Genomic DNA, 57,671 nt, shown 5'->3' with positions numbered 1-57,671 from the left:
GCTCGCGGGCGATCTCCGGCCCGCCGCTTTCCACGATGCGGCCATCCGCGAGCACATGCACGCGGTCCGGCTTCACATAGTCGAGCAGGCGCTGATAGTGGGTGATGACGAGGAACCCGCGATCCGGTCCGCGCATCTCGTTGACGACCTCGCCGACCATTTTCAGCGCGTCGATATCGAGGCCGGAATCCGTCTCGTCGAGAATGCCGAAGCGCGGCTCCAGCATCGCCATCTGCAGCATTTCCATGCGCTTCTTCTCGCCGCCGGAAAAGCCGACATTGAACGGGCGCTTCAGCTTCTCGTCGGACAAGCCGACGATCTTCGCCTTCTCGCGGATCGCGCGCAGGAAGTCTGCCGCGGTCACTTCATTCTCACCCCGCGCCTTGCGCTGGGCGTTGAGGGCAGTGCGGATGAAGCTCATCGTCGCGACACCCGGGATTTCCAGCGGATGCTGGAACGACAGGAACAGACCCTTGGCCGCCCGCTCATTCGGGTCCATCTCCAGAAGGCTGTCGCCATCGAGGGTGATGTCGCCTTGGGTGACCTCATAATCCTCGCGACCGGTAATGGCATAGGACAGGGTCGACTTGCCGGAACCATTCGGCCCCATGATGGCATGAACCTCGCCCGCGGGAACCTCCAGCGACAGCCCTTTCAGGATTTCCGTCTCCTGGACGGTGATGTGTAAATCGTCAATTTTCAGCATATTGAATCTCTATTTCTATCTAACCAACGCTACCTTCGAGGCTGACCTCGAGCAGCTTTTGCGCTTCTACGGCAAATTCCATCGGTAGTTGCTGGAGAACATCCTTGCAGAAACCGTTTACCAGAAGCGACACCGCCTCTTCCTCGTTCAGGCCGCGCTGCATGCAATAGAACAGCTGGTCTTCCGACAGGCGAGAAGTCGTTGCCTCATGCTCCAGCACCGCGCTGGAATTCTTCGCCTCGATATAGGGCACGGTGTGGGCACCGCACTGGTCACCGATCAACAGCGAATCGCACTGGGTGAAATTACGCACGCCTTCTGCCTTTCGGTGGACCGAAACGAGCCCGCGATAGGTCTGATCGGAGAAGCCGGCGGCGATGCCCTTGGAGATGATCCGGCTCGTCGTGTTCCTGCCGAGATGGATCATTTTTGTACCGGTGTCCGCCTGCTGATGATTATTGGTGATGGCGATGGAATAGAACTCGCCGACGCTGTTGTCACCGCGCAGGATGCAGGACGGGTATTTCCAGGTGACGGCAGAGCCGGTCTCGACCTGCGTCCACGAAATCTTCGAGCGCGCCTCGCGGCAGTCGCCGCGCTTGGTCACGAAATTATAGATACCGCCCTTGCCGTCCTTGTCGCCGGGATACCAGTTCTGGACGGTGGAATATTTGATCTCGGCATCTTCCAGCGCCACCAGCTCGACGACGGCAGCATGCAACTGGTTTTCGTCGCGCATCGGCGCGGTACAGCCCTCGAGGTAAGAAACGTAAGAGCCCTTGTCGGCGACGATCAGCGTGCGCTCGAACTGGCCGGTATTGGCCTCATTGATGCGAAAGTATGTCGACAGCTCCATCGGGCAGCGCACGCCGGGCGGCACATAGACGAAGGTGCCGTCGGAAAAGACCGCCGTGTTCAGCGTCGCGAAGAAATTGTCCGACGTCGGCACGACCGAGCCGATATATTTCTTGACCAGCTCTGGGTGCTCGCGGATCGCCTCGGAGATCGACATGAAGATGACGCCCGCCTTCTCCAGCTCCTTCTTGAAGGTGGTGGCAACGGAGACGCTATCGAAGACTGCATCGACGGCGACTTTCTGCCGCGCAACGCCCTCGCCGCCAACGCCGGCATCGGTGCGCGCCTCGCCGGGCGTCTGGCCAGCGCCCTCGACGCCGAGCAGCACTTCGGCTTCTCTCAACGGAATGCCGAGCTTCTCGAAATCGGCGAGTATTTCCGGCGGCACGTCGTCGATCGATTCATATTTCGACCCGGACTTCGGTGCGGAATAGTAGTAATGGTCCTGATAGTTGATGGCCGGATATTTGACATGGGCCCAGGTCGGCTCATCCATTTCCTTCCAGCGCGCAAATGCTTCCAGCCGCCAGTCGAGCATCCATTGCGGCTCGTCCTTCTTGGCGGAGATATAACGCACAGTGTCCTCGGTCAGGCCCTTGGGCGCCTTCTCGGATTCGATATTGGTGATGAAGCCGTGCTTGTAGGTCTCAAGCTCGCGGGTCATTTCGACCGTCGCCTGATCGATCCCTTCCTTCACGACTGTTTCTCTGGTCTGTGACATCTCAATCGTCCTTTACGCTGCGGTCGTTGCCGACTGGCTGGCGCGTTTTGTGGCGCGGGCATAGGCCGCGCTCCATTCCTTCAGAAATATCTCTGCCGCGTCGTCCGGCGTATCAAAACCGAGTGAGACCCGGATCGAGCATTCGGCCTCCTCTGAGCTTGCCCCCATCGCGGTCGTGACATGGCTCGCCGTCACCTTGCCCGAGGAACAGGCAGACCCCGCCGAGATCGCGATCCCGGCCAGGTCGAGCGCCATGATCTGGGTCTCGGCGCGGAAGCCCGGTGCGGCGAAGCAGGTCGTATTCGGCACGCGCGGGGCGTCCTCACCGAAGATCTTCAGCCCCGGAATATCCATCTGCTTCAGCCCGGCCTCGATCCGGTCGCGGATCGCCTCGAGCCTCTTGGCGCTATCAAGATCAATTTCGCGGGCCGCCGCCGAGAAGCCGGCAATGGTGATGATCCCTTCGGTCCCGGCCCGGCGGCTCATCTCCTGGCCGCCCCCTTGTACCAGCGGCGCGAGCGGCACGGCGGGCTTGCTCAGCAGCGCACCGGCCCCTTTCGGGCCGTTGATCTTGTGTGCCGACACGGCCATAAGATCGGCCTGCAAGTTGCTGAAACTGATCGGCATTTTACCAAACGCCTGCACGGCGTCGACGAACAGGTAGCCGCCCTTGGCAAAGATCGCCGACGTGATGCCGGAAACGTCCTGAATAACGCCGGTTTCATTGTTCGCCAGCATCAGGCAAACCATGAAAATGCCTTCCTTTTCCGGGGCATAATCAGCAAGCCGGGATTTCAGCCAATCCGTATCGGCGCGGCCATTCTCGAGCGTCGGTATGATTTCGAGATCGAGGCCTTGCTGTTCCAGCGCGCGTGCGCAGCGCAGGGTCGCATTGTGCTCGATGCCGGAGACGATCAGCCGGGTCACCGGCTGCTTCTCGCGGCGGGCGATGCCGTAGAGCGCCATGTTGATCGCCTCGGTGCCGCCGGAGGTGAAGATGATCCCCTCCTTCGGCGCATCGCAGGCAGCGGCGACATCGGCGCGCGCGGCCTCGATCAGCGCCTTGGCCTTGCGCCCTTCGGCGTGAACGGAAGACGGATTGCCGGCCTCCATCGCCGCGATCATTGCGTCTTTCACGGCCGGCTTGATCGGCGTCGTCGCATTATGGTCGAGAAACAATCTGCTCATTTCGCCACCTCCAGCGCCTCGACGGGCTCGCCGACCATGGCGCGGCCCAGCACCTTCTTGCCGGTGATATCGGCCAGCGTGACGGAGGACAGGAACACGTCGATATGGCGGCCAAGCTCGTCCCATAGATCATGGGTCAGGCAGCGGGCTGTCGTCCCGGCGCAGCCGATATGCTCGCCCGGCTGGCAGGCCGTGGTGCGAATCGGCTCATCGACCGCACGAACGATATCCGACACGCGGATCTGAGTCGGCGCGGCAGTCAGTACATAGCCGCCATTGGCCCCGCGACGGCTTTCGACCAGCCCGGCCTTGCGCAGCTTGGCGAAGAGTTGCTCGAGGAAGGTCGCCGAGATCACCTGCCGCGCCGCAATATCGGACAGCGCCACAGGTCCGTCATCGCCAAAGGCGGCGATATCGGCGAGCGCCGTCACGGCATAACGCGCTTTTGCAGTCAATTTCATCGGCACGACACTCCTTTAATGTGGGCAATGTCCGTCTTTTGTGGAAATCGGGAAAAAACGTGGTATAGCACCAGCTTCACCCTGCGCTTCCGTGATCGGGATGTAGGAAACCTGACCAGAACAGTCAACATTAACCAGCGGTTTATGAGCGAGTTTTCGGGCTTTGTCATCCCCAATCCTGACCAGGTCAGTCAGGCTGTCGCCCCTCAAATGCCGCACAGGTAAGATTCAATCATGCCAGAAGTTATCTTTGCCGGTCCGGAAGGCCGCCTGGAAGGCCGTTATCAGAAGGGAAAAGGGGAAAACGCGCCAATCGCGCTGATCCTGCATCCCCATCCCCAGTTCGGCGGCACCATGAACAACAAGCTGTGCTACGAAATGTATCACATGTTCGCCCGCCGCGGCTTTGCAGTCCTGCGCTTCAATTTCCGTGGCGTCGGCCGCTCCCAGGGCGAATACGACCAGGGCCAGGGCGAACTGTCCGATGCCGCGACAGCGCTCGACTACCTGCAATCGCTGAACCCGAACGCCCCTTTTGTCTGGGTCGCCGGCTTTTCCTTCGGCTCATGGATCGGCATGCAATTGCTGATGCGCCGGCCTGAGATTGTCGGCTTCATCTCGGCGTCGGCCTGCGCCAACCTGTACGACTTTACCTTCCTCGCGCCCTGCCCGTCCTCCGGCATCGTCATCCATGGCGAGCATGACCGCATCTGCGCGTGGCAGGAAACGGAAGACATGGTCGCCAAGACGCGCACCCAGAAGGGCCGCAAGGTCGAATTTTCCATGGTGCCCGGGGCGGACCACTTCTTCGAAAGCAATCTCGAGGACTATATGAAAGTCGCCGAAGGCTATCTCGACCGGCGGCTGAAGCAGCCGCCCGAAGGGGAATATTTCGACTAGTCAGCACCTGGCCAGCCATACGGCCAGAGGCTTGGGGTAAAACTGCGTCCGGGTCTTCCGGTGCGGACGCAAACCGGTCCATGATATCAGCCGGTATCAGTGACGGAGACGACATGAAGAAGCATTTCCTGGCGGGCGCTGCCCTGATCTTGCTGGCTGCCTGCAGCCAACCCACGGCAAAAGAGCAACCGGCGCAGGGGGCTGGCGCAGCCGGTCAGCAGATGTCCGGCGAGAACCAGGATACGAATCTCGTCCTGTTCCTCGACGCCGCCTGGGAAGAACAGCTCGCCCTGTCGCCGGAAAGCCAGACCTATTACGGTCGCAAGACGATGATGGACCAGTGGGACGAGCGCACGCCGGCCGCCGCGAACCGCCGCCGTGCGCTGCTGGAGCGGCAGATGCTGGCGCTGACATCGCAATTCCAGCGCGACGCCTTGAGCGAGGAAGGCAAGCTCAACTACGATCTCTTCCTCTACGACCTGCAACAGGAACTGGCGCTTGACGATTTCCGCAAGCACCGCTTCCCGCTGTCGCAGTTCCGCGGCATCCACTCCTCGATCCCGGTCTTCCTTGCCAACTACCACAAGGTCGAGACGGTGGAGGATGCCCAGAACTATATCCTGCGCGTCTCCAATATCGATACCGTACTCGACGAGGCGGCGAGCCAGATCGAGGCTGGCGGCAAGAATGGCTACACCCTGCCGGAGTTCTCCTATCCGCTGATCGCCGAGGCGGCACGCAACGTCATCACCGGCGCACCGTTCGACAATGGCGATGACTCGCCGATCCTCGCCGCCTTCAAGTCGAAACTCGCCAGCACAAACATCGGCGATGACGTCAAGACCCAATTGCTGGAAGACCTGCTCGGCACCCTGCCGGAGGTCGAGGCCGCCTATAGCGACTTCATTGCCAGGGTTGAGGCTGTAGGTGAGACGGTCGAGGGCAATTTCGGTGTCGGCGGGCCCAATGGCAGCAAGAACGGCGATGCCTATTACGCTGTTCTGCTGGAAAATTACACCACGACCGACATGACGGCAGACCAGATCCACGAGCTTGGCCTGTCGGAAGTTGCCCGCATCCATGAGGAAATGCACGCGATCATGACTGAAGTCGGCTTCGACGGCAGCCTGCAGGACTTCTTCAGCTATATGCGAACGAGCGAGGAATTCTACCTGCCGAACACGGATGAAGGCCGCGAGGCCTATCTGGAGCTGGCCCGAGGCTATACGGACAATATCCGCCCGCGCCTGCCAGACCTGTTCGTCACCCTGCCGAAGGCGCCGGTCGAGGTGCGCCGGGTCGAGCCGTTCCGCGAACGCGCCGCCGGCAAGGCGTTCTATAACCAGCCCGCGCCGGATGGCTCGCGGCCCGGTATTTTCTATGCCAACCTCGCTGATATGGGCCAGATGCCGACCTATCAGCTCGAGGCGCTCGTCTATCACGAGGCGATCCCCGGCCACCACATGCAGCGGGCAATCCAGATCGAGATGGAAGGCCTGCCGAAGTTCCGCCAGTTCGGCGGCTTTACGGCCTATACGGAGGGATGGGGTCTCTATTCCGAATATCTCGGCAAGGATCTCGGTTTCTATGAGGACCCCTATTCGGATTTCGGCCGCCTTGCCATGGAGCTGTGGCGCGCCGCCCGTCTCGTCGTCGATACCGGCCTTCACTCGAAAGGCTGGGAGATGCAGCAAGCGATCGACTATCTGATCGCGAATACGCCGAACCCGGAGGGCGACTGCGTCAAGGCGATCGAACGTTACATCGTCTTGCCCGGCCAGGCGACGGCCTATAAAATCGGCATGAACAAGCTGCTGGACTTGCGTGCCAGGGCCCAGGACGCGCTTGGCGATGATTTCGACATTGCCGAATTCCACGACCGCATCCTCACCGCCGGTCCCGTTCCGCTCGAAATCCTCGAGCGTCGCGTCGATGAATGGATCATGAGCGAAAAACTCTGAAGGTTACCTGAACAGGGGATAGTCAACCCGCGCCGAGCAGATCATGATTTCCCGAACACGGAGATCGAGATCATGCGTCTGATGCTGGCAGCCCTTGTCGCTGCAGGACTTACCCTGAACTATCACGCAATTGCTGCCACGCAGGACATGCAATCGGCATTCAACCGGGTGAGTGAGTGTAACGGCACCACCGCCGGTGGCGTCGCGCTTGGAAAGATCATGGCAGAGGATCTGCGGGCAATGGGCAAGGAAGACGGTGTCGATGCCATGGAAGTGAACATCGCATCCCTGGAGAATACCAAGGAAATTTTCGACGAGGGACCCGATGCCTTCAAGGCGGTGATCCCGAACCTGGATTTGCCGCAAGGCCAGGAATACTTCGACACCGCCTATTCGAAATTCATGTCCCTGTCAGACGCGGACTATCAAACCAAGGTCACTTTCTGGGTGCCGAACGCTGCCGTAGACCATGATTATTGCCTCCCCTCCTTCGACATATTGTTCGAAGAATATAACCGGATCGTCGGCGGCCTTTAGTCAGGACGCAGCCAGCGCATCGCGATAGCGGCGGCTGACCGGCACTTCCTCGCCGGACTGAAGGATGGCGATCTGGTCGCCCTCGCCTGTCGGTCGCACCTCCCGAAGCCGCGCCCTGTTGACCAGCCATGACCGGTGGGTGCGGACGATATCCGTGCCGGCCGCCTGTAATTGTTCATCGAGGGCGGTCAGGCTGATCCGGGCGAGATGCACCGTGCCGCCGGCACTGATCTCGACATAATTGCCCGCCGCCCGGGCCCAGTCGACACGCTGCGCATCGAGGAAGATGGTGCTGCCGCCGCTTTTCAGGGTGATGCGGCTCGACCGGCGCGCCTCGGTCCGGGCAGTCTGCACTTCCCGGCGTAAATCGGCCATGTGCCGGAAAGCATAGATGACTGCGAGGTAGAGCGTGAAGGTCAGCAGGTCCTTGCGATACTCGTACAGCATCTCCAGCCAGAAGCCGCCCGCCCGGTTGAAGCTATAGAGCCCCTCGAAAATCAAAGGATACAAGACCTTCCGGATCGCGACCATGCCGGCAATATGGATCGCCGACCAGATCAGCGAAGCCAGCGCGTAGATCGGTATAATCCTTTTCCAATCTTGCAGCGATAGTGGCCAGCGCCGCGTCAGCCACAACAGGACCGGAAACAGGGCGAACAGGACGACGATGCTGGAGCCGTCGAACAGCACGAATTGTTGCCAGCGCCCCGGCTCGCCGGCATAGGTGCCGTCGGTCATCTCCGAGACGATATCGACTATGAAGAAGCCAAGCGTAATGATCACGACGGCGACCCACGCCCAGATATCCGTGCGCCGGTCGCGCGCCTGCTCGGCCTGTAGCTGCGGGTGATGCCTTTGCTCTGTCATGTGCTGATAATCGCGCGGGTCGGCCGTGGCGGGCAAGAAAAAGCGCGCCAATTTCGTCCCTCGGCACCCTCCATTCGTCCCATCAGCCTCAAATCCGACCCCTGATTAATGACAAACCCGACGATCGTCCCTGCGGGCCGCTCTCCGAACCGTCCGGAATGACATGGCCGGCGACACGGCATGTGATGGACCAAAGGAGAAGTCTCATGTCCCTCGCAAATCCCTCCGCCAATACCCGGACCAACGCTCGCCGCTACGATCTCGACTGGCTGCGTGTCATCGCCTTCGGCGTCCTCATCTTCTACCATATCGGCATGTTCTACGTGACGTGGGACTGGCATGTGAAAAGCCCCCATGCGAGCACCGCGCCTGAATTCGCGATGATGCTGGTCAATCCGTGGCGGCTGGCGCTGCTCTTCCTGATTTCCGGTATCGCGCTGCGCCATGTCACCGACAAGGGCGCCCTCGCCAGTTTTTCGGGCAGGCGCACCTTGCGCCTGATCCTGCCAATCCTCTTCGGCATGGCTGTCGTCGTTGCCCCGCAAAGCTATTACCAGCTGCGCCAGGCCGGCGTGATCGAGGCAGGCTTCGGTGCCTTCTATGCCGACTATCTCAGCTTCGATGCCGGCGTGATGGAGCGCTGGCAGCTGATCGTGCCAACCTGGAACCATCTCTGGTATGTCGTCTACCTCCTGGTTTACACGTGGATCGTCATCTTGCTGATCAAGCCACTCAGGGCGCTCTCCCGACAGGCCGACCGCCTGCCGGCGAAAGCCTGGCCGCTAATTCTGGTCGTGCCCGCCCTGCCCTTCGTCCTCTATCGCTTCACCCTCGTGCCGTATTTCGAGACGACCCATGACCTTGTCTGGGACTGGGCCAATCACGCCAACTCGCTGACCGTCCTGCTGCTCGGTTTCTTGCTGGCAAAGAACGAAGGCTTCTGGCGGGCCGTGCGTCTGGCGCTGCCGGTCACGCTCGTACTCGTCGTGCTCTGCACCTTTGCCTTTTCCCATTTCTGGCAGGAGACAGTCCTGTTGGGTCTTCTGGAAAACAATCCCTCGATGCTGGCAGCCATCCAGTCACTCCGGGTGCTGTATGCCTGGTGGGTGATCCTCGCCATCCTCGGGCTCGGCCAGCGCTTCCTCGATCGGGACAGCCCGGCGCGGCGCTACATGTCCGACATGATCTTTGCCTGGTACATCCTGCACCAGACGATCACCGTCGCAGCCGGATATTATCTCGCGAAGATAGCCCTGCCCGCCGGGCTGGAATTCGCCTTGCTGTCAGCCGCGACCATTCTCGGTTGCCTCGCCGGAGCTGAAGCCATTCGCCGCTCCGTCATCCTGCGTCCCTTCTTCGGGATGCGGCTGGCCGGCCATGCACCTATTGCCACGGCGCGCGGTGGTGATGCCCGCCAGTCAGCGCGTGAGGCACCCGCGTCGTCTTCGGCCAGCTGAGCGGCAGCTTCTTCAGCGAGCGCACGGCGAGATAGGCAAAACACTCCGCTTCCAGATGATCGCCGCGCCAGCCGACATCCTCCGCCGGCCGGACCGGGGCGTCCAGCCGGTCGGCGAGCATGGCCATCAGCACGGGATTATGGCGCCCGCCCCCGACCACGATCCACTCTTCCGGCGGTGCCGGCAGCAGCGACATCGAACGCTTGATGCATTCCGCCGTAAACGCCGTCAGCGTCGCCGCACCATCCTCGACGCTCATCTCCCTGACAGCATCATACTTGAAATCATAGCGATCGAGAGACTTTGGCGGCTTGCGGCGCAGATACGGGTTCAGCGCCATCAGCCGCACCGTGTCCTCTTCGACCGACCCGGCGGCAGCGAGCGCTCCGTCCGTGTCCATCGCCTCGCCGGTCTTCAGGTCAACCCACTGGTCGACCAGCCCGTTACCCGGCCCGCAATCGAACGCGATCATATCCGCCGGATTGGCGCCTGCGGGAATGAAGGTCAGATTTGAGACGCCGCCGAGATTCAGCACACAGAGCGGATGATCGCGCTGCAGACCCTTCGCCAGCGCAGCATGATAGGCGGGCGCCAGCGGCGCGCCCTCGCCGCCAGCGGCCATGTCCGCCATGCGGAATTGATCGACGACATCGATGCGCAATTCCTTGGCCATGACGTCGCCGGAGCCGATCTGCCAGGTCCTGCCCTTGCTCGCGCTGTCGAGCGGCGGGCGGTGCAGGATGGTCTGGCCATGAAAGCCGATGACATCGATCTCGTCGCGGGTCAGGTGGTTGTGCTCCATCAACCGCTGGACGGCATGGATGTGGGAGGTGGTCACCTCGTCTACCGCTTTGGCGATCTCCTCGCCCCCTTCACGCCCTTCCAGCGCCGCCTTGATCGCCCGGCGCACCCAGATCTTGGCGTCGCGCTCATAGGGGTAGCTGAGCACCGGGCCCCAGTCATGGATCTTGTAACCATCGGTTTTGATGACAGCCACATCGATCCCGTCGAGCGACGTGCCGCTCATCAGGCCGATCGCTGTCATGATGCGTTCTGTCAGGCTCATTGTCAGTCCGGGGCTATCCTTGCGTCAACGCATGATACTGCGCGTTGCCGCCGGAAAACAATGCGCTCCCGCCTGTTACAACCGGTTATGTCTCAAATAGCTCCCCGTTCTGGACCTGCCAGCCGGTATCGCCTATAGCCATCCGGATCATTCCGGAAGGCAAGACGATGAGCGAGTTCAAATCAGATTTCCTGCGCATCCTGTCGGAGCGCGGCTTCATCCATCAGGGCACCAACATGGACGCGCTGGATGCCCTCGCGGCAAGGGAGTCGATCACCGGCTATATCGGCTTCGACGCGACGGCGACGAGCCTGCACGCAGGCTCGCTCGTGCAGATCATGCTGCTCTACTGGCTGCAGCAGACCGGTCACCGGCCAATTGCGCTGATGGGCGGCGGCACGACGAAAGTCGGCGATCCGACCGGCAAGGATGAACAGCGCAAGCTGCTGACCGACGCCGATATCGAGCGCAATATCACGGGCATCAAGCAGGTCTTCAACAAGTTCCTGACCTTTGGCGACGGCAAGGGCGCCCCTGAAAAAAATTGGGCCGTCATGGTCAATAATGACGACTGGCTGTCGCAGCTAGGCTATGTCGAGTTCCTGCGCGATTACGGGGTTCATTTCACCATCAACCGCATGCTGGCTTTCGACTCGGTCAAGCTGCGGCTGGAGCGGGAAAGCCCGATGACGTTCCTCGAATTCAACTACATGCTAATGCAGGCCTATGATTTCCTGGAGCTGCAGAGGCGCCATGGCTGCGTGTTGCAGATGGGCGGCTCGGACCAATGGGGCAATATCGTCAACGGCGTCGAGCTGTGCCGCCGCGTCGCGGCTGCCGCGGGCGATGACTCCGAACAGGTCTTCGGCGTGACCACGCCGCTGCTGACCACCGCCTCCGGCAGGAAGATGGGCAAGACCGAAGGCGGCGCCATCTGGCTGAACGCCGACATGCTGAGCCCGTATGACTACTGGCAATACTGGCGCAACACAGAGGACGCCGATGTCGGGCGTATGCTGGCGCTCTTCACCGCCATGCCGATGGACGAGGTCCGCCGGCTTGCCACGCTGGAAGGGGCAGAGGTCAACGATGCCAAGAAGGTACTGGCGACGGAAGTGACCGCCATGCTGCACGGGCGCGAAGCAGCGGAAGACGCCGCGGAGACCGCGCGGCGCACATTCGAGGAAGGCTCGTCTGCCGGCAATCTGCCCTCGGTCGATGTCACCCCGTCCGCTCTGGCGGAGGGTCTGCACCTGCTCGATCCGTTCCTCGAGACCGGGCTCATCGCCTCGAAAGGTGAAGGCCGACGTCACATCAAGGCCGGTGCCTTGCGCATCAATGACGAGGCCCTGTCAGAGGAGCGTCCTCTGGGCACGGATGACGTCAGGGACGGCGCGATCAAGCTGTCCATCGGCAAGAAGAAACACGCCCTGGTCAGGATCGCGGGCTAAACCTTCCCTCACAGCCCGGCGGGATCAGTATCCGGCCTGTTCCAGCTGCTCGCGGAAGACAGCCAGATTGTCGCGCAGCAGCTTCATCTGTTCGGCGCTCGCCGTGTACTGTCTTTTCGGTCCGGTCGCCTGCGCCTGCTTCTCCGCTGCCTCGACCGCCTCATCCAGCAATTCCGCCGTCGACGGCTGGCCGCCCCGGATCGGTTCGAAGATGCGCCTGAAAATTCCCGGGGTGAACAGCGACAGGGCATTCACCGTGACCGTCGGCCCGGCGACCGGTCCGTCGATCATGTAAGAGAATGCCACGACGCCCTCGCCCTTGCGCGAAACCAGCAGCTCGCCGAAGCCGGGAATATTGCCGAGCATGGAATTGACGCCATAGGCAGGGGCAACGGCACCGTTGAGATCGAAGGAATCCTTGGAAAAATCGACATTGCCGCCGACGGATACGCCGAGAGACGGCCCGGTCGCGCGGGCATCGATGATGCTCATCTCACCCTCATCATACTGAACATCGGCGATGACTTCGGTGAATTCGATACCCTCGCCGGAGAGTATATCCGACAGACCGGTCAGAGATCCGGCCGAGAGAAGGCGCGCTATCAGCGGTGCATTGGCAACGCGGAAATCCTGCGCCGTCAACGTACCGGCGACGGGCCCATCGGTCAGCAGCGTTGCGCGATAGGCCGCCGTGCCACCCTGGATAGACGAGATATCGAACAGGCCGCCGGCAACGGCACCGAGATTGTCCGTCTCGACCACCAGTTCGCGGCCAATATTCTGCTCGCTGTTCTCCAGCGTGACAACGAATGCGCCCTCACCGGCAAAATCACCTGACATGGCAATATCGCTCAGACTGCCGCCAGAGCGCGACAGAAGCGCGTCGTAGCCATTGACGATGACATCCTTTTTCAGTTCGAGCCGGTCGAGCTTGACCGACAGGCGCACATCATCGGGCAGTATGGCGTTACCGCCTTCTGCACCGCCCCCTGTAAACAGGTTGTCGCCGAAAAGGTCGATATTGGCATAGGCGCCATGGATATTGGCCGCGATTATTTCATCCTGCCGGGCAAGGCCGATCCTGAGGTCGGCGCGGTCGCGAATGAAGAGCCTTTTGATCGATACCTCCACCAGTTCCCCGTCGGGCTCCAGCTCGACGCTGCCGAATATGTCGAGGTCGTCCGTGTCGAGACTGATCCTGGTGATGTCCCAATTGCTACCCTCGACGCCTTCCGCGGGGGGCACCAGCGCGATATCGAGCGCCCCGCGTGCCCCGGCTGCCTTGTTATAGTTCAGCATGTCGAGGCTGATCTGGGCGTCAGTGAGGTTGGCGCTGAGCGCGATATCGTCATAGACGTCACCCGTCTGATGCGCCGTCAGCCGGAACGGCACCTGCCCGCGCAGGTACTGGCGCAGGGAAATGCCGAAATCGTCCGCACTTTGCGAGTCGAGCGTCCCCGTCGCGACAAGGTTGATGTCCGGCACCTCCTCGAAAGTCCGGGTCCAGACATAGTCGACCGGCAGTCCGATCAATGCCGCATTGCCGGCGACCCGCATGCCCTGCTTGTCCAGTTCGAGCGTGCCGTCGGCCCGCTCGACATCGTAGGTCCCGACTATGTCCTCGATCGAGACATCCGTGAAGGTACCGGCACCGGAGAACTCGTAATCCTCCTCCGGCACATAGGTCAGCTGGGGCCGCATCATCTCGAAATCGAAGGTCGCGTTCCCGGCAAACCGGTCCGCCGAAAAGCCTGCCTGTTCAAGGAAGCGCAACGGCTCCTCGTCAATGATCGACAGGATATCCTGAAGATCGCCCTCCAGCGTCGCCCGGAAATAGGCGGGTGCCCCCTTGGGCATGAAGGCCGGAATATCGACCTCGCCCTTGGGCACGTTGACAGCACCGATGCGGGCGGTATCGGTCGACAGATAGAATGAATTGCCCTTCAGGATGCCGCTGCCCCGGGCGCCGGTGATCGGCGTCATGCCCGGGACGTAATAGGCGGTCGCGCGATCAAAGGCGAAGGACAGGGTCATCATCTCTTCGCCGAGCGCCGTTTCCGGCTTGATCGCGCCGCGCGGCATGTCCATGACGAAATCGATCTTGCTGATACGGGCGGACGGCAATTGCTCGTCGATCCACAGCCTTGCATCGGGCGCCAGGATCACCGGCCAGCCGCGCAGCACTTCCTGCGGCGACAGGGTGCCGGTGATGGACGCATCGGCGATCACGCCTGTCGACTGCCCGTCCTCCTGTGGCAGCAGGATCTGCATCGAGCCGTCAATGGTTTCACCGAAATAGCTGGCTGTGAGCTGATCGACGATCAGATGCAGTCCGGGGACATCGAAGCGCCCGGCAAAGTCACTTTCACCGATCGACAGCGGCTCTGCCGTGATGCCAGGCAGATCAACGACGAGGTTCTGGGCCGCGAGGTTGAACTCGACCGTTTCCGGCTCCAGCCCCGCCCCGTCCTCGACGGCACCAAGGCTGACGAAGCCGCGCAGGTTTCCTTCATTGCCGCGGATCGAGTAATCGAACTCGTCAATGGAAAAGGTCCGCCGTTCGGGCAGATAATCTGCCTGCAGCATGATCTGGGAGATCGGAATGGCCATGTCGCCGAGGCGCAGATCGCCATCAGTCATGGTCAGATCGATGCGGCTTGACTGGATCTCGCCGGCGAAATCCGCGATTGCCTCGATACTGCCGGAAAGGGTCGCGTTGATACGTTCGCCCATGCTGCGACCGGCAACCATGCTGACAAGGTTGGAGACGGGCGCGGACCGCGCCGTTACCTTGAAGGTCAATTGCTCACGCCGTTCGTTGAGGCTGCCGTTCAACCGCAGCCACGCTTCCTCGCCCTCGACACGGAATGAGGCATCGAGAGACATGTCGAAACCGGTCGTGGTTTTCCAGACTTCGGCCTTGGCGCCGCTGGTGCGCCAGACTTGGCCGGTCATGTTATCGGTGAAGGTCACCGTCGTGTCGTTCAGGATGGCCCCCTCGAACAAGGAGTCGGGCGCCGACCCGCCGCTGCCGGCGAACAGGCTGTCGAGAAAATTCCCGCTTTCGGCGATATCCTCTTCCGACTGCTGGCGGATGATACCGAAATCGATGCGGCCCTCCTCGGTGCGCGTCACCGACAGGACGGCGCCGGCAATATCCACATAGCGCGGCGTCGCACGGCCCCGGATGAGATCGCCGGTGCGCAGGCGAAAAGCGACCTGCGGCAGTTCTAGCATCTCCTGACCTTCAGGGCCCGAAACGATCAGGTTCTCGGCCACGATCCGCAAGGGTCCGGCCTTTCCCTCTCCTGCATCGATATCCCGCTGAAGGCGCAGCGAGCCGATCACGACATCGCTGCCATCGCTCAGGCGTTTTTCAAAAGCATAGGAAAGCGGTGCAGACATCAGGTCGAGCGACAGGCCGCCATGGGAGATTTTCCAGTGAGCGAAAAAGGCAAGCCCCGCCAGCAAGGCGATGCACAGTGCCAGGCCCTCAAAAAAGAGGAGACAAGCTTTACCCAGTTTCGCTTTCATCTGTTTCCGCCCAATGTGCCGCGCCCTGTGCCGCCGCACGTAACCGTGTGATACTAAAACAGTCTTGGCGTCATGCCGCAACTGCGGAAAAACCGGCCCTTTGTCGGCCCGATGCCTGTCACAGCGCCTCTATTGGCTGGTCGCCACAAGCGACCCGCTTATATCCTCACCAGTGATCGACCATGTTGTGGAGGATGATGCATGACCAAACCGGAAACCGGCGACAAGGCACCTGATTTTTCCCTAGCAAGGGATGACGGCAAAACTGTGTCATTATCCGACTATGCCGGTCGTACGCTCGTTCTTTACTTCTATCCCAAGGACGACACGCCCGGCTGCACGAAACAGGCGCTCGGCTTTACCGGGCGCGTGAAGGACTTCGAGGAGGCCGGCGCGGTCATTCTCGGCGTCTCCAGGGACACCGTCGCCAAGCACGAGAAGTTCAAGCAGAAACATGAGTTGGGGATCGATCTGGCGTCCGATCCGGACGGCGGGACGATTGAGGCCTATGGCTCTTGGGTCGAGAAGAGCATGTATGGCAAAAAATATATGGGCATCGACCGGTCGACATTCCTGATCGACGGCAAGGGCATGGTACGCGAGATCTGGCGCAAGGTGAAGGTGCCGGGCCATGTCGATGCCGTTCTGGAAGCCGCCAGGGCTCTTTCCTGATCGCGATCAGAGGAAAACCGAGATTGGAGGGAATCCAGCAGTGACCAGTATCTTCGATGCCGCGATAAGCGTCGTCAGGGCAGATGATGCCAGCGAGAAAGCGAGGGCCGGCCGCGAAGTCCACGACAATTGGGTGGCGGGCAGGCTCGACATGAACCCGGGCAGCAATGCGCTGCCAGACCGTCCCGGACGACCGGAAAAACCTGAACTCGTGCCTCCAGCGCAGGTACCGCGCCGACGCGCCGGCACGCCCGAGGGTCGCGTCGCCCTCCTCCATGCGCTGACGCATATCGAACTGAATGCCATCGACCTTGCCTTTGACATGATTGCCCGGTTTGGCCCGGATGTGGCGGACGATCTGAGGCACGAATTTATCACTGACTGGCTGACCGTCGGGGATGATGAATGCCGTCACTTCCTGATGATCGCAGACCGGCTTCAGGGGCTCGGCTCGTCCTATGGCGCCCTGCCCGCCCATGACGGCTTGTGGGAAGCGGCCCTGAAAACCGCCGACGATGTCATGGCCCGCCTCGCCATCGCGCCCCTGGTGCTGGAAGCGCGTGGCCTCGACGTCACGCCGCAGATGATCGACAGCCTGCGCCATGCGGGGGATGCGACCAGCGCCCAGCTGCTCTCGGTCATTTATGAGGATGAGATTTCCCATGTCGCCATCGGCGCGCGCTGGCTGAAGGAGTTGTGCAGCCGGGCCGGGTTAGACCCGCGCGAACGCTTCCAGGACTATGTCCGCAAGCGCTTTCAGGGCGGATTGAAACAGCCTTTCAACCACGACGCCCGTGAAATGGCCGGCTTCGAACGAAATTTTTACCTTAATCTGTCAGACTAAATTTGTTGTAAGTTGCGTAGAACGCCTTGCTGTGGCCTGTATGCCGCAGGCAGATATTACTTTTCGCACAGAAATTTAGTTAATGGCGTCATATCCCTGTTGCGCTTTTTTGCCATATTTGTTGCAATGTAACACTAGGGTGAGTGGTTCGCCTTTTGCAACAGGGACCCGAGAGCGTTGCAGAGGCGGCAGTAAAGGGCACAGAGCGAATGAGCCGACAAACTGGCAAGGTGATGAGGGTCCTGGGGCGTCTCTTTCGAGAACGCCAGATCTATCACCGCAGTGACGGCGTCGTCCGTTTCATTAAGCTGTCCATGCGTACCCAGATCGCCCTTGCCGCGGTCCTCGGTGTTGCCCTGTGCTGGGTCGCCTATTCCTCGGTCAACGTGGTCTTCAAGGAACAGATCATCCTTGCGAAAGACAAGGAGCGCCGCTCCATGGACACGGCTTATCGCCGCAAGCTGTCCGACGCGCAAAGGGCCTATGACGAGATCAATACGCTAAACGTTATTTTCTCCCAGGAATTCGACGCCGCAATTTCCCAACTTGAGAATCGGCACGAAACCCTGCGCGCTATCGTCAACAACAAGCGCACGCTGGATCAGGAAATCGAAACCCTGTCGCGCAACCTGTCCACGATCGGCGACCCCAGCGGCAACATCATCCCGAATGGCAACCGGATCATGGTCGATGCCGTCGGTCGTGAACCGACACCGCGTCAGTCGCGTGAAGCCCGCATTTCCGATCAGGCCCTGCGCGAAGTCATGTCGCACGAGATCGTCTCGGGCCTGGAGAACACGGTTCTCGCCGATATGCGGGTCCAGACCGCCGAGCTGTCCGCCCGCCAGATGGTGTTGATGGCCTCTGTCGAGGAAGAGGTTCGTGCCAAGAGCGCGGAGATCGCCCGCATCCTCGACTATACCGGTGTCGATTCCAGCTACATTCTCGCCCGCGCAAATATCAGCGGCGACAAGGTGCAACTGGCCGAAGTCGATTTCCTCAATGGCAAGGGCGGCCCTGATATCAGCCCCGACAATCCCACCGGCATGCCCTCGGTCTATTACCAGAGCGCCAACCGCATCTACCAGAGCATGCAGGAACTCAACGTCCTCGCCAGCGCCCTTAAATCCGTGCCGCTGTCGACCCCTGTCATCAAGCCCCACCGCAAAACCAGTCAGTTTGGCCTCCGTGTCGATCCGAAAAACCGCTCACGCATGCAGCAGCATCTCGGCCTCGACATTGCAGCTGCCTGGCGCTCGCCGATCGTGGCGACAGCACCGGGAGTAGTCATCTATTCAGGAAACCGCTATAACGGTTTCGGGAACTATGTGGAGATTGACCACGGCAACGGTTTTGTAACGCGTTATGCGCATATGGATTCGTTGAAGGTCCGGACAGGGCAAAAGGTCGGCCTTCACGATGTGATCGGGTATCTGGGGAATACAGGGCGCAGCACGGGGCCGCACTGTCACTACGAAATTCTCTATCAAGACAAACAAATCGACCCCATGCGTTTTATTGAGGCAGGAAGATATGTTTTCGAAAGCTAAACAAGAAGCCAATGCCGACAGCCAGGGCTTGGTAGAGATCGGTGATGCGCCCGAAGCGCAGCAACCGCAGCAACCCAGGAAACCGGTGAAGCAGGAGCGCAGCAGCCGTCTCGCTGGCAATAATCGCCGCAATACCGGCAATGCCGCGAGCGTCCCGTCCCTCATCTCAAGCGATGTGGTCATCAGGGGCTCGATCGAGGCCGAGGGCGAGGTCCAGTTCGATGGCGTGATCGAAGGCAATATCGGCGCCAAGGGTCTGGTGATCGGCGAAGGCGCCGTGGTCACTGGCGAGGTTATCGCCGACAAGGTCAAGGTTGCCGGCACTGTCGAGGGCACGATCCGCGCCAATTCCGTCGAGCTGGCGATGACCGCGATCGTCAAGGGTGACATCGTCCACACCGCCCTGTCGATCGAAAGCGGCGCCCGGTTCGAAGGCTCCTGCCGCCATTCCGAGAACCCGCAGGAAGATGAAGGCGGGGCACAGCCGTCCGGCCTGAAGCGCAGCCAGCCCCGAACCGTCGCCGCCGCCGAAGAACAGGCTCATGTCGAGATCAGCGCCGGTGTCGAAGAAGAAGAAGAGACGATTGCCGCCGAAGCCGAACCGGAAGAGACCACGCGCCCGCCGCTGCTCAAATCCCTGCCAGGCTCTGGCGGCCAGCGTCCATCCTCGCCATTCCTCAATCGAGCGGGCAAGCCGGACCTGCGCTAGAGGTTCATACCGGATATCGGAAATTCTGCAAAAGGCCCTGATTTTTTCAGGGCCTTTTCTCTTGCGGCCAAAGGGCCGCCTTGCTCTGCCCCGATCCTGGAGAAGCCCGAAGGGCCGGGCATCCGCCTGTTCAGGCAACGGGATCAGGTCTCGCCGGTCACACGATGGGCCAGACCGGCGGCGAGGAATTCGTCGAGATCGCCGCCGAGGACCTGGTCCGGGCTACCGCTCTCCACATGGGTACGCAGGTCCTTGACCATCTGATAGGGCTGCAGGACGTAGGAACGGATCTGGTGGCCCCAGCCGATATCGGTCTTGGAGTCGGCTTCTGCCTGCGCTGCTTCCTCACGCTTTTGCAATTCCCGTTCATAGAGCCGCGCCTTCAGCATTTTCCAGGCTGTTGCCCGGTTCTTGTGCTGGGAGCGTTCTGACTGGCACTGCACGACGATATTGGTGGGTATATGCGTGATCCGCACGGCGCTGTCGGTCGTGTTGATATGCTGTCCACCGGCGCCGGAGGCACGATAGGTATCGACCCGGCAATCGCTCTCATTGATTTCGATCTCGATGCGGTCGTCGATTTCCGGATAGACCCAGATCGAGGCAAACGATGTGTGCCGGCGGTCGGCGGAATCGAAGGGAGAAATGCGCACGAGGCGATGCACGCCGGACTCCGTCTTCAGCCAGCCATAGGCATTCTCGCCCTTGATCAACAGCGTCGCCGACTTGATGCCGGCTTCATCGCCTGCCTGCTCCTCGATCACCTCGACCTTGTGACCATGCTGCTGCGCCCAGCGCATATACATGCGCATCAGCATCGAAGCCCAGTCATTGCTCTCGGTACCGCCGGCGCCGGGATGGATCTCAACATAAGCATTATTGGCGTCAGCCTCGCCGGATAGCAGCGCTTCAAGCTCTGCCTGCCCGGCCCGCTTGCGCAGCGTGGCCAGGATATCCTGCGCCTCGTCGAGGGCATCATTGTCACCCTCCTCTTCCGACATTTCTGCCAGGGCCAGCGTATCGTCGAGCTCGGTCTGGATCTCTGTAAGCGCGGTGACGGCACTGTCGAGACGCGTGCGTTCGCGCATCAGCGCCTGGGCATTGTCAGGATCATCCCAGAGGCTTGGCTCTTCGGCCTTGGCGTTCAGTTCGTTGAGACGGGCTGTTGCGACATCCCAGTCAAAGACGCCTCCTCAGCAGATCCAGGGATGCCCTGATCTGCTCGGCATGATTGAGTATTTCCGCACGCATTGGACCTGTTAGCTCCTCGGTTCAAATCATCGCGAGGGGCCGTCAGTAAAGCCCGCCGAGATCATCGTCAACGGTTTCATCGCTATCGCTCTCATCGACATAAGTCCCGCTCATATTCGTGCCGGAAGAACCATCGATATTGTCCTCGGCCTTGAACGCCTCGAGGATGACGTCGGACTGACCCTGGCGTGCAGGACGGCCTGTCTTGGCATCGACACGCACGAGACGGATGCCTGACGGTACGCGGAACGGCAGGGCCGGTTCGTCCTTGAGGGCTTCAGCCATGAACTCGCCGAAGATCGGAGCCGCGACGATACCGCCCCCCTCGCCCTGGCCCATGGAGGCAGGCAGGTCGAAGCCGACATAGATCCCGGCGGCGAGGTCGGGCGAGAAGCCGACGAACCAGGCATCCTTGTAGTCGTCGGTCGTCCCGGTCTTGCCGGCGATCGGCTTGTTCGGCACGGCTTCCTTCACCCTCGTCCCGGTGCCGCGCTGGATGACGCCCTCGAGGATCGACACCATCTGATAGGCCGTGCGCGGGTCAATGACCTGGTCGCGCAGGTCCGCGACATAAGGTTCATTCTGGCCGTCCCACGCCTCGACATTGCAGTCGCCGCAGGCGCGGGTATCGCGCTTGTAGATCGTCTCGCCATAGCGGTTCTGGATGCGGTCTATCAGGACCGGCTCGATCCGCCGCCCGCCATTGACGAAGATGGAATAGGCCGAGGTCAGCCGCGGCAGGCTGGTCTCGCCCGCGCCGAGGGAGATCGCCAGTTCGCGCGGCAGCGTATCGGACACACCGAAGCGTTCGGCATATTCGATGATCGTGTCGATACCAACATCCTGCGCCAGACGCGCGGTCATGGTGTTGCGCGATTTCTCGATGCCAAGGCGCAGGGTCGATTCGCCATAGAAGCGGCCGGCGATGTAATTGCCCGGCTTCCACCAGTCATCGCCGAGGCTCGGCGCCACGAACGGCGCATCGAGCACGATCGATGACGGCGTATAGCCATTGTCGATCGCGGCGGCATAGACGAATGGCTTGAAGGTCGAGCCCGGCTGGCGGTTTGCCTGGGTCGCTCGGTTGAATTCCGACAGGCCGAACGAAAAGCCGCCGACCATCGCAAGCACGCGGCCCGTATGCGGGTCCATGACCAGCATGCCACCATTGACGGCCGGCACCTGGCGCAGCGCGTACTGGCCCTCGACCGTCTCGCCGGCGTCATTCTGGAAGGGCTCGACATAGACAACGTCGCCTGCCTCGAGCACCTGATTGAGATTGCTGACTTCCGGACCCTGGGCGTCGACATTGACATAGGAACGCGCCCAGGTCGCGGCGGCAAGCGGCAGTGTCGCTCGTGTGCCGTCGGCAAGGCCGATCGTTGCCGAACGCTGGCTGACATCGAGGACCAGAACCAGCTGCCACGGGGCAAGGTCATCGGCATATCTGTTGGTATCGGCAAGGCGCTGGATTTCATCCTTCAGCGCCTGCTGCCAGGCAAAAGGCACTTCCTCGCCCTCGCGCACGTCGATATCGGCCCTTTCCTCGAGATCGGCAGGCACATCGAGGGTCGAAACCTCGCCGCGCCAGCCATGGCGCTGGTCATAGACGACGAGCCATTTGCGGAAGGCGCGATTGGCGGCGCGCTGCAGGCGCGGATCGAGGGTCGAGCGCACCGAGAGACCGCCGTCATACAGCGCCTCCACGGAGTAGCGCTCGCCGACCTGGCGACGCACCTCCTCGGCGAAATATTCCATGTCCGACGAGCGCGCGCCCAGCGGCGGCGCGATCACCGCGCCGAGCGGCTGGGCCTGTGAGGCATCGCGCTCTTCCCTGGTGACATGCCCGTCCTCAAACATCCGGTTGATGATCCAGTTCCGGCGGTCAAGGGCTCGGTCCTCATTATAGACTGGATGATAATTGCTCGGCGCCTTGGCCAGTGTGGCAAGATAGGCAGCCTCGGCAATATCCAGTTCTTCCAGGGACTTACCAAAATAGTTTAGAGCCGCCGCAGCAACACCGTAGGAGCGATTGCCGAGATAGATTTCGTTCAGATAAAGCTCGAGGATCCGGTCCTTTGTGAAGGCTTTTTCCATGCGCCGGGCGATCAGCATCTCCTTCACCTTGCGCTCGATCTTCTGCTCCGAAGTGAGCAGGAAGTTCTTGGCAACCTGCTGCGTGATGGTCGAGCCCCCTTCGAGCGGACGATCGTTCAGGATATTCGAGATATTGTTGATGTTGGCGCGGACGATACCGACGTAATCAAGGCCCGAATGCTCGTAGAAGCCCTTGTCCTCGGCGGAAATGAAAGCGTATTTCACGGCGGGCGGCATCACTTCCACGGGCACGAACAGGCGCCGCTCCCGGGCGAATTCGGCGACCAGCGTGCCGTCGCCGGCATGGACGCGGGTCGTGACCGGCGGCTCGTACTCTTCAAGCTGCTCATAGGCAGGCAGGTCGAGGCCGGAGACATAGATGAAGGCATAGATAACGACGGCGACGCCAGCGACGACGCCGACGGCGGCGAGGCCGCCAAAAATCTTGAGCGTCATGCTCGCCCAGCCTGGCAGGGTGAAGCCGCGGCGGCGCTTCGGCGCAGGCGCAGGGTCTCCGGCAGGCCGGCTCGCACGCAATGGCTTGTCCGGATCATCATACGAGGATCGCGGCGGCTTTCCGGAAGAAATCGGAGGAGTGTTTTTGTCAGTCATGCCCTGTCCGCACCAGCAAGTATTGGCTCATCGCAGTTTACGCCCCGCATAGAGGCGCTGTGGAGGGTGGCAGCAGCCGTCTGCGAATACCAGCCCCCGTCTTGTTCATAGGTGTCTTGTTCATCGGTGTCTTGTTCGTCCGGTCCGTCACCATCCGGTCTTTCTCTAGCTGAAAAAGATGGCATGAGCGAGGCTCAATGGTCCCGATGAGAAAAGTGTAAGGAAATTTCGTCGCTCAGCGGGCGCCATCGGTCAACGATGCATGCCGAACCGGCGGCAATGTCGCCATGTACTCGTCGATTGCATCGGCGACGTAAGTCATCGTACCCCTGCGCCAGTCTTCGCGGATGAGGTTGGCCTCGTCATGAATGTTGCTCATGAAGCCGAGTTCCAGCAGGACTGCCGGCACGTCCGGCGCCAGCAGCACCTTGAGATTATCCTGGCGATGGGTGTTGTTGACCATTGGCACGCGCCCGCTGAGATGTTCGATCAGGTGGTTGGCGAGCATTGCCGACTGTTCCTGGACACGGGACATGGAGAGGTCGGCGACAATCTGGCCGATATCGGCATCGAGTGTCGACAGATCGACATTTGCCACCACCGATTGGCCGTTCCTGACGCCCTGGTTGATCTGGTTGGCCAGCCGCAAATCGCCTTTTCTGGACAGGGTATAGACCGAGGCGCCGCGGACATCCGTATTGGCAATCGAATCGGCATGGATGGAGATGAACAGGTCGGCCGCTTCCTTGGACAGGCGCGGCATGCGATCTTCAAGTTCGATCTTCACGTCGCTGTCGCGGGTCATGATGACCTCGTAGCCACGCTCGGTAAGAATCGTCTTCAATTGCTGGGCAGCAGACAGGGTTACCGTCTTTTCGTAAGTGCCGCCCTGACCGATCGCGCCCGGATCCCTGCCGCCATGGCCGGCATCGATGATGACCTTTCGCCCATTGCCGCCGCGGGAAAGGCTCACGCCGCGCGGGTCGCCCGGTACCGGCTTCTGCGCCAGCATGCCTGGCTTGATACGAGGGACCGGCAGGCCGTCTAACGCGGTAAAACTCTGGGCGCTGGCGAGGGCCGCTTTTGCAATATGCTCATCATCATTCTGATTTTGCTGTGTTTTTTCCGGCTCTTCAGGTGACGCAACAACGGCGTCAGCTGTGGCTGACGCGGCCGGTTCCGCCTTGATGACTGGCTTCACCCGCACGCCCCCGCGCATGGGTCCATATTCCATCGACAGCTTGTCGGAGAAGGCTGCTTCGGACGCATTGGTCATGTCGACGACGAGCCGGTAGTGACCGGTTCCGTCCTTGGGGGCGATCAGGAAAACGGCATGGGGCACAGCTGTCCGGGCGAGGTCGAAGGACAGGGTCGCGAGACCATCATCACCATCGCTATAGGCATAGGTGCCGATATGGCCGATGCCTTCGCCGGCGCCGGCATCGAAGCCGCCAATGTCGAAGGCCGCCTGATCGATCTCGATCGCCAGCTGCTTGTCGCCATCCGGCGTGCGCCGCAGGAAAGCCCGGTAGTGGGGATCGGCGGAAATGTCCAGGACGATTCGGGTGCGGCCGTTTTCGCCGAGACCGAAGCGCACATCGAATACGTTCGCCCCCTGCCCGGAATTATCCAACGCAGCCTGGGCACCGGTCAAAACCGTAGCGGACAGCGCACCGACAACCGCCGCCATCATGAACGCGATAGTGCGGGTCAACCCTTGCGGAAGCCGTATGGTTGAAAGAATCATCATTAACGCCGGGACCATGTTTACTAGCTGAATCCTGAATTTGCTAGGCGCACAATGCCCTGAGTCTCCTTCACAGGACCCGAAAATTAACGATAGTGGAAACTTCGTTAATACCGCCTTAACACCTTGCAGACAGGTCGGTGATAATGTCAGGACAGGACAAAATTGTTCTATTGTGCTTTAGGCCGATGTAGGGCAATTTGTCGAGATGAGTTTCCAGGCCGGGCGCGACCGACGAGTCGCCCCCTGCACGGGATGAACGGCCGCAAGTTCCGACGGCCGCGCGGCGCTTCCACAGCGCGCGAACAGGACACACCAGAATCCAACAGGAGCCCGCCCATCTTGGTCAGGCTCCCACAGGGAATAGTTCTAGACCCGCCATGATTTCACCCGCGACAGACATGCTGCAGACCGAGGCCCCGCTTTTGCGGAGCGCATCTTCGGTTGCGCAAGCCCGCAGTCCGTTCCGGGGCCATGGCCATAACACGACCAGCCGCGAGCCGGAGTCGGCCGCGCGCTGCGGAGCTCAATTACATGCCAAAGAAAATGCTTATCGATGCGAGCCACCGGGAAGAGACCCGTGTGGCGGTCATCTCGAACGGAAAAGTTGAAGACTTTGATTTTGAATCTGAATCAAGAAAGCCGCTAAGAGGAAATATCTATCTTGCCCGGGTCACCCGGGTCGAACCATCGCTGCAGGCCGCCTTTGTCGAATATGGCGGCAACCGCCATGGTTTCCTCGCCTTCTCCGAAATCCATTCCGACTACTACCAGATCCCGGTTTCCGACCGTGATATCCTGCGCAAGGCGGAGGACCTGGAAGCGGAACTCGCTGCCCAGATGGTCGCCGAGGAACAGGACGACCTCGATCTCGATGACGAAAGTTTCGACGACGAGGACGACAATGGCTCTTCAGGCAATCAGAACAGCAAGTCAGACAGTGCCCAGTCGTCGGATGAAGACAACGACGATGATGATTCCGATGCCGATATCGAGCTTGTCGACACCTCGAACGAGGAAGTCGAAAGCCTTGGTGAAGGCGACGACGAAGACGGCTATAATGACGATGACAGCTACAAAGACCGTGCCGCGCTGATCGCCGATGCTACCAGCGATGAGGCCAGCGAAGCGATTGAGGACGAAGAGAACGAAAGAAGGTCTGGCAAGGGCAAGTCCGGGACGAGGCGGGAGAGAAGCCTCGAGGACCGCTATCGCGATGCCCGCCGCGAGCGGATCAGGCTTCTGCGCAACTACCGTATTCAGGAAGTAATCAAGCGCCGCCAGATCCTGCTTGTCCAGGTCGTGAAGGAAGAGCGCGGCAATAAAGGCGCGGCGCTGACCACCTATCTGTCGCTGGCCGGCCGCTATTGCGTGCTGATGCCGAACACGTCCCGCGGCGGCGGCATTTCCCGCAAGATCACAAACGGCGCCGACCGCAAGCGCCTGCGCAAGACGATGAGCGAACTGGAGATACCGCCTGGCCTCGGGCTGATCATCCGCACCGCCGGTTCGAAGCGCACCAAGTCGGAGATCAAGCGCGATTACGACTATCTGCTCAGGCTGTGGGAAAATATCCGCGACCTGACCCTGCGCTCCATCGCGCCCTGCCTCATCTATGAAGAGGCGAGCCTGATCAAGCGCGCGATCCGCGACCTCTATGACAAGGATATCGGTTCCATCCTGGTTCAGGGCGAGGCCGGCTATCGCGAGGCCAAGGACTTCATGAAAATGCTCATGCCGTCCCACGCCAAGAACGTGCAGCCCTATCGCGATCAGGTACCGCTGTTCCTCGCGACCAAGACCGAGCAGCAACTCGACGAGATGTACCAGCCGATCGTTAAGCTGAAATCCGGCGGCTATCTCGTCATTCAGCAGACCGAGGCGCTGATCTCCATCGACGTCAACTCGGGCAAGGCGACCAAGGAACGCAATATCGAGGCGACCGCCCTGAAGACCAATTGCGAGGCTGCAGTTGAAGTTGCCCGCCAGTGCCGCCTGCGCGACCTCGCCGGCCTCGTCGTGGTCGATTTCATCGACATGGAGGAGAATCGCAACAACCGCACGGTCGAGAAGAAGCTGAAGGACGCGATGAAGACCGACCGGGCGCGTATCCAGCTCGGCCGCATCTCCACTTTCGGCCTTCTCGAAATGTCGCGCCAGCGCCGCCGCTCCGGCATTGTCGACGGCACGACACGCCAGTGCCCGACCTGCCATGGCGCCGGGGCGATCCGCTCCCACGAAATGGCTGCCCTGCGCATCCTGCGCTCGATCGAGGAAGAGGCCCTCGCCGGCCGTGCCGGGGTGATTGCCGCTTCGACCTCCACCGAAGTCGCCCTCTACATCCTCAACAACAAGCGTGACTGGCTGAACCGGATCGAGGAAACCTACGCCCTGACGATCGAGATCAACGCCGATCCGGACAAGGCGGGAGACACTTACGAGATCGAGAAGCGTGGCCCTGCCCGCGAGATGCCGGTCCGTGCTGCCGTCGTCACGGCCGACTTCGCCGAGTTGGACGAGCCCGAGGCTGCCGATGCGGTTGACGAGGACGACGACGACAGTGCGTCCGACGACAATGCATCCGACGATGGCGAGGAGGACAGCGGCGATGAGAAGCCGCGCCGCCGTCGCCGTCGCCGTGGTCGTGGCAAGCCGTCCGGCGAGACGAGTGACTCACGCGACGATACGTCATCGTCTGACTCCGGCGATGATGAGGAAGAAGAAGAAAAGTCGAGCAAAAACAACGACTCCTCCGACGATGATAACGAAGATGGCGGTGGCCGACGTCGCCGTCGCCGGGGTCGCCGCGGTGGCCGTCGCAACCGTAAGCGCAACAGCGATACCGAGGCTGGGTCCGACGAATCGACCGAAGCCTCAGATCAGGCCACTGGCAACCAGACCGTGATGGAAGGGTCCGATGCCGACAGCTCAGGCAAGGACGATGGCGGCGAGAAAGACGTCAGCACCAACGGTGACGATTCCTCGCAGGATGACACCTCCCGGGATGACACCGGGCAGGATGACACCGGGAAAGACAAGGCCAACGAGCCTGCCAATGACGCTAATGGCGACCGGGATGGCCGCGATGAGCGTGTCGAAAAGGCGGCCGTAGCCGTAGCAGAGGAGCAGAAGCCCGCGCCTCAGGCTGACTCAAATGAGGAACAGCAAGACAACGAGAAAGCCGACGGCGCCGAAGAGCCGGAGCCGGCGGTCGTCGCTGCCCCGGCAGCTGATGATGCGAAAGCCGATAAGCCGTCAGCGCAGTCGGAGCCAGATAGCCACGACGGCGCTACCGCCGACAAGGCCGAAAATGACGATGACGACGATGATGATCGTCCCAAACGCAGCGGCTGGTGGCAGCGCGCGCTCGGCAAGAACTGACCCCGGACTGCCGCATTTCAGGCTCCTGGGACCACCCCCACAAAAGGCCTTCCCTCGGGGAGGCCTTTTCATTGCAGCAGTTTAACCTGACGTTTCGGGGCAAATGTTCGATTTTTGACACAATCGGGCTTAAACTGGCCTGCAGTAGCAAGGGCAAGGGCCGCATCATGATATCCACCAGAGTGTTGAAAGTGCTGAAGATCACCGCTGCCGCCGCGACGGCGCAGCTTATGCTGATGGCATCGGCCAGTGCCCAGTCATTCCTGCGCGATGCCGAGATCGAGCAGTTTCTCTCTGACTATTCCATGCCAATCTTCGAGGCTGCCGGCCTGCCCGCAGAACAGATCCAGATCCACATCATTGGCAGCCCGGACCTCAATGCCGCCGCTGGCAATCTGCACATGTTCGTGTTCACCGGCCTGATCACCGAGGCCGATGTGCCGAACCAGATCGAGGGCGTCATCGCCCACGAGGCCGGTCACATCGCCGGCGGCCACAGCCAGCGTACCCAGGAAGCCATGGAGAGCGCGACACGCCCGATGATGATGTCGCTCGTGCTCGGCACGGTGGCGATCCTTGCCGGAGCCCCTGATGCCGGCATGGGGCTGATCGGCCTCGGCCAGCAGGTCGGCACGTCCAACTTCCTGCGCTATTCACGCGGCCAGGAATCGAGCGCCGACCAGGCCGGGCTCGCCTATCTCGAGGCGACCGGCAAATCCGGCCAGGGGCTGATCGACTTTTTTCGCAAGCTGCGCAACCAGCAGCTTATCTCCTCCTATTACGAGCGCGGCCAGTATTACTCGACCCACCCCATGGCCAATGACCGGATGAGCATCCTTGAGCGGAAGGTGAAAGAGTCGCCCTATTACGAGGTCAAGGATACAGAGGAAGAAATCCAGCGCCTGCGCATGATCCAGGCCAAGATCAACGGCTTCATGCTCGACCCGCAGGCGACCATGCGCCAATACCCTCTTGCCGACCAGACTAAACCCGCCCGCTACGCCCGCGCGGTCGCCTATTATCGCGATGCGCAGCTCGACAAGGCACTGACCGAGATCGACCGCCTGCTGGAAGAAGAGCCGGAGAACCCCTTCTTCTACGAACTGAAAGGCCAGATGCTGTTCGAACATGGCAAGATCACGGAATCGATCGAGCCACACCGGGTATCGACCGAGCTCGCCCCGCAATACGCGCTGCTGAAAATCAACCACGCGCGCGCGCTGGTCGCGACAGAAAATACCGAGCTCAGTGCCCAGGCAATCGACATCCTGAAGCTGGCACTTAATATGGAGAAGGACAATTATTTCGGCTGGACCGAGCTTGCCCGCGCCTATAGCAGCCAGGGCGACGACACGATGGCATCCCTTGCCACGGCCGAAGCCTATTTCCATGTCGGCGCGCCGCACCTCGCCCACCGCTTCGCCACGCGCGCCCTGGACAAGTTGCCCGAACAGACCGTGGAATGGCGCCAGGCGAGCGACATCGTCAATGCGACCCGCGATGATGCCCTGCGCTATCAGCGCAACAATCCGCAAGGCAACCGGCCGGGCCGCTTCAGCGTTTCCGGCGACACCTCCCTGCCCGCCTATCGCCGTTAGCCGCCTGCTGCTTCTGCCAACGTCTTTCGTGCTGACTTGTGCGCTGACTTCTGCGTGAAAGCCGCAAACGGGGCTTTCCTTTGCCCGACAAGCCGGTGCACATTGGCGCAGCGCCAAGCCAACTTTCCAGAGAGTATCGATGACCTTCAAGACCGCCCTCCTCTCCGCTGCCGCCATCGCCGCTGCCGGTGCCCTCGGCTACTCGCTGATGTCGTCCGGCACCGCACAGCAGAAAATCGCGGTCGAGGACCGTGAAGTGATCGAGCAGATCATCAGGGAGTATCTCGTCGAGAACCCGCAAGTCGTCATCGACGCCCTCGACCGGTACAGCGAGCTTGAGGCACTGAGAGCCGAAGCGGAGGCGATGGCAGGGCTCGATGTCCATCTCGACACGCTGATCAGCGGCGTTGACGGTTTCGCCGACGGCGCCCCTGCCAGCGAGGCAAAGGTCTATGTCATCGAACTGTTCGACTATCATTGCGGCTTCTGCAAGCAGGCGACGGAATATGTCTATGACCTGCTGGCCGAGGAAGACGATGTGCGCGTGGTCTTCCGCGAGCTGCCGATCCTGCGCGAAGAATCCGATTACGCCGCCATGGCCGCCCTCGCCGCGCGCGACCAGGACAAATATAGCGAGCTGCACTTCGCCATGATGGACGCCTCCGGCATCCTGACGCCGGAGCGCATCGCCAGTATTGCCGCCGACATCGGGATCGATGTCGAGGCCATGACAAACACCATCGACGCTTCCGGGTACGACGCCGTCCTTGCCCGCACCCGCGACATCGCCATCGATCTGGGCGTGACCGGAACGCCGGCCTTCGTCATCGCATCGGCAGATGGCAGCTATTCGCGCATGATCAGCGGCTGGCAGCCGGAAACTCTTTCTCAATCCATCGAGGAAGCGCGCAAGTCGGCGAGCTGACCGCTTCGACGCCCTGGCATCATTTGCCAATTTTCCCACCTGAATTGACGCGTAAGGACTATTGGTCGCGCCATTCGTGCGTTCGTCGCGGCATCAGTACCATTTATCGCTCTTTTGACGACAGTATGGAACTGTCATGATCACATAATTGTCATGAAACCTAGGGGGTAACACCGGCCGACCGGTCGACCCGCCACCGGATGCTCCGTATGCTGATTTTCATGCGGTCTCCGGCTTTTCCGATTCTTCAACTTGAGGGTTAGCATGAACTTTTCCGATACCAAGAAATCGCTCCTGGCAACCAGCATTCTGGCAGGGCTGTCTGCCATGATGCTCGCGCCAGCGGCCGCACAGGACGATGAGGATTCCAGCCAGCAGGCAGAAGACGCGCAGAGCGATGTCATCGTCGTCACCGGTTCGCGCATCCGCCGTCCGGACTATGACTTCTCCAATCCCGTCACGTCCATTGATGAAGGCACGATCGAGCGCTCCGGCGCAACCAACATGACCGACTTCGTGCAGGAAGTGCCGGCCCTGGTAAGCTCCATCGACAGTGAGGACTATGCCAACACCGCCGATCAGGCCGGCGTCGGCCTGAACCTTCTCGACCTGCGCAACCTCGGCACCAACCGCACGCTCGTGCTGGTCGACGGACGCCGTCATGTCGGCTCCGAGCCGGGTACGGCTGCAGTCGATATCAACACGATCCCTGTCGGCCTGATCGAGCGCATCGAGGTGCTCACGGGGGGCGCATCCGCCGTATACGGTGCAGATGGCGTGACCGGTGTCGTCAACTTCATTCTGAAGGACAACTATGAGGGCTTCAGCGCCCGCGCCCAGACCGGGACGTCCCAGCAGGGCGGTGGCGACAATACTTTCATCAGCATGGTCGGCGGCAAGAATTTCATGGATGGCCGTCTGAACATCACCGGCGCCCTCGAAATGTCGCAGACGAATTCGGTCGATCAGAGTGATCGCCGCTATTCCCAGTTCGGCCGTCGCGAGATCCTCATCAGCAACCCGGATGAGCCCAGCACCTTTGGCGGCGCGAACGATCCGGACATTCTTGACAACATTTTCGCGACGGGCGTCACCTATATCGACACCTCGCCCGTGGGCGGCGTGTACACGGACCCGGACTTCGGCGACTCGCTTGCCGGCAACGACTTCACCGGCAACGGCGATCCGTGGCAGGACGGTGTCTCGGCAGGCGGCTTCCTCGCCGTCGGCGGCGACGGTTCCCTGCTCGACGGCTTTGTCGACCAGTTGCTGCCCGAGCTGGACCGCTACACGGCCTATGGCTCCTTCGACTATGAGCTAACGCCGTCGATGAACCTTTTCGGCGATCTGAAATATGTGAACACGACGACGCAATTCATCGCCCAGCCGACTTTCGACTACTTCCTCGAAGTCCCGTTCGACAACCCGTTCATCCCCGATCCGATCCTCGCTGACGCGATGCCGACCGGCGGACCTTTCGGTGCCGACACCGTATACGTCGCGCGCGACAATTTCGATCTCGGCAATACCGGCCGCGACATCGAGCGCGAGACGTGGCGCAGCGTGATCGGTCTCGACGGGGCGTTCTGGGACAATTGGTTCTACGAAGCGTCCTACACCTACGGTCAGACCAAGGAGACGAGCGAGTATTTCAACGACCGTCAGGCCGACCGCTTCGCCGCAGCGATCGATGCCGTGCGCGATCCGTCGACGGGCGAAATCGTCTGCCGCTCCGACCTCGACCCGACGGCGATCCCTTCCGGCAACCTGGATGACGATTCCCTGTGGGGCACGACGTTCACGCCGGGTGCGAACTCGGGCTGTGTTCCGGCCGATATCTTCGGCGCGGACATCTCGGCGGAGGCCGCCGCGTGGATCAACACCACGACGGTCAGCGATGCGACCATCGAACAGCAGGTCTGGAACGCGTTCGTCACGGGCGATTCTTCCCGCTGGTTCGAACTGCCCGCCGGTCCTGTCGGCGTGGTATTCGGCGTCGAATACCGTGAGGAAAGCGCCGCGAACAACGCCGCGCCGATCGAGGAGGAGTCTGCCGCGCTCGGCTATGACATCACCTGGTCCGGCCAGGGCACCGACACCGTCGGCGAATTCGATGTCTTCGAATATTTCGCCGAGGTCGACATACCGCTGGTCCGGGATGTGCGCTTCATCCAGGAGCTGCGCCTCGACGCGGCCTATCGCGGCTCGGATTATTCGACGACCGGCCGTTCCGAGACCTGGAAGGTCGGCGGTATCTGGCAGGTGAATGATTTCATCCGCTTCCGCGGCACCACGGCGCAGGCCGTTCGCGCCCCGAACATCAACGAGTTGTTCCTGCCGCAATCGCAGACATTCTCGCTGCTTGCCGATCCCTGCACGGTCGTCAATCTGGATGAGCCGGAGGATCCGGAAGTCGAGGCTCTGCGCCTGCAGAACTGTACGGCAGATCTCGGCTTCGACCCGGAAGCGACGGGCTTTAACCCGAACGTTTCCTCTGCGATCGAGGGCCGCGTCGGTGGCAACCCCGATCTCGATGTCGAGACGGCGATGACCGATACCTACGGGTTCGTGCTGCAGCCGAGCTTCATCGAGAACCTGACCATCTCGCTCGACTACTATGATATCGAGCTGGAGGACGCGATCCAGTTCTTCGACGCCCAGACGATCGTCGACAAGTGCTATGACCTGCCCCGGCCGAACCAGTTCTGCCCGCTCGTCACGCGCGATACCGCCGGCGATGGGCGCCTCTCGGGGTTCCAGCAATTCGCCGTCAACGTCGCGTCGTACACGACCAGCGGTTACGACCTGTCGGTCCGGTACAGCCTCGACCCGCAGGAAGTCGGCCTGACCGAGCGCAATATCGGCCAGTTCGATTTCGGCCTGATCGGCAACAAGCTGAACGACCTGACCTTCGTCGAACTCGAGGATGCGCCGACGGACCAGCAGGTCGGCGATGCCGGCGCGCCGGAATATCAGGCCACCTTCGATCTGCTGTGGACCAGCCCGGACGACGTCGTGCAGCTGAACTACGGCTATAGCTGGTTTGACGAAACCCAGCGCTTCGAGCCGGGCAATATCGAGGACAATCCCGATATCGTGGATTCCGAGTACTATAATTGGTCGGCCCGCTCGGTCCATGACGTCCAGGCCAGGTTCAACCTGTCCGACCAGTTCTCGGTCTATGGCGGCGTAAACAACCTCCTCGACCAGGAACCGGACCGCGGCAGCCTCAACTATCCGGTCAATCCGCTCGGGCGCTTCTACTATCTCGGCGTCCAGATCAACACCAACTAGGCGACTCCACGCTTCAGTGACGAAGGGGGGCCCGGCACGGGCCCTCCTTTTTTTGTGCCGAATACGCAGAAAAATCGCTTTTCGAATGGCTGTTTGAGCCGGAAATTCCTGGCCCGCAGGCCAAAAGTTCCCCGGAACGACCAACCCGGTGGCGCATGCTGGCCACATTCCGGGCGAGCGCCCTCTCTGAAACACAAAAATTTTGGCATATTATTGCGCTGCAGGTGCGAAATGTGCCGTTTTATTGCATTGCGGCATTTGTTTGTGTCGTCTCAGTAACACCTGACTCGTGTTACGCAATCACGCTTCACAAAACTGTTGTACATGCCTGACGACACAATTACCGTCTATTAATGGTACGACCATGGGTTTCCAAGATTCAATCAAACCGTAAGAGGGTAATATGGGTGCTTTAGACCTTAAAAAACTACTTCTCGGGTCCTCGCTGCTGGTTAGCGCTGCCGCGTTTGCCACGATCCCGTCTGCTTATGCGCAAGACGATGATGATGTAGAGACCATCGAAGAAACTGAAGAAGAACAGGCAGAACCAGCGAGTGGCGACCTTATCGTCGTGACCGGTTCTCGTCTGCGCCGTTCCGAGTATGACAGCCCGAAACCCCTGCGGGTTCTGCAAGCTGAAGAAGCTCGCGAAGAAGGCCTCTTCACCGCTGCTGATGTTCTGCAGTCTTCGTCGATCGCTTCCGGCGTTCAGTTCGACGCGACCTTCACCGGCCTCGTCACCGATTCCGGTCCGGGTTCTTCGACCATCAACCTGCGCGGCCTCGGTGCCGACCGTAACGTCGTTCTGCTGAACGGCCGTCGCCTGGCTCCGGCCGGTGTCGGTGGTGCGCCGACCCGTCCCGACCTGAACCTGCTGCCTTCCGGCATCATCTCCCAGTATGACGTCCTGCTTGACGGCGCCTCCTCCGTTTACGGTTCGGACGCTGTTACCGGCGTTATCAACGCGATCATCCGCACGGACTTCGAAGGCGTCGAAATGCGCGCCAACATGTCCAAGCCGGAGCATGGCGGTGGTGAAGAACTGCAGCTGACCTTTACGGCCGGCACGACCAGCGACCGCGGCAACATCCTGTTTGGTGCCGAGTACTACCAGCGCGACGTCGTCAAGCGCGGCCAGCGTGGTTTCACGCCTTGCGAACGCGACATCGAGATCAATCCGGAAACCGGCGAGACCAACAGCTACTGCCAACAGCAGTCTTTCGGCTCCATGGTTCTGGACCCGCTGAACGCCCTGTATGGCGACTTCCAGGGTAATGGTATCGGCACCGGTTTCGGCCTGTACTATTTCGACTTCGAGGCACGCGACGGCTACTTCTACGTCCCGAACAACAACCAGTTCGGCGGCCCGGGCAGCTTTGGCGGCGTCACCAACCTCGCCGATCCGACTGGCCCGAATGTCATCGGTATTGGCTCCCCGTTCGTGTATGAGAATGATTATAACGCGAACCGCTTCTCCGATGACTTCGACCTGATCCAGGGCATCGAGACCTTCTCTGCCTATTCCGGCGGTGAATATGAACTGACCGACAGCGTCACGTCCTATTTCGAGTTCCTGTATTCCAGCCGTAACTCGGAAATCGACCAGGGTGCCCAGCAGATCTTCCCGTCTGTGAGCTGTCTCAGCCCAAATATCGCAAATCACCCGGACCTGTCCCAGGCGCCGGTTTGTACGACGCCGGGCGTTCCCGACAGCCTGCGTGAGCTGGTCTTCACCTCCTTCATCGACGCGACCGGTAACTCGGCTCAGGTCGAGGTTTCCCAGGCCCGCTTCGTTGGCGGCCTCAAAGGTGACCTTGAGTTCCTGATCCCGTCCGGCAAGTTCGTGTCCGATGGCAATTTCGGCGTGAATATCGACAACTGGGTATGGGATGCCTACGGCTCCTATGACCGCTCGAACGGTAACCTGTCCTCGATCGCCGTCAACGAGGAGCGTATCGTTGCTGCCACGCGGAACCTGACCCAGAACGCCGACGGTTCCTACTCCTGCTCGCCGACCATCGATGGCGACCTGTTCGGCTTCATCTCGCCGGAGGATTGCGTTCCGCTCGACCTGACGGATCCGGAGATCTATCTCAATGGCGCCCTGCCCCAGGACTTCCTGGATTATGCCGCCGGCAACGCGACCAACCGCACGGTCATCGACCAGCAGCTGCTCAACGTCGCCTTCTCCGGTGACATTTTCCGCCTGCCGGACGGTGTTGTTCCCTTCGTCTTCGGTATCGAATATCGCGAAGACCGTATCGAGTCTTACAATGACTACCTGACGTCGTCGGGTGCGGCACCGTCTGTCGCTCGCGAAGGTAACACCTTCGGCACGACCGACCTGCTGGAATTCTTCATGGAAACCGAGCTGCCGCTGCTGCGTGGCCGCCCGCTTGCTGAAGAACTGACCCTCAACCTGTCGGCTCGCTGGACCGAGGAGCGTAACTTTGGCTCTCTGTGGACCTATGCCGCCAACGTTAACTACCTGCCTTACGACTGGCTGCGCCTGCGTGGTACTTTCGGCACGACCTATAAAGCACCGAATCTGCGTCAGCAGTTCCTCGCTGGTCAGACGGCCTTTGCCGGTGCCTTTGGCGACCCGTGTATTGCGTCGACCTTCAACCGGTATTCACCTGAGGATCAGGCAATCATCCGTCCGAACTGTATCGCCCAGGGTGCAGACCCGGATACACTCGGCCAGGGTGGTGCTACCTCCATTCCGTTTACCCGTGGTGGCAACGGCCAGGACCTGAACGCAGAAACGTCCGAGGGTTACACTCTTGGCGTTTCCATGGAGCAGCCCTGGTTCGACCGCTTCGACCTTCGTGGTTCGGCGACGTACTATTCGTACGAAATCGAGAACTCGATCGTTTCGCCGTCCGTCGGCTTCATCCTCAACGACTGTCTCGTCGAGTTTGAAAACCTGTCGAGTGCGTTCTGTTCGCGGATCGAACGTCTGAACACGGGTGACCCAAGCCGGAACTTCATTTCCGACATCGACGCCTCGTTCCTGAACTCCGGTTCCGAAACGGCTGTCGGCGTTGACTACTCGGTCAACTTCGACATGGACTTCGTTGTCAACGAGAAGCCGCTTGACCTCAGCCTCAGCGCTCGCCTGAACAACACTCTGGAGCGTGAGGAAGTTATTCTCGATGTCTTCCAAGACTATCTGGGCGAGTTCGGCAACCCGAAATGGCGTGGTGACTTCCGTGCCCGTGTAGACTATGGCGATTTCGCCGTGATCTGGACCACGGACTATATCGGCGAAGTCGAGGACAGCACACTGGATCCGATCCGTACGGAATCCCAGATCCAGTATGACTTCCGCACCTGCGGCACGATCACCAACGACCCGGCAACTGGCCGGATCACCGGTGTCGACCCGAGCACCTGTCAGGCTGTAACGGCTGGCGCCGGTTTCCGCGACAAGGAAGAAGCAGACGAATACTTCCTGCACGACCTAGCGGTGAACTACTCGCTCGACACATGGAGCATCACTGGTGGTGTCCGGAACATCTTCGACACCGAACCGCCGCTGGTTGACGCTGCTTCGATCCCGTCGGAACTGGCCAACGTACCGCTCGGCCGTGGTTACGACGTCTTCGGTCGGTCCTTCTTCCTGTCGATCGTCAAAGACTTCTAGGATCGTGAGAAACTAGGCTATACAAATGAGGGGCCCGGATAATTCCGGGCCCTTTTCGTTTCTCAACGTATTAATTAGTCGGCAAGATCCGACCCACTGTCTGGAGTATGAAATGACCCTCAATCGTTTGATCGCGGCTGTATTGGTCTCTGCTGCCAGCGTTTTTGGCGCCGCCATGACGGCAAATGCCCAGGAAACGCTGCCATTCGAGGCCTTCGCCCAGGACCCGACAATTACCGATGTGGAAGTCTCCCCCGACGGGCGCTGGCTTTCTGTCGTGCAGCGCAATTCCATCGACGGCGATCCGTTTCTCGGGATTTATGACGCCCAGGACCTTTCCAAAGGCCGTATCCGCACCTATGGCGCCCGCGGCATGAGTGTGAACAGCGCACAATGGATCAATGAAGACTATCTTCTGGTGGTTTTCACCCAGCAGTTCAGCGAGGGGGAAAATACCTATCGTATTTCCAAGATTGCCTCGATCCACCGGGAACGCGGCAGCTTTATCGACATCCCGAAGCTGCAGTTCGACCGGCGGACCCAGGGCGCTGCTGCGGCTGAACTGGAAAAGCGCGCGGGTGCTGCTGCTGTTATCTCGACCCTGCCTGCAGACCCTGACCACGTCATGGTCAGCTATGTCGCCAATGCCAATGGTGTCCGGGCGATTGCCAAGGTCCGGATCGATTCCGGTGTGATCGTTTCGGAAACGACCGGCAACACCCGCTATGGCGGTTACGGTGTCGACGCCGAAGGCGATATCCGCTTTGCCAGCTATAATGACCGCAGCACCGGTGAACAGGTTTTCGTTGCCCGCATCAAAGGCGAAACCGACTGGACGGAGATCGGCCGCAGTGGCTCTGGCGGCGAAGCGATCAGCCAGGTCTTCAGCCCGATTGGCTTCCTGAACGCCGACAACCCGAACGAACTCTTCGTCGTCTCTAACCACGATGCCGACACTGCTGGCATTTTTGCCTATGACCTCGCCAGCCAGGAATACACCGAGCTGTTGTTCCGCCATCCGAAATATGACGCGGCTGGGATCGTGACGATCCGCGACCCTGAAGACCGTCTGCGTCAATACCTCACAGGCTTTGCCTATGACGGTCGTGGCGGCGAGGTTTACTGGATCGACCCGGCGGAAAAGGCGTTCGACGAGAATCTCGATGAATTGCTGCCCAACGCCAATAACGACACGATCTCAGCCTCGCACGACTTGTCTGTCCGGGTAATCCGGTCCAACGGTCCGCGGACGCCAAGCACCTATTACCTCTATGACGAAGCCAAGGGTGGCCTCCAGGTCATCGGCAAATCCATGCCGGCGCTGACCGAAGAAGCCCTGTCGGACATGGAGTTCGTCACCTATACGGCGCGCGATGGCTATGAAATTCCGGCCCTCGTTACCGTGCCGGATGGCGAAGGCCCTTTCCCCGCCATCGTCATGCCTCATGGTGGCCCGACGGCCCGCGACTATTGGGGTTTCGATCTTTGGGTGCAGCTCTTCGCCCATCACGGCTATGCCGTCATCCAGCCGCAATACCGCATCTCCACTGGCTTCGGCAAGAAGCACCTGCAGGACGGTTTCGGCGAATGGGGCATGCTGCAGCAGGACGATATCGACGATGCCGGCCAGTATCTGGTCGACCAGGGCATCGCCGATCCTGATCGCCTCGCGATCATGGGCTGGTCCTATGGCGGCTATTCCTCGTTCATCGGCTCTGCCCGCGACCCGAACCCGTACAAATGTGCGATCCCGGGTGCCGGTGTCGGTGATATGGCGCAGTTCCGGGCCTGGCTCTATTCCGGTGGCTCGCGCAACGATCCGCTGACCCAGTACCGCAATACTGTTGAGGGACTGAACCCGCTAGACCTGGTTTCCAGCGTCGACGTGCCGGTTCTGGTCATTCACGGTACAGAAGATGAGCGTGTGCCGATCAGCCACTCCGACAAATTCGTCGCTGCACTCAAGCGCGAAGGCAAGGAGCATAAATATATCAAGCTGGACGGTGCCAACCACTTCTTCGGCACGATCTATTATCGCCACTGGATGGAAATGTTCCCGGCGATGATTGACTGGCTCGACAATACATGCGGCCTCAAAGAGGAATAATCCGCAGGCTTACCAAAGGAAAACCCGGCTCAGCGAGCCGGGTTTTTTGTTTGTATCGGGACAATCAGCAATGCCAGCAAAACACTGGTAAACAGCCTAGATCAATCCCGCCAGTGGCGAGGACGGATCGGCATATTTCTTCCGCCCCATACGGCCCGCCAGATACGCCTCGCGCCCGGCGATCACGGCATGCTTCATCGCGCGCGCCATCCTGATCGGATCCTTCGCCTCGGCAATGGCCGTGTTCAGCAACACACCGTCGCAGCCAAGCTCCATCGCGATCGCCGCATCGGACGCGGTGCCGACACCGGCATCGACCAGCACAGGCACTTTCGCCTGTTCGACGATCAGCCGGATATTGACCGGATTCTGAATGCCGAGGCCCGACCCGATCGGCGCGCCCAGCGGCATGATCGCGCAGCATCCGGCCTCTTCCAGCTTGCGGGCATAGACCGGATCGTCCGTGCAATAGACCATGACCTGAAAGCCCTCCTTGATCAGCAGTTCGGCCGCGCGCAGCGTTTCCGCCATATCCGGATACAGCGTCTTCTGATCGGACAGCACCTCCAGCTTGACGAGGTCCCAGCCGCCAGCTTCGCGCGCCAGGCGCAGGGTGCGGATGGCATCCTCCGCCGTGAAGCACCCGGCCGTGTTCGGCAGATAGGTGTATTTTTCCGGCGAGACGTAATCGACCAGCATCGGCTTGTCGCGATCGGTAAGGTTTACCCGGCGCACCGCAACGGTCACGATTTCCGCGCCGGAGGCCTCTGCCGCCGCCGCGTTTTCAGCATAATCCTTGTACTTGCCGGTACCGATAATCAGCCGCGAGGAAAATTTCCGCCCGGCAATTTCGAATGTATCGTCTGTCATAGTGTCAAATCACCCGCCGCCTACGAATTGAACGATCTCGAGGCGGTCTCCATCGTTGAGTTCGGTCGAACCAAAGGCCGATTTCGGCACGATTTCAAGATTGCGCTCGACCGCGATTTTCCTTGGCTCCAGGCCGAGATCGGCCAGCAGGCCGTCGACCGTTGCCGGCGCCGGCAGGTCCCGCGCCTCTCCATTTACGGTTATTTTCATGAATGCACGCTATCCTGTTGAATTACGGCACAGATTCACGCAATGCTGCGTCATCGAAAACATGGTATAGACATAGGGATGAGCACACCGGAAGTCCATATCCTCAACGGCCCGAACCTCAACCTTCTGGGCACGCGCGAGCCTGAAATCTACGGCGCCGACACGCTGGCAGATATCGAACAGATGTGTCTGGCGGCTGCCGATGATCTGGGCCTCGCCCTCCTGTTCCGGCAGACCAATTCGGAGGGGATGCTCATCGACTGGGTGCAGGAGGCGGGCAAGAGCGCCGAGGTGCTGATCATCAACGCCGCCGGCTACACCCACACCTCCGTCGCCCTGCATGACGCGCTCAAGGCGCTGCAGATCCCGGCGATCGAGCTGCATCTGTCCAATATCCATGCCCGTGAGCCGTTCCGCCGCCATTCCTATGTCAGCGCCGCTGTCGCCGGGATCATTTGCGGCTTTGGCGCCGATGGCTATCTGTTGGCCCTTGACGCGGCTTCGCGGCTCATCGAAAAAGCCTGAACATTAACCAGAGAAAGCCGCTCATGCCGAGTAAGAATGACATGACTATGAAGACGGAACTGGAGTGGATTCGTGCGCTGGCCGACGTCCTCACGGAAACCGGCCTGACCGAGATCGAAATCGAGAAAAACTCCGTGAAATTGCGCGTCGCCAGAGGCGGCATGATGGTCAGCGCCGCCGCTGCGCCTGCTGCGCCGGCCGCTGCCCCTGCCGCCACGCCGGCTGACGTCCCCGCCCCGGCCCCCGCGAACGCCGCCAACCACCCGGGTGCCGTCAAATCGCCGATGGTCGGCACAGCCTATATGTCGCCCTCGCCGAGCGCCGACCCGTTCGTTGCCGTCGGCTCGACAGTGAAACGGGGCCAGACGCTGATGATCGTCGAGGCCATGAAGACCATGAACGAGATCAAGGCGCCGAAAGATGGCACAGTGAAGGAAATCCTCGCTCAGGACGCCGAGCCCGTCGAATATGGCGAGCCATTGATGATCATCGAATAGGCTTACCCTCAATCGGCCCGCGCTTTCCGCGCTGCGGCCAACGGAAAGGTGCCGCCCGGCATGTTTGAAAAAGTTCTCATCGCCAACCGTGGCGAAATCGCCCTGCGTATCCATCGCGCCTGCAAGGAACTTGGCCTGCAGACGGTTGCCGTACACTCAACCGCCGATGCCAGTGCCATGCATGTCACGCTCGCAGACGAGAGCGTCTGCATCGGGCCGCCGCCGGCCAAGGACAGCTATCTGAACGTCGCCGCGATCATTGCCGCAGCCGAGATTACCGGCGCCGATGCGATCCATCCCGGCTATGGTTTTCTGTCAGAAAATGCCCGCTTCGCAGAGATCGTCGAGGCCCACGACATCACCTTTATCGGCCCCTCGCCCAGCCATATCCGGGTCATGGGCGACAAGATCGCCGCCAAGGAAACAATGGGCAAGGCCGGTATCCCGCTGGTGCCGGGCTCCGACGGCGGCATCACGAATGCCGACGATGCGATGACGATCGCGCGCGAAATCGGCTTTCCGGTCCTGATCAAGGCCGCCTCCGGCGGCGGCGGACGCGGCATGAAGCTCGCCCGCACGGAAGACGACCTGGCCAATGCTATCTTCACGGCGCAGTCGGAGGCCAAGGCCGCTTTCGGCGACGATGCAGTCTATCTGGAGAAATATCTCGAAGTGCCGCGCCATATCGAGATCCAGATCGCAGCGGACACGCACGGCAATGTCGTCCAGTTCGGCGAGCGTGACTGCTCTCTCCAGCGCCGCAACCAGAAGGTTCTGGAAGAGGCGCTGTCACCAGCCCTGACGCCGGAACAGCGCGCCGAGATCGGCGAGATCACCCGCGCCGCCATCGAGAAACTCGGCTATCGCGGCGTCGGCACGGTCGAATATCTCTACGAGAACGGACAGTTCTATTTCATCGAGATGAACACCCGCATCCAGGTCGAACATCCGATCACCGAGCAGGTCACCAATACCGACCTGATCCGCGAGCAAATCCGCATCGCCGCCGGCGAGAAGCTGTCGATGAAGCAGGAAGACATCAAGTTTTCCGGCCACGCCATCGAATGCCGGATCAATGCGGAGGATCCGCGCACCTTCACGCCGTCACCGGGCAAGATTACTGAATTCCATGCCCCCGGCGGCATCGGTGTGCGCTTTGATTCCGCCGTCTATGCGGGCTATACGATCCCGCCCTATTACGACTCCATGATCGGCAAGCTGATCGTGTTCGGGGACAGCCGCGAACTGGTACTGGCGCGCCTGCGCCGGGCCCTTTCGGAGACCGTGATTACCGGCATCAGCACCACGATCCCGCTTTTCCTCGACCTGCTCGATGAGCCGGCCTTTCAGACAGGCGATTACAATATCCACTGGCTGGAACACTGGCTGGAAGAAAAACACAAGTCGGCCTGACGCTGACTGATTTATCCACATTTTGCCCGACTCACGCCACTTTGGGGTGTTAACCATGTCTGAGGTGCTACCTCAGCAATGTGTTAACCCGGGACAGGCATGATGTCGTTTCGAGCAAGCGCGGGAGCAGGCATGGATACGGGGCCGCAGGCCGTCAGGCTGACCAATGTCGACATTGATAATGCTCTGGATAACAATCACTTCCAGGTCATTTTTCAGCCGATCTTTGATCTCGGCGACGGCACCATCATGCGCGTCGAAAGCTTTGTCCGCTGGACCCATCCCGGGCTTGGCGTTCTGCCGCCCGGCGCCTTCATTTCCTTCTTCGAATCCCAGGGCCGGATGGGTGAACTGACCCGCCATGTGGTGACGACGGCTCTTGATGACTACATCGCCTGGCGCGGCACGGACGGCCCCGGCCTGTCGATCAACCTCGCCCAGTCAGACGTGATCGAGCCCGATTTTGCCAAGTGGTTCGCGTTGACCCTGAAGGAGCGCAAATTTCCTGCCCGGCTGATTACGCTTGAATGCCCGGCGCTCCCATCGACCACCCCGGTCAAGGATGCCGCCAAGCACTTCACGCGATTGCGCAAGACCGGCGCCCGTCTCGCCATCGAGGTCCGTGGCCGCGCCAATGATCTGCTGCGCACGATCGACCCGTTCCCGTTCGATGAATTGAAGACCGGCGGCTCGGCGATCCTGCGCTTTGCCCGCACCATGCGTGGCGGGCCCGGGCTGACCGCGATTTCGGAACTGCTCGACCTGGCCAAGGCCAATGATGCCGGCATCATCGCCGTCGGTGTGGAGGACCAGCCTTCCCTGAAAGCGCTCGCCGGCCTCGGATTTACCGGCGCTCAGGGCAATTATCTCGCGACCATCCGCGCCCTCGATACCGTCGAGCCGGGACTTGTCGGTCATGTCCGGAACGTGCTCGCGCTCGAGCCTGTCGACAGCGACCAGATGGACAGGATGGCGCGGGGACTGTCCCCTGCAAGGGCCAGGTCCGGGGAAGCGTCAGGAGAGCCCGTCGCCACCAGCGCCTCCGGGGAATCAGCCGGGACCGCCGCTACCAAGCCGAAAACAGCGCCAAGGAAATCCAGCAGCCGCAAGAGCCTTGCCGAGGCGAAGCTGACGCCAGAAAAACTCGCCCTCCTGAAGAAAAAGGCCGCGGAAGTCGCCGCCCGCAAACGCGCCGAGAAAAAGGCTGCCGAGGCTGCTGACATGGAGACCGCCGATACCGGCGCCGCTGATAGCGGGACGACCGGGAGCAGCGCCACCGAGTTCGAGGCTGAAACCGCTGCCCCGGAGCAGACTGCGGCGGACCTCAACGAGACCCACAACACGCTGCGCGAGGTCGCCGCCCGCAAACAGGCCGAGGAGAACGCCCGCCGCCTCCAGTCGCGCCTGTCGCAGGCCTATGAATTGCCACACGAAACCGAATTGAGGCTTGCTGCCCAGTCCGGAAAGACCTCCGGCAAGACAGGCGGCAAAAGCGCGGGGCGGTCTGTCGAGGCCGATGCAATCGCGCGGCCGATCGTCACCCTGCCGGAGCCCTATTCACCCGGCGCCTTCGCCAAACCCGATCCTGATCCCGATCCTGATCCCCGCGCCGGTTTGGTGCTCGATGCGCCGAGGACGCGCGGCACGGAGAGATCCGTCGACCGCACCGGTGCCCAACAAAGTGAGCCAACGATCGCGCAAGGCAACTTTTCCGAGGGTGAACGCGTTTCCGACAGCATGACGACACCCGCCCAATCGCGCCGCTCCCGCGACGCTGACAGCATCGCGCCCGATACTGTCCGGGACGACGATCAACCCGGCGCCGTGGCGCCGCCGGCAACAAATTCGGTGGCTGACGAGACATCATCTGACGAAGAGACCGCCGATCAGTCTGGTCCGGGCGACGTTTCGCTTTCGACTGCCGGTGGTGAAGAATCACCCCGAGAGCAGGAACAGTCAACGCAGATTGGCACCGGGTCTGGGGATCGCGACAGCGAATGGTACCCGAAACTGCCCCATTTCCGTGGCAGCATAACCGGCTCGCTGCGTCTGACCGGCATATCTGCGACGTCGTCTCAAGAAAAGGCCACAGCCAAGGCTTCTGAAACGGAAAAACCGGAGCTGGATGAAGAGCTGCTCAACCAGGTCGTCGAGCCGGACACCAGAACCCGGATTGACAGCCAGCCGGACCTGACCGCCGGAACCCTGCCAGTCGAACCGGTCGCAGTCAGCGCCGCCAGCGATGCCGCGCCGCCACCGCAGGTCGATGAAAGTGTTGAGCCTTACTCCTCTGCAGACGCCGAGATGTTCAAGTCGGAAGACGAAGTTCTCGATGAAGCCTTCGAGGGGGCGACCGAACTCGACCCGACCCAGGCCCATGCCGACGATACCGAAGGCCCGATCGAGCTGGACAGCACCGAGCGCGAAATCGCCGGCCGGCTGCGCGGTCTGAAGCGCCCGAAACGCAAGAACTGGCTGATGCGCCGCCACCGCGTGGTGCCAACCCATTTCTGGCCGCGGGCGTGGAAACGCAAATGGCGGGAATTGCGCACCGACGACGATTATGGCGATGACGACATTCGGGCAGAGCCGGTCGTCAGGACCGGCAGGTCTGACGCCTGATCTGGCGCCTGATGCGGGTGTCTAGCCGGCAAACCTGTCCGGCGCGGTCAGCGCCGGGTTACCGGCCCCGCCTGCAATTGCCGCCACAAGGCGCGCGGTCGCCGGGGCGAGCAGGATGCCGTTTCGATGGTGCCCGCCGGCATAGATCAGGTTCCGCACGCGCAGCGACCGGCCGATCACCGGCAACCGGTCCGGTGTCGTTGGACGCAACCCGGCCCAGGCACCGGTGACGGCGCACTCTTTCAATCCGGGCGCAATGGCCGCCGCTCCCTCATAGAGGCTGTCAAGACGGTCTTCATCCGTTGTCAGTGTCTCGATGTCCCGCTCCTCCGTCGCGCCGACGACCAGCCGCCCGTCGGCTTTCGGGCATAGATAGGTCCCGCTGGTCCGGATCACGCAGGCAAGACCGGCAGCACCCGCCGCAAGGCTCAGCGCCTGCCCCTTGATCGAAAAGAATGGCGCGGGCCCCGGCTCCAGCCAGAAATTGCGCGAGGCAAGCCCGGCAGCAGCGATCACCTGCCCCGCCGCGACCCGCTCCCCGTCACCTGTCGTGACCGCCGTCACCCGGTCGCCCTCTTTATCGAGGCCGGTGACGTTGGTCTGTCCGATGATTCTGACACCCATGGCCTCGCATGCCGCCACCATCGATGTCGCAGCAAGGCGCGGATCGACCTGCCCCTCGTCAGCCAGATAAAGGGCGCCCCGGAACCGCTCATGGAGTCCCGGCTGCAGCTGATCGAGCTCATCCCGCGACAACATCACAGGCCTGCGCCCGAAATCTGAAAGTCTGCCGGCGAGTGTGGAAAACCCGGCAAGCTCTTTTTCATTCGCGGCCAGTCCGAGGGCACCGCTCATCCGCAGATCGATATGAATGCCCGTTGCCTCCGCCAGGGCCGGTGCCATCTCCCGCCAGCCGGCCAGAGACGCCATGGCAAAACGGTGGAAACTTTCCTGTTTTTCGGCGGCAAAATGGGCAAGCTCGAACCCCGGGCACAGCATGCCAGCCGCCGCGCTGGTCGTGCCCGCACCCGGCTGACCAGCTTCGATCAGGCACACATCGGCGCCATCACCCGCCAGCCGGTGCGCGATGGCAAGGCCGATCAGCCCGCCGCCAATGATGACGATGTCCGCATGCATAGCGCGCCTGTCTAGACGAGGTCAGCTACCCTGTCACCTGCACAGCGGCTCGCGACGACGCGTTTTCCACAGGCTTTTTCCCGGCGCTTTCCACACCCAACGGGGAAAACCTCCCGCGCCGCTCGATCTCCATCGCCGATTGTGGACAACTGGTGGGGAAACCGTGGAAAACCGGGGCAAAACGCCTGTGGAAAACTCCTCGCCGCGGCCTCTGACGCAGGCAAAGAATCATTGCGATAACAGCCGCATCACTTCACCGTTCAACCTGCAGCGAAAAACGAGATTCCATGGCGTATTTTGTGGCCATAGCCGCGATGGTTCTTCTTGCCGTCGCGCTGACCCGGCTTACCCGTTCAGGCCTGATGCAGCGCCTGTCTACCCGGCCCGCCGTCATCTTGTGTGTGGCGGTCGCAGCCGGCTGCTTCTACCAGCTGGTGCGATTGCCGGAGATCGAACACGACATGATCAGCCGGCTCGCCGCCGGCGGGCTTGCGGCGCTCGCCTTCATCGCAGGCCTGCAATTCCGGGTGTCCAGACTGATGCGCCAGTCGCCTGCCGCGCTGCGGCTGGCGACCATTGCCGGCCCCCTCTTCCTCATCGCTGCGGCCGTGTCTGCCTTCATCATGATGCCGAGCCTGTCGATCTGGTCGGCACTGCTGATCGGTGGCGCCCTGATGCTGAACGGCGCGGCCATAGACCGGCGCGCGATTACCAGTTCCTCCGCCCCCGGAGAGGTCAAGACAACCGTTGAACTCGAAAGCGCCGCTGCTCTCGTCATCGGCCTGCCGCTGGTCATCATCATCGAGCTATTGTCGGACGCGCCCTTCTCTGCCGCCAATGGCGTGATCGAGACCGGCGTGTTCCGTGCCGCCATCGGCTTTGGCCTTGGCGGTGCCATCGGCCTTGTCGGCGGACGCTTGTGCAAGCGCTATGCGGGATCGCGCGGCAAGGATGACGGCGACTATCGCCGGCTCGTCTTCGCCTATGGCAGCGGCATCGTCGCGTTCCTGCTGGCGCCGCTCCTGCAGGGTGAAGCGATCATCGCCGCTGGGGCAGCCGGGCTGATCTGGTCTGAGGAAGGATGCCTCTCCGCCGCCCGCCGCCGCGACCTGCGCCAGAAATTCGACCACGCGATCAAGCCTGTCGCCTATGCCGTCTTCGGCTTCATCCTCGGCCCGAGCCTGCTGCAGGCGGATATCCTCATCATCCTGTTCTCCATCGGCGCGATCACTGTCCTGCGTATCGGTCCGCGGCTCATCGCCCTGTCCTCGCTCGGGATGAATTCCCACCAGCAGGCTTTCCTTGCCTGGTTCGGCGGCGCACCCGGTGCTGCCTCGGCGCTCTATCTCATCAAGCTGATGGGGATCAGCGCATTGATGGATCAGGAAATGGTGCTGACCATCGGCACGACCTGCGTCTTCATCGCCATCATCGGGACGCGCCTGTCGTCAAGGCCGCTGGCGAGCTATTTCGTGCGCCAGCATGCCCTTGCGCGCAAACGGCGCTATTACACGTCCTGAGTCACACCGATGGACTGGCCCCGAGATTGCAGGGCTTCCGGCGCGGGACTATGATCCGGCATCAGGGAGCAAACGGACCATGAGCAATCGCATCATCAGTGACACGAGCGACAAGGGGGTCGTCACGCTGCGCCTCAACCGGCCCGAATCGCACAATGCCATCGACAACGAGACCATCGACGAGCTGTCGGCGCTGATCGCGCATCTGCACACATCTTCTTCGGTCCGCGCCATCGTGATCCGCGGCACGCCCGACGCCTTCTGTTCCGGTGTCGATATCGCCTGGATGCAGCACATGGCAGAGGCCGGCACCGCCGACGATGCCCGCCGGGTCGCCCACCTGCTTCTCGCCTTGCGCAATCTCAACAAGCCGACCATTGCCGCGATGGAAGGCCCCTGTCTCGGCGGCGGTATCGCCATCGCCGCCTGTTGCGACATTACCATCGCAGCAGAAGATGCCTGGTTCGCCCTGCCCGCCGTGCATCTCGGCACCGTACCGGCGGTGATCGCCCCATTCGTCATGGAAGCCATTGGCCAGGCGAATGCCCGGCGCTATTTCCTGACCGGCGAGCAGTTTTCCGCGAGCGAGGCTCGCCGCATCGGGCTTGTCCAGGCGGTCTGCATGCAGGCCCAGATCGACGACACGGTCGGGATCTTCGTCGACCACCTCCTGAAAGGCGGGCCGCGCACGCTGGCGATCTGCAAGGAAATGCTGCACGCCTATGCCGACAAGCCGATCGGCCCGTCGCTGATCAATGACATGGCGGACCGCGTCGTGCGCAATCGCAAGAGCGCCGAAGCGCAGGAGGGGCTGGAAGCCTTCCTCGAAAAGCGCCAGCCGAGCTGGCTGAAACACTGATCACTCGGCCTTGCCGTCAGGCTCGCGGCCGCGCGCCTCGATCGTCTCGACCAGCGCCGTCAGGGTTCTGATCTCCCTGCGCAGGGCCTGCACTTCGAGCTGCACCTCATCGGTCTCCTTCACGAGCAGGTCCTCGGTGTGCTCTGAGTCCTCCTCGACCACCCGCACGACGATGGCGACGAACAGGTTGAGCATGGTGAAGGTGCCGATCAGTACGAAGGTGATGAAGAAGATCCATGAATTGGGATGGGTGCCGGCGACCGTGTTCGCGATTTCGGCCCAGCCTTCCAGCGTCATCACCTGGAACAGCGTGTACATCGACACGAAAACGTCTCCGAACAGCACCGGATGGGCCGCGCCGTAGAGGTTCGAGGCGATGACCGCGAAGACATAGACAATCAGAACGACGATCACCCCGACCGACAGGATGCCGGGAATGGAATCGATCAGCGAGCGCACGACCGTGCGCATGCGCGGGATCATCGTGACCACATGCAGCACCCGCAACACGCGGAAGGCACGAAGGGCGGCGAACAGGTTCGACGTCGCCAGTGCCGAGATCAGGATGATGACGAAGTCGAAGACATTCCAGCCATCGCGGAAGAAGCGCTGCCGCCAGGCGTAAATGCGCACGGCGAGTTCACCGAGGAACACGACAAGAAACGCGCGATCGATCGCCAGGAACAGGGCCAGATGGTTTTCCCTGATCGGCGGCAGGGTCTCCAGCCCCAGCAGCGCCGCATTGGCGAAGATCAGGATCAGGATCGCATACTGGAAGGGTCGCGCGTTGATGACGTTGCGCAGGCGCAGGATATGCCGCGGCGGGGCGTTCTCCTCCGGCGCGAGGTCGAGTTGCGCCTGTGGTCGTTTTCCCCCTGTAGTCACCGGCATCCCCGTTTCGTCTGGCGAGCCTCGCAGCGCCATTCCATAGATGTTTTACCAGATGTCCGCGAAGTGATAAGACATTGCATGGCAGAAGGCTGAATCTTATAACATTTTTAAGTGGTTCGATAGATATCGTTAACCAGACCGCCCGTTGACGGGCATGGCACGGCCGATATAGCGCGGCCTCTTGGCGGAAGTTCGATGGCACACACTCACGACTTGGACATGGACAAGGATGGTCAGCGCCGCACCGGCGCGTCGGTCTCCCGGCTACCCTATCCTGTCGAGGGGGACGCCGATTTTGATGGCGAGGATTTCGACCCGCCCCTGCGCCGGGATCCGTCAAGCTGGGAGCGTGCCTCGGTCCAGGTGAAATTCTGGTTCCGTACCGCTGCGATCATCTTCATTTGCTGTTTCGTTGTCGGCTGGCCGGTCGGCATGTCCCTGTCGGCTTATAACCGCACCGGGCTTTTCTCGATCGAGTTCGGCCTGACCTTCCCGATCCTCGCCATCGTCATCGCCCTCGCCGCCCTCATCTATATCATCGGGCAGATGCTCTCGCTGTCCTTCCGAATGATTGCCAAGGCCGAGGAACTGGAAATGTCCTCCTCGCGCTTCACCATGCCGGAGACCCATGCCGTCACCAATGTCCGCTCCGTCGGCAAGGCGGTAAGGTCCGAAATCACCGCCCTCAACAGCTATCTCGACGACGCACTGATCAAGCTCGCCTCGGCGGAGAGCATGATCCGCCAGCAGGTCCAGGCGATCGATACCGTCGGCTCGTCCCTGCGCGGCGGCAATGACGATCTGGTCGGCTCGGTCGCGCGCGAGCGCGAGAAACTGATCGAGCTGACCGAGATGATGAACACCCAGGCAGATGCCTTTGCCGAGGCGATTGCCGAAAAGGCCAAGCTTGGCGAAGAACACTCCCGAGCCGCGAACGAGCGCGTCAGCGGCGCCGAGGCCGAGCTCGAAGCGCGCCTGACCCGGCTTGAGGAAACCGCCGAAAAGGCCCTCACCGCCTTCGAGACGCTCGCGACATCTTTTGAGGAACGCCGCCACAAGGTCGAGGAATCAGGCTCCGCCTTCGCCAACCTGTCGAAGGAAGCTGTGGACAAATCCGCCAGCGTTACCAAGGCCTTCCAGGAGAATACTGAAGCCATTTCGGCAGCGCAGGCGCGCCTGCACGAGGAAAGCGAGCGCCTTGAGCAGCTCATCACCCAGCAACGCGAGCGCGCCGACAAATTGGCCGAAGCCATCGCCCGGCAGACCGAAAAGCTGAGCAGCCTGTCCGAGAAAAAGGAACGGGCAGACAGGCTGGAAGCAGCCCGCGCCGAAGCCGCGCGCAACCTCGCCCCGAAGGCGCCCAAGCGGCCGATCTCGATCATGCGGATCGAAGAGGATGTGCAAGAGGATTTGCCGCGCGCCTCCCTGCGTCCTGACCTATCCGCGCGCCCTCCCGCCCCGTCGGTACGGCCCGACCAACCGGCATCCGGCCCATCCGGCGCTGGCCAACCGTCCAGGACAGGGGAAAAGCCCGAGGCCGAGAAATCGTTTATCGCCGAGCGCCCTGTGCCCCCGGCGCCGCCGCGCGGTGCGATCTTCGGTGCGGGAACGACCATCCAGAAGAACGGTGACCGGCGCGAGCCGACCCTGACCCGGCCCGACATGCCGGCCTCCCGCGAGGAACGCCAGTCGACCTCGTGGCGGGACATCCTCGCCGCTGCAGACGATCCGGAAACGCCGAGCGAAGCGCGCGGCCAGTCACAGCTGCGCCTGCAGCAGGTCACCACAGCGGCGCCCTCTTCGCCGGTGACCCGGCAGGAGCCGGACCAGGCCGATAGCGACATCGTCTGGCTGATCCGGCAGATGCAGTCCTTCATGGTCGAGATCGAGACGCGGCTCTATGGCCGGCCCGATACCGACAAGCTGGTGCGCTACAAGAATGGTGAGCGCAATATCTTTGCCAACGAGCTGCTGCGCCGGGACGACATGGAATTCCGCCGCAAGTTGAAGGCAGAAGTCGACCGCAACGAGATATTCGAGCGGGCAGTCTTCGACTTCCTCGCCAATTTCGATGCCCTGCTCGAGCCCGATGAGGATGGCGACGACGCCGATGGCCTCATCGACGACTATCTCGGCTCACCCCTCGGCCAGGTCTATGTCCTGGTCGGCGGCGCCCTCGATTATTTCGGGTAGATCAACCTGCGTTCAAATGGAAACATTTGAACGCGGAAAGTTGATCTACTTCAGAGATGTAGAGCATCTTTGTGTGCCCGGTTGGGCGCACGAGCTCTAGTTTGTCGGCACCGGATTTTGCCGCATCAGTTCAAGCGTCCAGTCGATCGTTTCCATCGCGCTGCGGCGCGCGGCAAGATTGAGCGCTTCGACGGCGCCGTCGAGCCCCTGTTCCGGCACCGGTTCGCTGGTCGAGAAGATGCGGGTGGCAATTGCATCGTTACGGCTGTTGAACAGCTTCGCCGAATAGCTGACAACCGCAGTCCGGCTCTCGCCGCGGCGCTGGACATGGAATGCCCTGATGTCGGTACGCAGGACATAATCGCCAAGCGGCACGGAGACGCGGTCGCCAACCGTGGCGACGCGCCCGTCATTCTCGAAATTGCGCTGCAGGAAGATCCCGAAAAGCAGCGGCAGCTGGTCGGTCCACTCACCATCGACGTAATATTCGTAGCGCAGCGGCTCCGGCGAGAAGCTGATCCGCGACGTGTCGAAGGCGGCCTCTGATTGCGGGTCGGTGACGACCAGGCGCACTCTGAGCGGATCGACCGTCTCCGTCGAGATCGCCACCGGCTGCAGGGTATAACGCGGCGGCACGTCGCCACTGCCGAGAATCAGCGAGGCACAGCCAGACAGCGATGCCATGGCAAGCGCGGCAAAAGCCGGTTTCAGGATCGAGAAGCAAGTATTTCTTGTCATTGGAATATCCATTCTTTCCTGATCAATTGGATTGGGCCTGCGGGCGGGTATCGCCGAACAGGAACCGGGCCGGGTCGCGTTCCACCTCGCGCAGGATCTGGTCCATGGTGCGGATGAGGCGGCGGCTCTCGGCAATGGCGGCAGCCGCTTCGCCAAGACCCTGCTGGGCGAAGGCGTCGATCGCCCCGCGGTTGTCGCCAAGGGTCGAACGCAGCTCTTCGGCAAACGCGCGTGCCTCGCTGACGACGGCATCGATTTCCTCGAGCGAAGCCTGCAGATCCTCGTTCACGAAGCTGTCTGCGCCCTGGAGGATGCTTTCCAGTTCGGCCGAGCGTTCATCGAGCGTGTCGGCGAAGGCAGCAAGCTGGTCGCTGGCGGTGGCGATATTCTCGATCGTGCGGACGATTTCCTCATCCTTTCGGGCAAGGGCGTCGGTAATGGTCTCCACATCGGCAAGGATGCGGGTGACCGTGTCGGTATTTTCCTGGGTCAGCAGGCGCTGGACGCTGGCGACGATATTGCCGCCGCCTTCCAGCAGGCGCGTGATCGGCGACAGCGATGCCTGGATCTGCGGCGGCCGGCGGCGCGATACTTCCTTCATCAGCGGGCTGGCCGGTGAGCCGCCGGAGAACTGGATCACGGCGAGGCCGGTCACGCCCTGCAGCTCAAGTTCAGCCTTGGTATCGAGCTTGATCGGCGTGTCCTGGTCGACGCGCACCCGGGCGATAACACGCTCGGGATTGTTCTCGTCGAGCTTGAGGTCGCGCACTTCGCCGACATCGATGCCGTTGAACAGCACGGCCGCGCCGTCGGAAAGGCCGGAGACGCGCTCGTTGAAGACGACGTCATACTCGTCGAACTCACGCTCGACCGAGCCGAGCCAGAGCGCAAACAGCACCGCCATGAAAATGGCCAGCAGCATGAAAGCGCCAATCAGGATATAATGTGCCCGTGTTTCCATCGGTTTACTCTACTGTTGCTTCTCTGTCGCCCGACCTGTCCTGTTCTTGCACAGAAGAGGCCAAGGCAGCCCGGCCGCGCGGGCCGGAAAAATATTCCTGTATCCAGGGGTGATCGTTCTTGCGGACTTCCTCCAGCGGACCGATCGCCCGGACTTTTTTCTCGGCCAGCACCGCGACGCGGTCGCAGGCGCGATGAAGGCTATCCAGGTCATGGGTAACCATAAACACGGTTAACCCTAAGGATTCTTTGAGACTAATGATCAAATCGTCGAATTTCGCCGCACCGATCGGATCGAGCCCCGCCGTCGGCTCGTCGAGGAAGACGATATCCGGGTCCATGGCGAGGGCCCTCGCAAGGCCGGCCCGCTTACGCATGCCGCCGGACAGCTCTGACGGGTATTTCGTTGCCGCGTCGAGCGGCAGGCCCGACAGGGTGATCTTCATCGAGGCGATTTCCTGCTGCAATTCGGAGCTGAGGTTCAGGTGCTCGCGCAACGGCGCAATCACATTCTGCGCCACCGTCATGGCGGAAAAAAGGGCGCCGTCCTGAAACAGGACACCAAGGCGCCGGTCGATCTCCCGGTGATCACGATCGTTCATGGACAGCACATCCTCGCCGAAGATGCGGATCGCCCCTGACCGCGGCTTGATCAGCCCGATGATCGCCTTCAAAAGGACCGACTTGCCGGTCCCCGACCCGCCGACAATGCCCAGGATCTCGCCGCGTTTCACCGTCAGGTCGAGATCCTGGTGAATGATCTGCGAGCCGAAGCCGGTCGTCAGCTTTTTGATCTCGATGATCGGATCGCCCTTCTCTCCTCTCGCGGTCATATGTTCAGCTCCATGAAGAAGATCGCGAACCCCGCATCCAGCAGGATGACGGTGAACAGCGACTGGACCACGGAAATGGTCGTATGGCGGCCGAGTTCCTCAGCCGAGCCCGAAACCCGCATGCCCTGGTAACAGCCGATCACCGAGATGGCGAAGGCGAAGAAGGGCGCCTTGACCATACCGACCATGAAATTCTCGACCACGATGATGTCCTGGGTCCGGGTCAGGAACATGGCCGGAGAAATATCCATTTGCAGCCATGCCACCAGGCCGCCACCGATCAGGCCCATCATCGCGGCGATGAAGGTCAAGGCCGGCAGAACGAAGACCATGGCGATCAGGCGCGGCAGGACCAGCGCTTCCATCGGGTTGATGCCCATCGCCTCCATGGCGTCGATTTCCTCGCGCAGCTTCATCGAGCCGATGGCGGCGGTGAAGGCACTGCCCGACCGCCCGGCAATCAGGATGGCGGTGAGCAAGACGCCGAATTCCCTCAGGACCGTGATGCCGATCAGCTCGACAACGAAAATCTGCGCCCCGAACTGGGCCAGCACCGTTGCGCCCATGAAGGCGATCACCGCGCCGATCAGAAACGACATCAGCCCGACGATCAGGGTCGCGTTGAGCCCCGACTCCTCCATGTGGTGCACAATGGACGTCATGCGCAATCGCTTGGGCCTGGAGAGTACGGTGTAAAGACCGACAAGAACCTCGCCCAGATAGCTGACGAGCCTCAGGATTTCGTGCATCAGGTCTTCGGTCCCGCGCCCGACCCGCTCCAGCATCAGGACGAAGGCACTGCCCTGATTGACGTCAATCTCGCAGGGGGAGAGGTGATTGGCGGCGGCGGCAAGAAGGCCCTTATAGCCCTCTTTTACATTGTCAAAGCCATAGAGGGCATCGTCATCGGCCATTTGCTCACGCTGGGAACATGCGCGCATGGTCCGTTGCAGCATCATCGCGCCGGCTGTATCCATGGTTTCAACGCCGGAAAGGTCGATCTTCAGCGCTTTGCTCATGGACTTCTCGGCAAAACGGCGCAGCTTGCCGTCGATATTGCCGAGCCCGGCACCCAATGACCAGGTCCCGGTTGCCTCCAGGCACCAACCGTCTTCCGTTTCCTGTAACTCAAAAGCCGCGGCCGACATCTTTTACCCTTACTCGACGCAGTTTATGCTTTTCGGCAATAAACGGCATTCACCATGGCGTGTTATGACACAAGAACCTGAACTTGGTCTAAACACCGGGTTTACCAAATATTACCGTGAAAATTGGCCATGAAATCTGCTTGACCGGCAGCATGTTGAATGAGATTTCCGTGACCGGACCGCGCCTTCTTTCGCCAAAGACCGCGCCAGTGAGAGAGAGACCTGCCCCTTGTTCGAGAAAAAACTGACGCCCCAGCACCACTGGCTGTCGATCCTGCCCATTCTCATCATCATGACCATTGTCGGCCTGACGCTCGGCACCTCCGTGAACACCGGCGTTCAGCCGCGGGAGACATTTTTTGACCTGTTCATGCGTCTCGACCCGCGCGAGGTGAGTGCTGATGACGGATTCAATCCTGCGATCGTCATGATCGACGGGGAAAGCATCGAGCGTGTCGGTCCATGGCCATGGCCGCGCACCGCCCTTGCCGAACTCGTCGGGTCGGTCCGCCAGGCCGGCGCCCGCGCTGTTGTCATCACGGTCCCGGTCGAAGGGCCGGACCCGCTGTCGCCTGAAGTCGTTGGCCAGTACTGGTTCAACCGGCAGGGTCAGACCAGCGGCGCCGTCGCAGAGGCGGTATCCCGCCTGCCGAGCAATGACGTCAGCCTCGGCAATGCCCTCGCCACGATTCCCTCAGCCGTCGCCATCGCATCGGAGCCCTATGCCGATTTGTCGAGCGGTCAGGCCTGGATCAGGACCGAGGCCACCGGTGTTTCGTGGCTCACGCTGGAAACCGCCAATGGCGCCGAGACCGACTTCCTTGCCCTGCCCCTGAGCCGCCCGCAAGGACAGCTCGCCAGCAATATCGCCGCCAATGCCCGCTCGTCCGTCAGCGCCCTGCCCGCCGACAGAGACGGCACGGTCCGGCGCGTTCCTCTCGCCTGGAACGCCTATGGCACGCCGGTGCCCAGCACGGCGCTGGCGTCGGTCATCCTGCAGAATGGCACTGCCACCGCTGTGCCTCATCGCAGCGTCGTGCGCTCGTCCGGGCGCACCTTCACGCAGATGATCATCGATGGCGACACGATTGCGCTGGATCGCCAGAATGCCGCCGCCC

41 protein-coding genes (2 of these 41 only partly in view) are annotated in these 57,671 nt (G+C 61.2%); 23 read left to right on the top strand and 18 right to left on the bottom strand.

What is annotated here, in order from left to right:
• The 4 genes from sufC to IEV88_RS04325 form a co-directional block, all read right to left on the bottom strand.
• Positions 1 to 706, bottom strand: the 5' portion of a protein-coding gene (gene sufC, locus IEV88_RS04340) for a Fe-S cluster assembly ATPase SufC (RefSeq protein WP_188160044.1). It extends 44 nt beyond the left edge of the window; the window shows 706 of its 750 coding nt (coding positions 1-706); the start codon lies at positions 704 to 706; its stop codon lies beyond the left edge, outside the window.
• Positions 707 to 725: 19 nt separating this feature from the next.
• Positions 726 to 2,225 (bottom strand): Fe-S cluster assembly protein SufB, encoded by a 1,500-nt coding sequence (gene sufB / locus IEV88_RS04335; protein ID WP_373291176.1) that lies wholly within the window; start codon positions 2,223 to 2,225, stop codon positions 726 to 728.
• A 69-nt stretch (positions 2,226 to 2,294) separates the two neighbouring features.
• Entirely contained in the window at positions 2,295 to 3,470 is a 1,176-nt protein-coding gene (locus IEV88_RS04330) for a cysteine desulfurase family protein (RefSeq protein ID WP_188160042.1), read from the bottom strand.
• Positions 3,467 to 3,931, bottom strand: a complete 465-nt coding sequence (locus tag IEV88_RS04325) for an Rrf2 family transcriptional regulator (RefSeq protein ID WP_188160041.1) — start codon at positions 3,929 to 3,931, stop codon at positions 3,467 to 3,469. The genes IEV88_RS04330 and IEV88_RS04325 overlap by 4 nt, the downstream gene beginning before the upstream one ends.
• A 234-nt stretch (positions 3,932 to 4,165) precedes the next feature.
• Between IEV88_RS04325 and IEV88_RS04320 the strand changes: the two genes are divergently transcribed.
• The 3 genes from IEV88_RS04320 (at position 4,166) to IEV88_RS04310 (ending at position 7,329) form a co-directional block, all read left to right on the top strand.
• Positions 4,166 to 4,831, top strand: coding sequence for an alpha/beta hydrolase (locus IEV88_RS04320; protein ID WP_188160040.1), 666 nt, complete (start codon positions 4,166 to 4,168; stop codon positions 4,829 to 4,831).
• A 113-nt stretch (positions 4,832 to 4,944) separates the two neighbouring features.
• Positions 4,945 to 6,792, top strand: coding sequence for a DUF885 domain-containing protein (locus IEV88_RS04315; RefSeq protein WP_188160039.1), 1,848 nt, complete (start codon positions 4,945 to 4,947; stop codon positions 6,790 to 6,792).
• Positions 6,793 to 6,864: 72 nt separating this feature from the next.
• Positions 6,865 to 7,329 carry a hypothetical protein gene (locus IEV88_RS04310; protein WP_188160038.1) on the top strand — a complete coding sequence of 155 codons (465 nt, stop codon included), beginning with the start codon at positions 6,865 to 6,867 and terminating at the stop codon, positions 7,327 to 7,329.
• On the opposite strand, the gene IEV88_RS04305 is transcribed toward IEV88_RS04310, so the two are convergent.
• On the bottom strand, positions 7,330 to 8,247 hold the full coding sequence (locus tag IEV88_RS04305; protein WP_188160037.1) for a LytTR family DNA-binding domain-containing protein: 918 nt from the start codon (positions 8,245 to 8,247) through the stop codon (positions 7,330 to 7,332).
• 155 nt (positions 8,248 to 8,402) lie between these two features.
• On the opposite strand from IEV88_RS04305, the gene IEV88_RS04300 reads away from it, so the two are divergent.
• Entirely contained in the window at positions 8,403 to 9,653 is a 1,251-nt protein-coding gene (locus IEV88_RS04300; protein ID WP_188160036.1) for an acyltransferase family protein, read from the top strand.
• Here IEV88_RS04300 and IEV88_RS04295 read toward each other — a convergent pair.
• Positions 9,580 to 10,719 (bottom strand): anhydro-N-acetylmuramic acid kinase, encoded by a 1,140-nt coding sequence (locus IEV88_RS04295; RefSeq protein ID WP_206711344.1) that lies wholly within the window; start codon positions 10,717 to 10,719, stop codon positions 9,580 to 9,582. The two genes, IEV88_RS04300 and IEV88_RS04295, sit on opposite strands and share 74 nt — an antisense overlap.
• A gap of 167 nt (positions 10,720 to 10,886) precedes the next feature.
• On the opposite strand from IEV88_RS04295, the gene tyrS reads away from it, so the two are divergent.
• Positions 10,887 to 12,170 carry a tyrosine--tRNA ligase gene (gene tyrS, locus IEV88_RS04290; RefSeq protein WP_188160035.1) on the top strand — a complete coding sequence of 428 codons (1,284 nt, stop codon included), beginning with the start codon at positions 10,887 to 10,889 and terminating at the stop codon, positions 12,168 to 12,170.
• 24 nt (positions 12,171 to 12,194) lie between these two features.
• Here tyrS and IEV88_RS04285 read toward each other — a convergent pair whose 3' ends face one another.
• Positions 12,195 to 15,704, bottom strand: coding sequence for a YhdP family protein (locus IEV88_RS04285; protein WP_188160034.1), 3,510 nt, complete (start codon positions 15,702 to 15,704; stop codon positions 12,195 to 12,197).
• 201 nt (positions 15,705 to 15,905) lie between these two features.
• On the opposite strand from IEV88_RS04285, the gene bcp reads away from it, so the two are divergent.
• From bcp to IEV88_RS04265, 4 genes are all read left to right on the top strand, one after another.
• Positions 15,906 to 16,376 (top strand): thioredoxin-dependent thiol peroxidase, encoded by a 471-nt coding sequence (gene bcp / locus IEV88_RS04280; RefSeq protein ID WP_188160033.1) that lies wholly within the window; start codon positions 15,906 to 15,908, stop codon positions 16,374 to 16,376.
• 40 nt (positions 16,377 to 16,416) lie between these two features.
• The gene (locus IEV88_RS04275) at positions 16,417 to 17,220 is read left to right on the top strand and encodes a ferritin-like domain-containing protein (protein WP_206711343.1); all 804 of its coding nucleotides are present in this window, start codon (positions 16,417 to 16,419) and stop codon (positions 17,218 to 17,220) included.
• Positions 17,221 to 17,429: 209 nt separating this feature from the next.
• On the top strand, positions 17,430 to 18,770 hold the full coding sequence (locus IEV88_RS04270; RefSeq protein WP_188160032.1) for a M23 family metallopeptidase: 1,341 nt from the start codon (positions 17,430 to 17,432) through the stop codon (positions 18,768 to 18,770).
• Entirely contained in the window at positions 18,754 to 19,479 is a 726-nt protein-coding gene (locus IEV88_RS04265) for a bactofilin family protein (protein ID WP_188160031.1), read from the top strand. Before IEV88_RS04270 ends, IEV88_RS04265 begins: the two co-directional genes overlap by 17 nt.
• A gap of 143 nt (positions 19,480 to 19,622) precedes the next feature.
• Here IEV88_RS04265 and prfB read toward each other — a convergent pair.
• The 3 genes from prfB to IEV88_RS04250 form a co-directional block, all read right to left on the bottom strand.
• Positions 19,623 to 20,730 (bottom strand): peptide chain release factor 2 gene (prfB, locus tag IEV88_RS04260; RefSeq protein WP_188160030.1). Its coding sequence is split into 2 segments (ribosomal slippage): positions 19,623 to 20,660 and positions 20,662 to 20,730, totalling 1,107 coding nucleotides; the frame shifts between segments, so codons are not numbered across the junction.
• A gap of 42 nt (positions 20,731 to 20,772) precedes the next feature.
• Complete coding sequence (locus IEV88_RS04255) at positions 20,773 to 23,283, bottom strand: penicillin-binding protein 1A (RefSeq protein ID WP_188160029.1); 2,511 nt, start codon at positions 23,281 to 23,283, stop codon at positions 20,773 to 20,775.
• Positions 23,284 to 23,674: 391 nt separating this feature from the next.
• Positions 23,675 to 25,153 (bottom strand): N-acetylmuramoyl-L-alanine amidase family protein, encoded by a 1,479-nt coding sequence (locus tag IEV88_RS04250; RefSeq protein ID WP_188160028.1) that lies wholly within the window; start codon positions 25,151 to 25,153, stop codon positions 23,675 to 23,677.
• A gap of 567 nt (positions 25,154 to 25,720) precedes the next feature.
• On the opposite strand from IEV88_RS04250, the gene IEV88_RS04245 reads away from it, so the two are divergent.
• The 6 genes from IEV88_RS04245 to IEV88_RS04220 all read left to right on the top strand — a co-directional run bounded on the left by IEV88_RS04245 (position 25,721) and on the right by IEV88_RS04220 (position 40,137).
• Complete coding sequence (locus IEV88_RS04245; protein WP_188160027.1) at positions 25,721 to 28,567, top strand: Rne/Rng family ribonuclease; 2,847 nt, start codon at positions 25,721 to 25,723, stop codon at positions 28,565 to 28,567.
• Between the two features lie 167 nt (positions 28,568 to 28,734).
• Positions 28,735 to 30,165, top strand: a complete 1,431-nt coding sequence (locus tag IEV88_RS04240) for a M48 family metalloprotease (RefSeq protein WP_188160026.1) — start codon at positions 28,735 to 28,737, stop codon at positions 30,163 to 30,165.
• A 139-nt stretch (positions 30,166 to 30,304) separates the two neighbouring features.
• A complete protein-coding gene (locus tag IEV88_RS04235) occupies positions 30,305 to 31,090 on the top strand; it encodes a DsbA family protein (RefSeq protein ID WP_188160025.1) in 786 nt (261 codons plus the stop codon).
• A 264-nt stretch (positions 31,091 to 31,354) separates the two neighbouring features.
• Positions 31,355 to 34,384 (top strand): TonB-dependent receptor plug domain-containing protein, encoded by a 3,030-nt coding sequence (locus IEV88_RS04230; RefSeq protein ID WP_188160024.1) that lies wholly within the window; start codon positions 31,355 to 31,357, stop codon positions 34,382 to 34,384.
• A gap of 403 nt (positions 34,385 to 34,787) precedes the next feature.
• On the top strand, positions 34,788 to 38,030 hold the full coding sequence (locus tag IEV88_RS04225) for a TonB-dependent receptor domain-containing protein (RefSeq protein WP_188160023.1): 3,243 nt from the start codon (positions 34,788 to 34,790) through the stop codon (positions 38,028 to 38,030).
• Positions 38,031 to 38,142: 112 nt separating this feature from the next.
• A complete protein-coding gene (locus tag IEV88_RS04220; RefSeq protein WP_188160022.1) occupies positions 38,143 to 40,137 on the top strand; it encodes an alpha/beta hydrolase family protein in 1,995 nt (664 codons plus the stop codon).
• A 96-nt stretch (positions 40,138 to 40,233) separates the two neighbouring features.
• Here the strand turns inward: IEV88_RS04220 and IEV88_RS04215 are convergent, their stop codons facing one another.
• The gene (locus tag IEV88_RS04215; protein ID WP_188160021.1) at positions 40,234 to 41,007 is read right to left on the bottom strand and encodes a thiazole synthase; all 774 of its coding nucleotides are present in this window, start codon (positions 41,005 to 41,007) and stop codon (positions 40,234 to 40,236) included.
• A 9-nt stretch (positions 41,008 to 41,016) separates the two neighbouring features.
• Positions 41,017 to 41,217: a sulfur carrier protein ThiS gene (thiS, locus tag IEV88_RS04210; RefSeq protein ID WP_188160020.1), complete on the bottom strand. Its 201-nt coding sequence runs from the start codon at positions 41,215 to 41,217 to the stop codon at positions 41,017 to 41,019.
• A gap of 78 nt (positions 41,218 to 41,295) precedes the next feature.
• On the opposite strand from thiS, the gene aroQ reads away from it, so the two are divergent.
• The 4 genes from aroQ to IEV88_RS04190 all read left to right on the top strand — a co-directional run bounded on the left by aroQ (position 41,296) and on the right by IEV88_RS04190 (position 46,274).
• Positions 41,296 to 41,742, top strand: a complete 447-nt coding sequence (gene aroQ, locus IEV88_RS04205; protein ID WP_188160019.1) for a type II 3-dehydroquinate dehydratase — start codon at positions 41,296 to 41,298, stop codon at positions 41,740 to 41,742.
• Positions 41,743 to 41,783: 41 nt separating this feature from the next.
• Positions 41,784 to 42,239 carry an acetyl-CoA carboxylase biotin carboxyl carrier protein gene (accB, locus tag IEV88_RS04200; protein WP_188160018.1) on the top strand — a complete coding sequence of 152 codons (456 nt, stop codon included), beginning with the start codon at positions 41,784 to 41,786 and terminating at the stop codon, positions 42,237 to 42,239.
• Positions 42,240 to 42,299: 60 nt separating this feature from the next.
• Positions 42,300 to 43,652, top strand: a complete 1,353-nt coding sequence (gene accC, locus IEV88_RS04195) for an acetyl-CoA carboxylase biotin carboxylase subunit (protein ID WP_188160017.1) — start codon at positions 42,300 to 42,302, stop codon at positions 43,650 to 43,652.
• 132 nt (positions 43,653 to 43,784) lie between these two features.
• On the top strand, positions 43,785 to 46,274 hold the full coding sequence (locus IEV88_RS04190) for an EAL domain-containing protein (protein ID WP_188160016.1): 2,490 nt from the start codon (positions 43,785 to 43,787) through the stop codon (positions 46,272 to 46,274).
• A gap of 21 nt (positions 46,275 to 46,295) precedes the next feature.
• On the opposite strand, the gene thiO is transcribed toward IEV88_RS04190, so the two are convergent.
• On the bottom strand, positions 46,296 to 47,411 hold the full coding sequence (gene thiO / locus IEV88_RS04185) for a glycine oxidase ThiO (protein WP_188160015.1): 1,116 nt from the start codon (positions 47,409 to 47,411) through the stop codon (positions 46,296 to 46,298).
• A 287-nt stretch (positions 47,412 to 47,698) separates the two neighbouring features.
• Here thiO and IEV88_RS04180 point away from each other — a divergent pair, with 287 nt between their 5' ends.
• Positions 47,699 to 48,931 (top strand): cation:proton antiporter domain-containing protein, encoded by a 1,233-nt coding sequence (locus IEV88_RS04180; protein ID WP_188160014.1) that lies wholly within the window; start codon positions 47,699 to 47,701, stop codon positions 48,929 to 48,931.
• 79 nt (positions 48,932 to 49,010) lie between these two features.
• The gene (locus tag IEV88_RS04175) at positions 49,011 to 49,790 is read left to right on the top strand and encodes an enoyl-CoA hydratase-related protein (RefSeq protein WP_188160013.1); all 780 of its coding nucleotides are present in this window, start codon (positions 49,011 to 49,013) and stop codon (positions 49,788 to 49,790) included.
• Here IEV88_RS04175 and IEV88_RS04170 read toward each other — a convergent pair whose 3' ends face one another.
• The gene (locus tag IEV88_RS04170) at positions 49,791 to 50,675 is read right to left on the bottom strand and encodes an ion transporter (protein ID WP_188481197.1); all 885 of its coding nucleotides are present in this window, start codon (positions 50,673 to 50,675) and stop codon (positions 49,791 to 49,793) included. It lies immediately after the preceding gene.
• Between the two features lie 201 nt (positions 50,676 to 50,876).
• Between IEV88_RS04170 and IEV88_RS04165 the strand changes: the two genes are divergently transcribed.
• The gene (locus IEV88_RS04165) at positions 50,877 to 52,874 is read left to right on the top strand and encodes a coiled-coil domain-containing protein (RefSeq protein WP_188160011.1); all 1,998 of its coding nucleotides are present in this window, start codon (positions 50,877 to 50,879) and stop codon (positions 52,872 to 52,874) included.
• A 96-nt stretch (positions 52,875 to 52,970) separates the two neighbouring features.
• On the opposite strand, the gene IEV88_RS04160 is transcribed toward IEV88_RS04165, so the two are convergent.
• Genes IEV88_RS04160 through IEV88_RS04145 form a run of 4 tightly spaced genes read right to left on the bottom strand, consistent with a single transcriptional unit; the run spans position 52,971 to position 56,553 of the window.
• Entirely contained in the window at positions 52,971 to 53,612 is a 642-nt protein-coding gene (locus tag IEV88_RS04160; protein ID WP_188160010.1) for an ABC-type transport auxiliary lipoprotein family protein, read from the bottom strand.
• Between the two features lie 22 nt (positions 53,613 to 53,634).
• Positions 53,635 to 54,573: an MlaD family protein gene (locus IEV88_RS04155; RefSeq protein ID WP_188160009.1), complete on the bottom strand. Its 939-nt coding sequence runs from the start codon at positions 54,571 to 54,573 to the stop codon at positions 53,635 to 53,637.
• Between the two features lie 4 nt (positions 54,574 to 54,577).
• Positions 54,578 to 55,405, bottom strand: a complete 828-nt coding sequence (locus tag IEV88_RS04150) for an ABC transporter ATP-binding protein (protein ID WP_188160008.1) — start codon at positions 55,403 to 55,405, stop codon at positions 54,578 to 54,580.
• Positions 55,402 to 56,553 carry an MlaE family ABC transporter permease gene (locus IEV88_RS04145; RefSeq protein ID WP_188160007.1) on the bottom strand — a complete coding sequence of 384 codons (1,152 nt, stop codon included), beginning with the start codon at positions 56,551 to 56,553 and terminating at the stop codon, positions 55,402 to 55,404. The genes IEV88_RS04150 and IEV88_RS04145 overlap by 4 nt, the downstream gene beginning before the upstream one ends.
• Before the next feature lie 229 nt (positions 56,554 to 56,782).
• Between IEV88_RS04145 and IEV88_RS04140 the strand changes: the two genes are divergently transcribed.
• Positions 56,783 to 57,671 carry the 5' portion of a CHASE2 domain-containing protein gene (locus tag IEV88_RS04140; RefSeq protein ID WP_188160006.1) on the top strand. Its footprint extends 1,418 nt past the window's final position, so 889 of the gene's 2,307 nt are visible here — the first part of the coding sequence; its start codon is at positions 56,783 to 56,785; its stop codon lies off the right edge, out of view.

Source organism: Aquisalinus flavus (assembly GCF_014640095.1).
GTDB lineage: Bacteria > Pseudomonadota > Alphaproteobacteria > Caulobacterales > Parvularculaceae > Aquisalinus > Aquisalinus flavus.
Note: the sequence above shows the minus strand (reverse complement) of the source record. Positions and strands in the feature narration are given on the sequence as shown.

What these genes read in the sequence shown, in the direction of transcription:
- IEV88_RS04330 (WP_188160042.1), bottom strand. Translation starts at nt 3,470, where the DNA reads ATGAGCAGATTGTTTCTCGACCATAATGCGACGACGCCGATCAAGCCG.
- sufB (WP_373291176.1), bottom strand. Translation starts at nt 2,225, where the DNA reads ATGACCCGCGAGCTTGAGACCTACAAGCACGGCTTCATCACCAATATC.
- IEV88_RS04225 (WP_188160023.1), top strand. Translation starts at nt 34,788, where the DNA reads ATGGGTGCTTTAGACCTTAAAAAACTACTTCTCGGGTCCTCGCTGCTG.
- IEV88_RS04145 (WP_188160007.1), bottom strand. Translation starts at nt 56,553, where the DNA reads ATGTCGGCCGCGGCTTTTGAGTTACAGGAAACGGAAGACGGTTGGTGC.
- IEV88_RS04255 (WP_188160029.1), bottom strand. Translation starts at nt 23,283, where the DNA reads ATGACGCTCAAGATTTTTGGCGGCCTCGCCGCCGTCGGCGTCGTCGCT.
- IEV88_RS04285 (WP_188160034.1), bottom strand. Translation starts at nt 15,704, where the DNA reads ATGAAAGCGAAACTGGGTAAAGCTTGTCTCCTCTTTTTTGAGGGCCTG.
- tyrS (WP_188160035.1), top strand. Translation starts at nt 10,887, where the DNA reads ATGAGCGAGTTCAAATCAGATTTCCTGCGCATCCTGTCGGAGCGCGGC.
- IEV88_RS04235 (WP_188160025.1), top strand. Translation starts at nt 30,305, where the DNA reads ATGACCTTCAAGACCGCCCTCCTCTCCGCTGCCGCCATCGCCGCTGCC.
- IEV88_RS04215 (WP_188160021.1), bottom strand. Translation starts at nt 41,007, where the DNA reads ATGACAGACGATACATTCGAAATTGCCGGGCGGAAATTTTCCTCGCGG.
- accB (WP_188160018.1), top strand. Translation starts at nt 41,784, where the DNA reads ATGACTATGAAGACGGAACTGGAGTGGATTCGTGCGCTGGCCGACGTC.
- IEV88_RS04180 (WP_188160014.1), top strand. Translation starts at nt 47,699, where the DNA reads ATGGCGTATTTTGTGGCCATAGCCGCGATGGTTCTTCTTGCCGTCGCG.
- IEV88_RS04265 (WP_188160031.1), top strand. Translation starts at nt 18,754, where the DNA reads ATGTTTTCGAAAGCTAAACAAGAAGCCAATGCCGACAGCCAGGGCTTG.
- IEV88_RS04300 (WP_188160036.1), top strand. Translation starts at nt 8,403, where the DNA reads ATGTCCCTCGCAAATCCCTCCGCCAATACCCGGACCAACGCTCGCCGC.
- IEV88_RS04155 (WP_188160009.1), bottom strand. Translation starts at nt 54,573, where the DNA reads ATGGAAACACGGGCACATTATATCCTGATTGGCGCTTTCATGCTGCTG.
- IEV88_RS04165 (WP_188160011.1), top strand. Translation starts at nt 50,877, where the DNA reads ATGGCACACACTCACGACTTGGACATGGACAAGGATGGTCAGCGCCGC.
- thiO (WP_188160015.1), bottom strand. Translation starts at nt 47,411, where the DNA reads ATGCATGCGGACATCGTCATCATTGGCGGCGGGCTGATCGGCCTTGCC.
- IEV88_RS04270 (WP_188160032.1), top strand. Translation starts at nt 17,430, where the DNA reads ATGAGCCGACAAACTGGCAAGGTGATGAGGGTCCTGGGGCGTCTCTTT.
- IEV88_RS04240 (WP_188160026.1), top strand. Translation starts at nt 28,735, where the DNA reads ATGATATCCACCAGAGTGTTGAAAGTGCTGAAGATCACCGCTGCCGCC.
- IEV88_RS04190 (WP_188160016.1), top strand. Translation starts at nt 43,785, where the DNA reads ATGGATACGGGGCCGCAGGCCGTCAGGCTGACCAATGTCGACATTGAT.
- IEV88_RS04160 (WP_188160010.1), bottom strand. Translation starts at nt 53,612, where the DNA reads ATGACAAGAAATACTTGCTTCTCGATCCTGAAACCGGCTTTTGCCGCG.
- IEV88_RS04320 (WP_188160040.1), top strand. Translation starts at nt 4,166, where the DNA reads ATGCCAGAAGTTATCTTTGCCGGTCCGGAAGGCCGCCTGGAAGGCCGT.
- IEV88_RS04310 (WP_188160038.1), top strand. Translation starts at nt 6,865, where the DNA reads ATGCGTCTGATGCTGGCAGCCCTTGTCGCTGCAGGACTTACCCTGAAC.
- IEV88_RS04220 (WP_188160022.1), top strand. Translation starts at nt 38,143, where the DNA reads ATGACCCTCAATCGTTTGATCGCGGCTGTATTGGTCTCTGCTGCCAGC.
- IEV88_RS04230 (WP_188160024.1), top strand. Translation starts at nt 31,355, where the DNA reads ATGAACTTTTCCGATACCAAGAAATCGCTCCTGGCAACCAGCATTCTG.
- IEV88_RS04150 (WP_188160008.1), bottom strand. Translation starts at nt 55,405, where the DNA reads ATGACCGCGAGAGGAGAGAAGGGCGATCCGATCATCGAGATCAAAAAG.
- aroQ (WP_188160019.1), top strand. Translation starts at nt 41,296, where the DNA reads ATGAGCACACCGGAAGTCCATATCCTCAACGGCCCGAACCTCAACCTT.
- IEV88_RS04325 (WP_188160041.1), bottom strand. Translation starts at nt 3,931, where the DNA reads ATGAAATTGACTGCAAAAGCGCGTTATGCCGTGACGGCGCTCGCCGAT.
- thiS (WP_188160020.1), bottom strand. Translation starts at nt 41,217, where the DNA reads ATGAAAATAACCGTAAATGGAGAGGCGCGGGACCTGCCGGCGCCGGCA.
- IEV88_RS04175 (WP_188160013.1), top strand. Translation starts at nt 49,011, where the DNA reads ATGAGCAATCGCATCATCAGTGACACGAGCGACAAGGGGGTCGTCACG.
- IEV88_RS04245 (WP_188160027.1), top strand. Translation starts at nt 25,721, where the DNA reads ATGCCAAAGAAAATGCTTATCGATGCGAGCCACCGGGAAGAGACCCGT.
- IEV88_RS04315 (WP_188160039.1), top strand. Translation starts at nt 4,945, where the DNA reads ATGAAGAAGCATTTCCTGGCGGGCGCTGCCCTGATCTTGCTGGCTGCC.
- bcp (WP_188160033.1), top strand. Translation starts at nt 15,906, where the DNA reads ATGACCAAACCGGAAACCGGCGACAAGGCACCTGATTTTTCCCTAGCA.
- accC (WP_188160017.1), top strand. Translation starts at nt 42,300, where the DNA reads ATGTTTGAAAAAGTTCTCATCGCCAACCGTGGCGAAATCGCCCTGCGT.
- IEV88_RS04295 (WP_206711344.1), bottom strand. Translation starts at nt 10,719, where the DNA reads ATGAGCCTGACAGAACGCATCATGACAGCGATCGGCCTGATGAGCGGC.